A 57671-nucleotide genomic window follows, 5' to 3' on the forward strand; every position below is an offset into this window, starting at 1 on the left:
CCCCCCCCGCAGCTAGAGGAGAACCGTCGCCCACTCCCCCGCGCGGCTGAAGCCGACATGCTGGTAGAGCCGCACCGCGGCGGCATTGTAGTCATTGACGTAGAGGGAGACGGTGGGCGCGTGGCGGGCGCGCACCTGATCGACGACGCTGGCCATTGCCCGGGTTGCTATCCCACGCCCGCGCAGGTCGGGAGCGGTCCATACGCCTTGGATCTGCGCCACTCCCCCGGCCAGCGCACCGATATCCGCCTTGAATTCAACCCGCGGGGCGCCGGTGGTGGGGTCGATGCCCATGCGCACGAAGGTGCGGCCGGCGCGGATGAGCTCCCGGACCCGGCGTGCGTAGGTGGGTCCGTACACGGTGGGATCGTATCCGACTTCCTCGGTGAACATAGCCACCGCCGCCGGAAAAACAGCGCCAAATTCCCAGGGTTCGGCCGGGCGTACCTGCGGATCGGGCACCACCGGGGAGGCGTGGGTCAGGGAGAGGGAATATTGGCGCGCGCGAACCTCGCGGGCGGGACTCCAGGAGCGCTCCAGGTGCTCCCATAGTCCAAGAACCTGGTCGGCTGGCCCGAGGATGGAGCAGGCTACCCGATACCGGGACAGAATGTCGTCGCCTAGTTCGCGCAGCCCCGCCGCTGAAAATCCGAGGGGAATAATATTCCCGCCGTCCCAAGCGAGGGCTTCAATATCGCGGCGGTGCATCGCCGCCAGCGCCGAGGATGTTCCCACGCCCATGCGTTCCACATTGACGCGGGCGAGCACGGAATTGATCGGGTCGCGGGCTAAAAATTCCAGGGCGCGGGATTTATCCGCGCCCGTGAGACGGCGCAGCGAGGATGCGGCTCGATGCGGCCAAATGGAGCGTTTCATCGCGGTGTGTTTACTCCACCGCAAGCAAGACGCTGACAGCTCGCTCGAGGAACACGTCCACGACGGCCTCATCATAAGCATTTTTTCCGCGTGATTCCGGGAAAATAGCATCCCGTACCACTTCAGAGGTTACGGTTTCTTCGCCGTCGAAATACCGGGCGAGGCGGTCAAGAAGCTCATCAACGTCCGTTTTGCGGTATCCCCAGTCTTCGGCGTCGGCAAAACGTTGCCCGGCCGGGCGTAGCAGGCGCGGGTAGAGACTTTTGGCATCCTGGTAGGCGAGGTTGAGCCAGGCCTGTTCCCCGCGCGCCCCGATGGTATTTGCGCGCTTGAGGTGAATAAAGGCGGCTTCGAGGCGATCAAGGGCGGCATCCACGCGGGCCGGATCGTATCCGCCGCGCTGGCGGGAAAACCCGACGCGCCGCACATCCGTTTCGTCCATATCGCCAGTTCCCCGCGAATATGCGTCTTTCGCGCGGGCGAGGAAATCATCGACCTGCTCGGTATTGTATCCGCGCGTGAGCGGACCCACTCGCTTAAACGTGCTCACAACTCACCTCACTTGTCTGTGCCAGCACCACGGTGCCGGCATGCCGACCTTCCCTCTTAATGTGCCGCACTCATTTTGCCATATGCGCCCGCCACGCGCCGCTCTCGCTCACAGCGCAGCACCGCCCGGTACTACGGTGTGGAAATTTGGAGAGTCCTTCAGAACACCCCTTGCGCCGCAGCGAAGAAGAGGTAGCAGAACGGCGCCCAGAGCAGGATGGAATCGATGCGATCCAGCATGCCACCGTGCCCGGGGAAAATTGCTCCCATATCCTTGACACCGAGCCAGCGCTTGAGGCGTGATTCAAGCAGATCACCGGCGGTGCAGCACACCACCGCCGCCATACCGATGGCCAGCGCCCACCACGCGCTGTGCCCCAGGGCCACCGTGGCAAGAAGAAGTGCCACCACCAGGCAGGCCAGCACCGACCCGGCCAGCCCCTCCCAGGTTTTCTTCGGGGAGATGCGCGGGGCGAGCGGATGGCGCCCGAAAAGCACGCCGGCGGCCCAGCCCCCCGTGTCATTGGCAACGGGCAGGAGGATGAGCGCTGCCACCATCCACGCTGGGGAATCAAGCTGGCACAGCGCCACCGCGAAACTCCCCAGCACGCTAATCCACAGGGAAACGAAAACTGCGCAGGCGGCGTCGCTCACCTGTGCACGCGCCCGGTCGCGTATCCCCAGCCACACGGCGCAGGCCACCACCGTCGCCCCGAACGCCAGCATGGCGGCGCCGAGTCCGCGCCACCAGGCAAGCGCCAGTATGGCGATATTCCCGGCCAGCAGCATCGTGAGCGGGAGTCGAATACGGCGCGCGAGAAACGCGCCCGCGGCCTCCCATACAGCAAAGCTGAGCGCCACCACCACAAGCACCACAAAAAGCTCGATGCGCCAGAGAACGCTAAGCGCCACCAGCGCCAGCAGGATGAGCGCGGTGGGGACGGCGGCTTTGAGATTCCGGCCGGCCCGCGAGGAGGTGGGGCGCGGCGGTTGGGGGGGACGCGGAGCGAGCATGCTCCGCAACGAGGGGCGCGACATTAGATTTCGAGCAGGTCCTTTTCCTTGCCTTCGAGGAGCTTATCGATCTGCTCCACGAAGCTCTTCGTCAGCTTTTCCAGTTCGTCTTCGGCGCGCTTGACTTCATCTTCCCCGGCCTCGCCATCTTTTTGAATAGCTTCGAGGGTGTCCTTCGCCTTGCGACGCACCGCGCGGATGGACACGCGCCCATCTTCAGCGCGGTTGCGAGCCAGCTTGACGTAGTCCTTGCGGCGTTCCTCGGTCAGGGCCGGGAGGTTCACGCGCAGCACGTTGCCATCATCGGAGGGATTGACGCCCAGGTCAGATTCGCGCAGCGCCTTGTCGATCCCTTGCTTGGCACCCGGATCGAACGGCGTGATCATGACGGTGCGCGGTTCGGGGATGGTGATGGTGGCTAGCTGCTGGAGCGGCGTGAGGGTGCCGTAGTAGTCCACCAGAATCGGGTTGAACATCCCGGCGCTGGCCCGCCCGGAGCGGATATGCGAAAATTCTTCGCTGGTTGCTTCAATAGTTTTGCCCATCTTTTCGCGGGCTTCGCGCAAAGCTTCTTCAATCATATTTTTTCCTTCGCAGTTTCGTTCACGGCGCGTAGCTACGTGGTACGACGACGCAGCAGCATCCACGCGCCCGATGTGACATATCTTACCGGCTTAGCGGGGCTATGCGCCCTGAGCGGAGACCACCGTTCCAATATTCTCACCGCGCAGCGCGGCGGTAACATTCCCCGGCTCGGTCATCCCGAAAACCCGCATCGGCAGGGAGTTATTCCGCGCCAGGGCAAAGGCGGCGCCGTCGGCCACCTGGAGGTTGTGGGAAAGCACTGTATCGTAGCTAATGGTGCTGAGCTTTTCCGCTTCCGGATGGGTACGCGGATCGGCGGTATAGACTCCGTCTACCCCGTTCTTGCCCATGAGGAGCTCATCGCAGCGCAGCTCAAGGGCGCGCTGGGCGGACACGGTATCGGTGGAGAAGTAGGGCATGCCGGCCCCGGCGCCGAAAATAACCACCCGCCCTTTCTGGAGGTGGCGGATGGCGCGCAGGGGAATATACGGTTCGGCGATCTGGGTCATCTGGATCGCGGTTTGCACGCGGCACTGGGTGCCGGCCTGCTCAATGAAATCCTGGAGCGCGATCGCGTTCATGACGGTGCCGAGCATCCCCATATAGTCCGCCCGGGCCCGATCCATTCCGGACTGTTGCAATTCGGCTCCGCGGAAGAAGTTTCCTCCGCCTACAACGATGGCCACTTGGATTCCCGAAGCCGCCGCTTCGGCAATTTCCCCGGCGACGCGCTGGAGCACTGCGGCATCGACACCGACGCTACCCGCCCCAAAAGTTTCTCCAGATAGTTTTAGAAGAACTCGGCGGACTCCATCCGAGCTCGCGTCATGTTCCAGTAGTGTCACCATTGCCTCCCGTCGCTCAGTTCATCGGGCTTAACCATACCAGCGCGCGCTGAGGCATAATATCCGGGTGTCTAATAAAAATACTTCTTTCGACGCCGCCACGTGGGCGGCGTCCTTGCGCGCCCTCACGCCGGGCGTGCTGCTCGCCGCTCTCATCGCGGTGGCATCCTGGGGCTTGAGTAAGTTGATGCCCCTGCTCTCTGCCATGCTCTTCGCCATCGTACTGGGCATGCTGGTGCGCAACCTGGGACTTATTCCCCGCTCGGCCAACCGCGGTCTCACCTTCACGTCCAAGCGGGTGCTACGCACCGGAGTGGTGCTCCTGGGGCTGCGCCTGTCCATCCCCGCAATTTTGGGACTGGGCTGGGGCACTCTTATCACTATCATCACCTGCGTGACCGCAACGATGCTCATTTCGGTGCCGCTGAGTAAACTCCTGCGAGTGCCCCATGCCTCGGCTATTCTCACCGCCGTGGGCACCTCAATCTGCGGAGCCTCCGCGGTGGCCGGAACCTCCGCCGTGGTGCGGGTACGTAACGAAGATGAGCGTGATACCGCCGCGGCAACCGCCATTGCCTGCGTCACGCTTTTCGGTACCCTCACCCTGGTGGTCCTCCCCTGGCTGGCCCACCTGCTGGATTTGAGCGCCAATCAGGCGGCGGTGTGGATGGGTGCCACCATTCACGAGGTTGGCCAGGTGGTGGCCGCCGCGAATATTTACGGTGGGGTGGCCGATACCGCGACCGCTGCCAAGCTCGGGCGCGTGGTGTGCCTGGCCGCCGTTATCGCCGTGGTGGGGCTACTGGAGCGCGCCGCTAAGCAACGTGAGGCCCGCGCCGCGGGGCTGGACGGGGCGGCGCTTGATGCCCACGGGCACACCCGTAGCTCTGCTCCCCTCATCCCGCTGTTTGTGCTCGGCTTCCTTATCGCGGTGGGGATCGCCTCCGTGCTGGAAAACCAGGCTTGGGCGGCCAGTGCCTTGCAGATTCTTGGTAACGACGTTGCTAACTGGCTTCTCATCGCCGCCATGGGCGCCATGGGCGCCGGTGTCCACCTCAAGACGATTATGCATACGGGGGCACGCACCGTCCTCTTCGGTTTCCTTCTCACCTTGGTGATTGTGGGGATCGGGCTGGCTTGCGTGGCCGTTTTCGTGGTGTAGCAGCCGCGTAGCATCCGACACACGCGAAAGCGGGGGCCTCCACTCAGGAGCCCCCGCTTTCTTTGCCCCGTGGCCGGGTAGAAATCTTGCCCAGCAGTCGGGATGGCCATGCGCCCGTACCTGGGGATGTCCTTGCCCCGTACCCGGGGCGATGGCTATGGCACCGTGGATTACTTGAGCGGTGCGTCGTAAACGTCGGCTGCGTCGTCGTCACGCAGATACGCAACCCAGAAGTAGGTGGCGAGGATGAAACCGCCGCCCACAATATTGCCGAGAATCACCACACCGATATTGAGGGCGACGGCGCCCGGCGTGAACGCGGCGTAGTCGGCGAGCCCGTGGCCGGAAGCGAGCACCGCTTCGGAATTCCAGAAGGCATCCCCGCCCCAGTACTTGCACATGAGGCCGAGCGGGAGCAGGAACATATTGGCGATGGAGTGCTCGAAGCCGGCGGCAACGAAGAGCGGAATGGGACACAGGCAGGCGAGAATCTTATCCGCCGTGGACCGCCCCGACTGCGCGATCCACACGCCAGCGCACACCGCGATATTCGCGAGCACACCCAGCAGGAAGGACTCGGGGATAGAATGCGCGGCCTTGCCCGCCGCCGTGTGGAGGGCAACTTCGCCCCATGCCCCGCCGTTGGCGAGCGCCTGGCCGGCCCCGAAGACGAGCAACGCCAGGAACAGTGCCCCAACGAGATTGCCGGCCAGGGAGGTGCCCCAGTGAGCGAAGAAGCGCCGTGGGCGCACCCGCTTGTGGTAGAGCGGCATGACCGTCATCGTGGTTGAGGTGAAGAGGTCCGAGCCGGTCAGCACCACCAGGATGAGGCCGACGGAGAAGCACAGGCCTCCCAGGACTTTCGCCGGGCCGAGCGGCCCGTCAGCCAGGCCCTGTTGCGACGTAATGTAGAAAATGTATCCCATGCCAATGAAGGCACCGCCGGAGAGCGCCATCACGAAGGATCGCGTCAGCGGTTTCTTAGTTTTCTTGTATGCCGCGCGGGCGTTTTCAACCGCGAGGGTATGCGGATCAGGAATGGTTATGCTCACCTCTTACTCCTTTGTCAGTTCAGCGCCCCTCATCTTATGTGAAAGTGCCCGCTGAGAGCTATAGATATTTACGAGCAGATAGAGACGGGGCACGGTGCGGACGGCGGGCCCTACGGTGCAGGCTACGGTGCTCTGGGATGGCGGGCCAGTTCGCGGCGCATCATGGTGATCGCCCCTCGCCGACGGTGCGGACGGTGGGCTGGCCCCGCCCCGCGGCACGCGGGGCGGCGTCGTCGTACTAACGGCGCGCATCACCGCGCACACACCGCACCGGCGCCCACCAATCGCACCGCACCTACACGCAAGGCACCGGCGTTACATACAACGGAGGGCGGGACGTACTCTCGTACCTCCCGCCCTCCGGCGTTTAGCGTTATCGCAACCGAAAGCTAGGCTCCCGGCAACCGGAAACTACATCCCGGTGCGCGCAAACTTACTCAGCGTGCGAACCGACGCGCAGGCGCTTGAAACCGGTCACCTTGCCGCCGGTCTGGGACACGATGGTCTTGACCGGGGTCTTCGGCTCGCGGGCGTAGCCCTGCTCCTCGAGAACGACCTGCTTGTAGAAGCCGTGCATACGGCCTTCCACGATCTTCGGCACGGCCTTTTCCGGCTTGCCTTCGGCGATGGTCGTTTCGGTGGCGATGCGCTTTTCGGTTTCCACCACGTCGGCCGGAACGTCCTCGATGGAGAGGTACTTCGGGTCGAGCGCGGCGATGTGCACGGCGATGTCGTGCGCAACTTCGGCAGCCTTGGCATCGGTGGCAACCAGCACGCCCACCTGCGGGGGCAGGTCGGGGTTGGTGCGGTGCATATAAGCTTCCACGTGCTCACCCTCGAGGACTTCCACGTGGGAGACTTCCATCTTTTCGCCGATGACGGCGGTCATGGCGGTGATGCGATCCGCAACGGTGCCGTCGCCCAGCTTGGCGGCGAGCAGCGCTTCCACGGTATCGGCGCCGGAATCCACGGCGGCGGTGAGGATCTCATCGGCCATACCGATGAACTTCTCATTCTTGGCCACGAAGTCGGTTTCGGCGTTGATCTCCACGAGAATGCCACGCTGGCCGGCAGCGGTATCGGATACGTGCGAGGCCACCAGACCGTTCGCAGCGGTGCGATCCGAACGCTTGGCGGCGGACTTCATGCCCTTAACGCGCAGGATCTCTTCGGCCTTGGCGGAATCCCCCTGGGCTTCGTCGAGAGCCTTCTTGGCGTCCATCATGCCGGCGCCGGTCTTGTCACGCAGCGCCTTCACATCGGCGGCTGTGTAATTAGCCATGCTTCACTCCTCACTTGTAGCGCTCAGGCTTAGGCCTGGGCGTCAGCTTCTTCGGACTTGTTTTCTTCGGATTCGGTGGCTTCGGCCGGAGCTGCTTCGGCTTCCGCGGCGGGAGCGGCTTCTTCAGCCTTGGGGGCTTCTTCGGTAGCTTCCCCGGCCGCGAGAACTTCGCGTTCCCATTCGGGCATCGCATCTTCGGTGGCGTTCTTGCCGGCACCGCGGGCCAGGAGGCCTTCGGCTACCGCATCACCGATGACGCGGGTGAGCAGCCCGACGGCGCCGATGGCGTCGTCGTTACCCGGAATCGGGTAGGCCACTTCGTCCGGATCGCAGTTGGTGTCCAGGATGGCAACCACCGGAATATTGAGCTTATTGGCTTCGGAGACCGCGAGGTGTTCCTTGTTGGTGTCCACAACCCACACGGCGGAGGGCAGGCGGTGCATATCGCGCAGGCCGCCGAGGGTCTTCTCCAGCTTGTCCTTTTCGCGGGACAGCATGAGGAGTTCCTTCTTGGTCAGGCCCGAGCCGGCAACGTCCTCGAAGTCCATCTGCTCGAGTTCCTTGAGGCGTTCAATACGCTTGGCAACGGTCTGGAAGTTGGTGAGCATGCCGCCCAGCCAACGTTCGTTCACGTAGGGCATCCCGGTGCGTTCGGCCTGTTCCTTCACGGCTTCCTGCGCCTGCTTCTTGGTGCCCACAAAGAGGATATTTCCGCCGTGCGCCACGGTTTCCTTAACGAAATCGTAGGTGCGGTCGATATCGGCGACCGTCTTGCGCAGGTCAATAATGTAAATCGAGTTACGATCCGTGAGGATGTAACGCTTCATCTTCGGGTTCCAACGGCGGGTCTGATGCCCGAAGTGCACACCAGCTTCCAGCAGCTGGCTCATGGTGACGACAGCCATGCGGCGTCCTTTCTCAGGCGCCATCGGGGCGATGGCGCGGTATCGGTTCTTGCACGACGGCGGAATTGCCGCCGCGCCCTGGTGCCCACGAACCACGGTTCCCAATATGCGCCACCCACTGGGCAGCCCATAGCGGGACCGATCCGCGACCCTCGTATGCGGGCACGCGTATTACGACCGGAGATAACCGGCCGCCTGTACATACTACCCCACCCGGAAAAACGGGGAACGGCGGGCGGATGTGATTTTCGCGGGAATATTGCGGCTAGAGAGTGTGCGCACGGGGCGGGCACATAGACGGGCCTGGTAAGCACGTATACGGGGCGGCGCGTATATGGTGCGGGACCGTCAGGGCGAGCGCCGCTCGCACACGTGCACCCGCTACGTCTCACGATGCGGCTGAGGTTGTACAGCGTTGCCACATGACTATAGGATGACCTGCATAGTTACTAACACTGCAATCTAGGAGCGACCTGCCCTATGAGAGTCCTTGAATCCAACACCTATCGCATCAAGGAAATTCTCTTTATATAAAAATGCGAGAAAGTCGTATTCTCGCACGCGTTTAGCGATGATGCGCGCCCGGAGCTTATAACTACTTTTCTGAAGCCTCCGGGTGAGTACGCCTATGTACTTTCCTAAATGGCGGGTGCGGGAGGGGTTCATGCTGCCCTGAATACGGCAATTGGATTGATAAGGACAAGGATTTTGATAGATCCTCATATTCCCGTCCTCGATGTCGCCCATGTGCGGCGCGTTTTCGGGAAAGATAAATTTGTTGCAGTTGAAGATGTGTCCCTCCAGGTGCAGGCAGGCCAGGTGCATGCCTTGCTCGGTCCGAACGGGGCCGGGAAAACCACAACGGTGCGGATGTGCGCCACCTTGCTGGCCCCCACGTCGGGGCAGGTGCGGATCGCGGGGATTGACGCGGTGCGCCATCCGGAGAAGGCACGCTCACGCCTGGGCCTGGTGTTAGGCGGCGACCTCGGGTTTTATCCGCGGGCTACGGCGCGCGATAATCTCCTCTATTTTGCCGACCTGCAAGGGGTGGCGAGCGGGCAGCGGCGCGGCGCCGTCGCTGATGTTCTTGAGCGTGTCAAGCTCACCGATTCTGCCGGGGCCAAGGTGGGCCAGTTTTCGCGCGGTATGCGCCAGCGTCTCCACCTGGCGCGCGCCTTATTGGGCGCCCCGCCACTCCTTCTTCTTGACGAACCGACCACGGGGCTGGACCCCGATGTCGCGCTAACGGTGCGCGATATTCTCCGCGAGGTTGCCGCCGGCGGCGCCGCCGTGCTCCTCACCTCGCATTCCATGCCGGAGGTGGAAGAACTGGCGGATATCATCACCGTCATCGGCACCGGCAAAATCGCGGTTCGCGGCAGTGTGCGCGATATTGCGGACTATGCCGGGGTGGGTGCAACCACAACGTTCACACTGGGTGCGCGCAAGGCAGATATTTTCGCGGGCCTCGAAGCTGCGTTCCCCGAAGCGGTGATTATTCGCCGTCCGCGCGCGGGTAATTGGGCGGTCACGATCTATTGGGATGCGCGCTCCGGTGCGCAAGCCGAACGCCTGGTGGCGCTTCTCGGGCACGAGCCGGAGGACCTGGTGACCCGCCCGGCCTCGCTGGAGGAAACGTATCTGGCGCTGGCAGATGGGTTGGCGCGGTGATCCGGCAGTTACGTATGAGCGCTTTTCACGTGCGCCAATTTGTGTCTGTCCCCTATTTTATCCAGCTCATGGTGACGACGACGCTCGCCACCGCACTGGTGCAATTCCTGAGTTTCCGAGCTTTCGGGACTATGAGCGCGACGCAGGGGTGGGTGCGTGCCGGGATTATCGGCATGTGGACCACGGCCACTTGCGCCGCCGGAATTATTGGTTTCGAGCGTTATAAGGGCACCCTCGTCTACCTGGTGAGCGCGCCGATTGGGGCGCTACGGAGCCTAGCCGCGGTGGTGGCATCGGCCGGTTCCTTCGGGCTGGCGGCATTCCCGGTGGCCTGGGTGACGTGGGCTCTGTGCTCCGCCTCAATCACCTTTACTGCACCGTCGTGGGGTTTTGCGTGCGGCGTCCTTCTGTTGTGGATGGGTTGCTTGAGCGTATCCTTCGTCATCGCCGCGCTTTTCGTGCTCACCCCGAACGCGATTAGTTACGAAGGTCTGCTTCTGGTTCCGATGTTTTTAGCATCCGGGATTCTTTTTACGACGACGGCGCCACCTGCCTGGCTGGCCTATCTCTCCCTCTTCGTCCCCCTCTCGATGCCCACCTCCCTGCTCTTCGGAGAAGCTATTACCTGGAGCGACGTGGCGATCTGGGCGGTCGTGCTGGGTACGTGGCTGGCAGCGGCGGGTGTGGCGGGACGCGCGGCGCTGCGCCGTGCTACCCGCTCCGGGACTTTGGAGGTGATGTGATGCTGACGCGTTATCGCTCGATTATTCGGGTCTCCTGGGCTTCGTCAGTGACCTTTGCGACGGTGGGGACGGCGGTGACCGCCCTCCTGGTGCTTCCGCTCCTCGACGTGCTTTTTGATGTGGTGCTCGGCAATGATGTGGGAACCCCGGACCTGGTGCGCACCGGCTATGCCGCGGCGCTGGTTGCTTTGGCCACGTCGGTGGCCTCCGGAGTGGTCAGCGCGGTGGCAACCGACCGGGCGCTGGGGATCTTCCAGGAAGTTCACCTGCGCCGTCGCTTCGACGTGGTGTACTGGGTGGCGGTGGCTACCGTTCCATGTATCTTGGCGGTCTCCACCGGTAGTGCGGCCATCGGCGCCGTCTGCCTGCTCTCCCCGGACAAAGATGCCGCGCTGCTGGGGCGAGTGACGCTCTTAGCGGTGGCTGCTTTGGTATGCGGGGTGCTGCTCGGAGTGGCAGCGGCCGGGATCGGGGTGGATCTGCCCGATCCGTATCTGGGGGCAACGCTACTCGCGACGTTCTTGCCGGTATTCACCGGGGTTATTGTGCCTCTCGAGTACTACCCGCCCGTGCTGGCAGCACTGGCGAATGCCGTCCCCCTCTCGGGAACCATTGCCGGTATCGCTGAGCCGGCCGGGTGGCTGGTAGTCCGCGATATTGCGGTTGCGGCGCTCTGGGCCGGTATCGGTGTATTAGCGACCCGCCATGCGGTGGCCCGGCTGCGTTCGGGTATGCGGAGGGATGTTTTATGACTTTTCTGGGTTTTGATGAACGCTGGGCCGCCTACCTGACAGTCGCGGAAATGAGCCTTGGCGGCGCCGCGCGCGTGCACGGCGGGCGGATCGCCGCGGTACATCGCGGCGCCGTTGAGGTTCTCCGCGTTGATGAGGCCGGTGCGCCGGACGAGGTGCCGGACGGGGCTGCGCATGGTGCGCCGGACGGGGCACCGTTGCGCATTGACCTCGATATTCCGGGCCACTGCCGGGATAGTGAATCCTGGCCGCCGATGGTGGGTGACTGGGTAGGCGTGGATGATGCCGGGCATATTCTCGACATTTTGCCGCGCCGGACCTACCTCACCCGCCCGTCGGTGGGCCGTGCTGCTCTCGAGCAACCTATCTGCGCGAATATTGATGTGGTTCTCATTGTGGAACCCGCGGTGCCAGCAGCCAGTCGCGGGCGTATCGAACGCTTCGTGGCCCTGGCCCACGCGAGCGGGGCCCGCCCCTGGCTGGTGCTCACGAAGGCGGACCTGGCAAACCCGGCAGATCTTCAGGAACTGGGGGAAGGGTGCGAAGAAGTGCTTGCGCTTGATGCGCGCTCGGCTGTGGACGTGGCGCGACTCGTTGAGCTCCTCTCCGGCACGGTCGTGGTGGTGGGGCGCTCCGGCGCGGGAAAATCCACCCTCACCAATACCTTGCTCGGAGCCACCCAGACGGTGGGAACGGTGCGCGAAAGCGACCATAAGGGTCGGCACACCACCACCGGACGCCAGCTGGTTTGCGGAGAACACTTCGCGGTCATCGACACTCCCGGGGTACGTGCACTGGGAGCCACGATGGACACGGAGGCGATTGCGGATACCTTCGCGGATATTCGCGAACTAGCTGCTTCGTGCCATTTCGCGAATTGTAGCCACGGGCGAGAGCCGAGGTGTGCGGTGCGCGAGGCATGCGCGAGCGGTGCTTTGGACGTGGACCGGCTGGATCGCTATCTGCGAATGATGGCGGAGGCGGAGCGGTTACGCTCCCGCAGCGATGCGAGAACGGCGCGGAGCCAGGACCGGCACGCTTCGAAAGAGAATACCCGCGGGCGGCGGGAAACGATGCGCCTAAAGGGCAAAAACCGCGGATAACAGCGCAAAATCCCGGGGCGAGCGCCCGGATACAAGCCCGAGCTATCCACAGGATGCTGGAACGCATCGACTATCCACAGCCTGCGGTGGCCCTCTGGCAGGCGAGTCCTAGCCAGGGCATGCTCAGCCCTATGAAGACTCTCAGGATTTTTGCGACTCAATTCCCCGGTGCACGCTGTGGCCCGGGCACCAGTACCCGTGCCCGGGCCGCAGTGCGCTCGCGCTCCCGTGCGGGGCGCATAATCGTGGCACGCTGCCTGGCTGCGGCCGGCGCAGCTCTTACCCTGGTGGCGAGCCTTATTTCAGAATCAGCATCTGGCACGGTGGCGGCGTCGTCGGATAATACCCCCGCGCCGGCCGCAACCTCGACAACGGATAGCGAGCCGGAAAAACCACTTACGTCCACGCCCGTGGCGGACGCTGAAAATGTAGCCCATACGAAAGCAGCGCAGCCTCGCGCCACCGGCTTCCACTCCCCTACCGGTAGCGCGCCGGTGGTGACCCGGCCCTTTGATCCGCCCAAGCACAATTGGCTGCCCGGGCATCGCGGTGTCGATGTGGAGCTTCCAGCGGGGAGTCCGGTGCTGGCTGCTGGCTCGGGCACCGTGGTGTATGCCGGGATGCTCGCGGACCGCCCCGTTATTTCTATTGAACACGCCAATGGCCTGCGCACCACCTATGAACCCGTGGAGCCAAGCGTGCACCGCGGGGATACCGTGAGCGCCGGGACCGTGATTGGAACGTTGCTGGCCGGCCATGAGGATGGCGGGCGCTTCCCCGGGGATGTTTTGCACTGGGGCGCACGGCGCGGGAAAACCTATATTGACCCGCTCTCGCTCCTCTACCGGCGTGAAATTCGCCTGTACCCGTAACATCCGTGACGCTCACGTGACGCTCGTGTGGTATTTCAGGGATGCTTCTGTGGTGCTTCAACGATGTTTCTGGTGAGGAGTACTTAGGCCCGCGGATGGGCCTGCGCGAATGCGGCCCGCAGCCTATCTGCGCTGACGTGGGTGTAGCGCTGCGTGGTTTGCAGGGAGGAGTGGCCGAGAATCTCTTGGACGCTGCGCAAATCCGAGCCGCCGTTGAGAAGATGCGTGGCGGCGGAATGGCGCAAATCGTGGGGGGTAATATCGGGCACCCCCGCGCGGCTGGCGGCACGGTGCACGACGTCGCGCAGCGAGCGCGGGTTGAGGCGCCTACCTTGCGCCCCCAAAAAAAGCGCCCGAGTCGGTTCTTTCATAAGAGCGGCACGCGCAGGCAGGTATTCTTGCACGGCCCGCATGGCCGGCACCCCGTACGGGACCACGCGTTCCTTATTTCCTTTTCCGACGACGCGCACCGTCAGATCGGGGCGAACCTGGTCAATATCCAAGGAACAGACTTCGCTCACGCGCAAACCCGCCGCGTACATGAGCTCGAGAGCCGCCCAGTCCCGGTAGGCAAGAGCTTCTCCGCTCTCAACAGCGTGGCTTTTCGCATTATTGAGCAATTGTTGGGCCTGGTGCTCGTTGAGAACATGCGGGAGCTCGTTGGTGACCCGAGGTGATTTCAGCCTAGAAGCCGCATCCGAAGCGGTATAGCCGCACCGGTATGCCCAGGAACTAAAAGTTCGTATCGCGGCCGATTGCCGGGCCATCGAAGCCAAAGCGCTACCGTGTTCGCGCGAATGTGCTAGCCAAGCCCGCAGATCAGCGAGATCCAGGTGTTCGAGGTCAATATCGAGGTCGGATAAGTCCTCATCCCCCGCTTTGTTTCCGGTGGATAGCTCGTGGAGAAAAGTGAGGAGGGAGAGCACCTCATGCAGATAGGCGCGGATCGTATGTTCGGAGTATCCGCGGCGCAGCCGCAATTCTCGCTCATAACGTTCCAAGATATCTGCTACTCGCATGCTCCCCAGTTTATGCCAGTCTTAGGAGGACCGCTGCCGGCTCGCCTCCCGAGCCTGGGGCGTCAGGCGCCACTTCCCTCCTCGACTTTCCGCGATTCCTGCTACCTCGAGTTTCCCGAGGGCCGCCATCACCTCAGCAAATCCCATTCCCGCGGTCTGCGCTATTTTATCCAGCGGCTGGTAATTACGAGCCGGTAGCGCATCACGCACCCGCACCGCCCGCGGATCACCGGCAAGCGGATCGGTAACGGCAAGCCCGAGCCCTAATTGCACCCCGCTGGCAAGGGCACGAGTGACCGTCCGGCTTGCGGCTCCGCTACGGTCATGAGCCGCCCCGTTTCCCTGCGCCGCAGTCCGAGTGCGATTGACATGGAGGAGTTGCTGGCCGGCGCTAAAGCCGAGCATTTCCACAATATCTTCCACCCGGGTAATGCACACTGCACCTTCCCGCAGCAGCCGGTGGCATCCCGTTGAGCACATGGCGTAAATGGAGCCGGGTACTGCCCCGACCGGGATGCCGTAGGTATGGGCGTGCCCCGCGGTGTTAATGGCGCCCGACCTGTAGGGAGCTTCAATAACAACAACGGCTTGTGATAGGCCAGCAATGATCCGGTTTCGGGCCAGGAAACGGTGCCGGTGGGGAGCATTGCCCGGTGCGGTTTCGGAGAGGGCGAGCCCGCCGGTATCAAGAATCCGCGCGAAGAGTTCCTGGTGGGCTTTGGGATAGGGGCGGTTGATCCCGCTGGCGAACACCACCGCGGTCGGAGCATTCGCAAGCACGGCGCCACGGTGGGCGGCCGCATCAATACCTATGGCTCCCCCGGAAACGATAAGGGCACCGCGTTCGGCCAGCTCGTAACTAAAATCGGTGGCGATCTTTTCGCCATAGTCGGTAGCGGCGCGCGAGCCCACCATCGCGAGCGCGGGACGATCCAGTGCCGCGATATTTCCTTTCCACCACAGCCCCAGCGGACGTTGTTCCCCGAGCTGCGCTAAGGATTGCGGCCAGGTGGGGCTACCCGGGTACGTGAATCCGTAGCCTCGGTTGAGTAGTTCGCGGTCGCGCGCAAAGCCCTGTGCATCGTACCGGGCGCTCCAGCGGCTAGCTGCCGCGCGTAGCGGTTCAGGAACTGGTGCGCCTGCGCGTGCTTCCTCGAGCCAGGCAAGCGCTCCGGCGTAACCGAGGTTATCGGTGAGAGCAACGGCGTGGTAATCCTCCCCTTCGGCCAAGCGTGTCCACGCCATTGCTGCGGTTTCTTCTTCCCAACCGGCAGCGTCTGTTCCGGTGGTTTCCGGGTGAGCCGCTCCTGTTCCGGTAGTTCCCGGGTGAGCCGCTCCTTTTCCGGTAGTTCCCGGGTGAGCCGCTAGCGTGTCGGCCGTTTCCGCGGCGGTGCCGCTCGCGCCGGCAGCTCCCGTTATTTCGCTGCTGGTCCGGGGTGTTTTATCCTCCGTCATAGCCAGAATTTCCTTTCCCGCGCAGGGCGAACGCCCCGGCAACGTCGTCGGTGGTGGGTTGTGTATGGCCGGCTAGGTCTGCGAGGGTCCAGGCAACTCGCAGGATTTTATCCGCGGCTCGCATGCTGATGAGGCCGCGGGTGAGGGCCTCGCTCAGACTCGCGCTTGAGCTAGTTGCTAACTGAGTGTGGGCCCGGAGCCAGGTGCCTGGGATAGCGGCGTTCACGTCCCAGGTTTCACTCCGGAAGCGGTGGTGTTGGCGTTCGCGTGCTTCGCGCACCCGCGCGGCAACCGTTTCGCTGCTATCGCCGCTATTGCCCGCGGCTAATTCCGCCCGGCTCGGCCTGGGCAGATTCACCATGAGATCGATGCGATCCCGCAGCGGACCTCCGATGCGATGCTGGTAGTGGGCGCGGTCCGCTCCCGAACAGGTGCAAGAGGTTGGGGAATCTAGTAGCCTGCCGCACCGGCACGGGTTTCCTGCTGCGACCAGTTGGAAACGAGCCGGGAAGCATACCGAGCCTTGGGCGCGGTGAATATGCACTTCTCCGGATTCCATGGGTTCGCGTAAAGATTGGATAGCCCGGGTGGTGAATTCGGGAAGTTCGTCGAGAAAAAGTACGCCGTGGTGCGCGAGGGAGATGGCGCCGGGGCGGGGCCGGCTTCCGCCTCCCACCAACGCGGTGGCACTCGACGTATGATGGGGCGCCACGTAGGGAGGTCGGGTGGTGATCTCCTCAAATTGCCCCACAATGGAGCGAATACTGGCACTTTCTACGGCTTGGGCGCGGGTGAGGGGCGGCATGATTCCCGGTAGGCGGGTGGCGAGCATAGATTTACCCACTCCTGGTGCTCCGATCATGAGGAGATGGTGGCTTCCCGCGGCTGCTATTTCCAGGGCGTGGCGGGCCAGGTATTGGCCCCGTACCTCTGAGAGGTCGCCCATATCAGTGCTGGTGCGAGGCTGGGCTACCGGCACAGGTGGCGGCGGTGGCACCGGGTCACTGGCCGCTCCCAGGCGCTGGGCGATCTGGGTGATATGCCAGATTTCTCCCACCTGGATCTGGGCGAGTGCAGCTTCGGTTCCGCAACCGTGGGGAACGATGGCGTGCCGGAAGCCGTGGTGGGCGGCGCCCAGCACGCACGGTAATACTCCCCGCACCGGGCGTACCGATCCGTCCAGACCTAATTCGCCCAGGAAAACAGTGCCGGGTGGCAGGTGGGTGTGGGCTTGCGCAGCGAGGATGGCGGCAGCAATTGCCACATCAAAAGCGGTGCCGACTTTCGGGGTATCTGCCGGGGACAGATTGACGGTGACGCGCCCGGCCGGGAAGTTGATCCGGGCGGCGGCGAAAGCGGCCCGGATGCGTTCGCGTGATTCGCTCACCGCCGCATCAGGCAGGCCCACAATCGTGAAATTCGGCAGACCTGAAAGGATCGCTACTTCCACCCGGATGGGCAGGCCCTGGACTCCGAGGATCGAGACGGTATGGGAGGTGCCAATCATGAGGCATTCCGCAGATGCTCGATGGTAACGGGACCGGAGGTGGGCACGGTGACGGCCACGATATCCACCGCGAGATCAGGGTAGTGCGCGCCATCAGCGTGGAGCCACTGCGCCAGGAGGCACCGGAGCCGGCGATACTTTTCGGGGCTGACGGCCAGCGGTGCCGGCACCGTATTGTGCCCGCGCCGGGTTTTCACCTCAACCGCAACCAAAGCCCCGCTGGGTTCTTCGCGGCATATCAGGTCAATTTCCCCGCGCCGGCATCTCCAATTCTGGGCCAGCACCTGGTAGCCGTGTTCCCGCACATATGCGGCGGCCAGGCTTTCTCCCCATTCCCCTAGCTCCCTGGTGGTGGCGGAAGCGGGAAGCGGGGCAAGCTCGCTGCGGGCGATGCTGGCATGCAAAGTTTCACACTGGTACATGCCCCTAGTGTGGCGCGGAAATTACCGATGGTTGCTCGAGGGGTGCGTGGCTGGGGATAGCGTCGTCGTTTCAGAAACCTGTGGATAAAAGCGAGCTCCCCGAGAACTCACAACGCAACAGCCTCCAATTAAAGAGAGGAGCCGGGCAGATCGAGTTCGCGGGTAATATCGGTCTGGTTGAGCTCTTCAATATTGACGTCTTTGAAGGTCACCACGCGTACCGAGCGGATGAACCGGGAGGTGCGGTAGATATCCCACACCCACGCATCGGTGAGATTCACTTCGAAGAACACATCCCCTGCCGTGGAGGATCGCACTTTCACGTCTACGTCGTTGGCGAGGTAGAAACGCCGTTCGGTTTCCACCACGTACCGAAAAATCTTCACAACATCGCGGTACTCGCGATATAACGCGAGTTCCAGTTCGGCTTCGTAGCCGTCAATCTCGCTCATTATTCACTCCTTACCGCGGGCAAATGCCACGACATTCGATGATACGGGCTCGGCCCCACCTGCGCGATAGCTTCGAGGTGGGAGGGCGTACCGTACCCTTTGTTATGTTCCCAATCGTAATCGGGAAATTCTTTCGCGAGCGCCTCCATATAGCGGTCTCGTTCAACTTTAGCGACGACGGAGGCCGCGGCAACCCCGGCGCAGGAAGCATCCCCTTTAATCACGGTGGTGACCGGAAGCTGCGGGACGGTCGGTTCGGCATCGAAAAGGGAATCCTGGGCCCACCAATTGTGCTTTCCATCAAGAAGAACGGCATCGGGGTGCAGTCCTTCTTTTTCCAGCTGGGCGAGGGCGTCCGCGGCTGCGCAGCGCAATGCTTCAATAATTCCGACCTGATCGATAACGCTGGCGGGGGCGCTTCCTACCGCAACCGCTAGCGGCCAATCGCGGGCTGCCTGGTAGATCGTTTCGCGGCGGTGCGCGCTCAGCATTTTCGAATCGCGTAATCCGGGCGGGAAAGCATCCGGAGTATTTCTGTCCAGGAGAGCAATACCCACGCAGACCGGCCCGGCGATAGCACCGCGACCCACTTCATCCACGGCGGCGAGAATACGCCCGCCGCGTTCCTCGAGCCGAGCTAACAGTTCTTTTTCAACTGTACGATCAGGTTCCTGCACGCGTGCTACCTGCCCTGCCCGGAGAGCGTGGAGCTAGGCAGCCCCGGCTGGGCCGCCGTGGCCGCGTATAAGGAGCGCGGATCAACGGGGTTCTCCGGCAGCGCAAGCCGCACACTTGCGGGCGCAGCAGGTTCGGGAACACCGGCGAAAACGTGGCTCATATCAGGTAGGCGCCCGTGGCGGCTCCACGGAGCAAAAACGTACCAGGCCCGGCCCACCACATTATCTACCGGCACGAATCCGTTTCCGGATTCACGCTGGTGCCAGCGCGAATCCTTCGAATTGGCGCGGTTATCCCCCATCATCCACAGGTAACCTTCCGGGACCTTCACTTCAAATTTCTGCAAGGAGGGTGAAACCCCGTAATTGAGATATTCCTCCGTGATCGGCACGCCGTTGACCTGCAAACGGCCATCTTCTCCGCAGCAGCTGACGGTATCCCCACCCTTCGCAATAATTCGTTTCACCAGGTAGTGGCCAGAATCCGCCGGAAGAAGCCCGATGCCTTGCAGGATACGAGTGCCGGTTTGGGCAATCCAGGAGCGGTTTTCTTCCACATCATCCAGCCAGCCGCCCGGGTCCACAAAGACCACGATATCGCCGCGGCGTAAGTCCTCATTATCGGTCACCATGCGGTTCACGAAGAACTTATCCCCGGTACTCAGCGTAGTTTCCATGGAACCGGAAGGCACGTTAAAAGCTTGGATAAAGAAGGTTTTGATAATGACGGAAACCAGAAGAACGACGGCGACAGTCAGGGCCATCTCCACTACGCTGCGCAAACGTGAATTACGCACGGGGGCTTCCCGGGTCTCAGCATCGGGGCGTACCGGAGCAACCTCAGGAGGGTACGAGGGCGGCTGCTCCATATTGGCAGCGGAGGACTGACCGTCCGTTGTATTCATGGTGACTCCTCCGTGATTGACATGTGCTTCCGCCCGGGCTAGATCATCTCGCAAAGCTTCGGCATAGAGGCCTTCATCAGCATTGGAGAGCTGCTCCGTGAGCGTCAGCCGTAAGCGGGCTTCAGCTGCATTTATCTTAGCGGGCCCCTCCGACACGTTTTTTGCTCCGTTGGATTCTGGTGGTGTGGGCGGGCAAGGCGCTGGCTCGGAATCTGGCCCTGGTGCTGGTGTTGCTGAGGTGTGCCCCGTTGCGGGGGTCGCGGCGGAAGCAGCTGCGGCGGTAACGGTGCCGCGAGCGGCTGGAGCTCCGGTGAAAGCGACGGGAGCTACTGCAGGAGCGATGGAAGCAGCGGCGGGAGTGGCCTCCGAGGCTGGTGACTCCTCCGCGTCAAATAGCTCATCGAGATCCGGTAGCTCATCCACGTCCGGCACAGCTGAAGGTTCGAGGAACGCCGGGGCCGCGTACGGCTCCGGCAGCTCAGGTGGGGTAGGGGTGGAGGTAGGGGTAGCGGCCCGGCGGCCGCGAGCCTGGCTCCGGTGGGTCCGCCCTGCTGGCCACCGCGAGGCATCCTCCGATGCCCGTGACCCGCCTGACGTGCCCTCGCCCATACGCCCCTCCGCCTGAAATAGATAAAAGATATGCGTATTCCATGCTACCAGCGCGCTTGAGCGTACCTAAGGTTATCCGCGCCGTCGTGCCACGCTATTTTGGCGAGGCTCCAGGAATGCTCCAGCCCTCGCTCACCGTTATTTGCTGCTACCTTCGGTTACTGGCGGATACCGGGAGAAATTCGCAGCTATCGCGGGTTAGTAACCAGGACCAGCATGGGTATAAAAATGGACCCGCACCGAGATGCGGGTCCATATGTGAACGAGAAGTTCGTACCGTTCCTTACTTGGAGTCGGTGCGACGTTCGCGAATCTTCGCTGCCTTACCGTGGCGATCACGCAGGTAGTACAGCTTGGCGCGACGCACCCGACCGCGGGTAATCACTTCGATTGATTCGATGGAAGGCGAATGCACCGGGAACTTACGCTCCACGCCCACCCCGAAGGAAATCTTGCGGACATCGAAGGTGGCGCGCAGGCCATCACCCTGGCGGGCGATAACAACACCCTGGAACGCCTGGGTACGGGTGCGGTTACCTTCCACGACGCGCACGTTCACACGCACGGTGTCACCGGCGCGGAAATCGGGGATATCGTCGCGCAAACGCGAAGCATCAACTACATCAAGAGTCTGCATTATTCATTCACTTTCCGCCTCTGCACGCAGGCCAGGGGCGCTGTTATCGGTTAAGATCTCGCCGATGCGCGACCCCCTGCGGCAGGCTCAGCGCATTATGAAAGCGAGGAAACTCCACTATTATGCCACAGTCAGCGGACAGGCAAAAATAAGATCCGAGTTGATTACCTCACCCACCTGGAATTCCCGGGTTGCTACTTTTCGGAAACCACAGCGTTTGTAGAAACGTTGGGCCCGCCGATTGTCTTTATTCGTTCCGAGCCACAGGTAGGGTGTTGGCGCCGCCTCAACATCAGGGATTCGGGCCCGGCACGCCTCCACCGTTGCCCGCCAGAGCAGATCCGCTACCCCGCTGCCGTGCCAGCTGCGCTCCACATAGAACTTAGAGAGCTCAAGCAACGGGCCCTCCCGTTCCGGAAGGCGCGTGAATGGCGCACCGTCCTCACGCCCGGCTACGTCGTCGCCCTCCATTCCCACCACGCTATCGGGCAGCAAGGTGAGACTGTACCCCAGCAATTCCCCGCGTGACTCTCCGCTGGCGGCACGCACCACCACCGCCATCCAGTGCGGGTCGGCAAGGTAGTTTTCGAAAGCTGCGACGGAAAGATTCTCAGCTACGAAAGCGGCGATATCCGCCTCGCTGAGGTAACGCGGGCATGCATCGGGGAAGGTACGGGTGGCCAGCTCAGCCAGCTCGGTTGCGGTGCGCCGTCGCGCCCCGTCCGGGAACGCGCCGGCCGGTCGAGTCTCGCCCAGGAACGCGCCGGCCGGGTCCAGCCCGTTCTCGAGTGCTCCACCCGAAAACGTTTTGTTCGGTTGCGCCCCGTCGCCGGAAACGACGGCGCCAGCAGCCCCCAGGACCTCAGTATCCACCGCCACCGGGTGTACGTCGCTGGTGCGCCATACATAGCCCGCCGCCGCGAGCGCCGGCCGGTCGTGTTTGTCCAGCTGCGAGGTATTCAGCTCCGCGATCATATCGGGACGGCGCGCAGCGGTGCGCGCGATAGCTTCGTCGCGCCGGTAACGCGCCACCGCCCCGTGGTTACCGCTCAGCAGCACCGCGGGTACCTCGAGCTCTCGCCAGCTAACGGGGCGGGTGTAGACACGGTATTCGAGCAAACCTGCCGCACCGTGCGATTCTTCCACGAGGGACTCCGGGTTACCCACCATGCCGGGAATGAGACGGGTAACGGCCTCCACGAGAGCCACTGCCGCCACTTCCCCACCGTTGAGGACATAGTCCCCGAGGGAAAACTCCTCCACGCGCACCCCGTGCCCGCGGTAATGTTCAGCTACCCGCGCATCGATTCCCTCGTAGCGCCCGCAGGCGATAATGATACGTTCCCGGGTTGCCAGGTCTTCCACGAGGCGCTGGGTGAGGGGCCGCCCGGAGGGGGTGGGAATAGCAAGGGTGATTGTTTCCGGTGCGCTCGGACCGATAAGGTCATCGAGCGCACGGCCCCAGACGTCAGGTTTCATGACCATGCCAGCCCCGCCCCCGATGGGGGTATCGTCCACGGTGCGGTGGACGTCGCTGGTCCAGTCGCGCAGATTGTGGGTGCGAATATCGACGACGTCGCGACGGCGCGCCTTGCCCACCAGTGATAAATCGAGGACATCGAAGAATTCCGGGAAAACCGAGACGAGGTCAATGCGCAAGCCCGCCATTACTCAGCTTCCTCCGCACCGTCTTCCTCCGTAGTATTCGCTTCGGAGGTGCTTTGGTCCGCGCCGTTTTCACCTGCGCTGCTTTTCCCCAGGCCACTTTCCCCCGCGGCACTGAGGGCACCGGCCAGGTCATCACCTTCCACCACGATCATGTCGTCATCGGAGAAAAGCCCGGCCGGGGCATCCACGACGACGCAATGGTCGTCCAGATCCACGGCGGTCACAATCTCACGCACGAAGGGAACGCGGGCGATGCGGCCATCAGGCTCACGCACCACCAGGACATCCTGGGCGGGGCCATTTTCCAAACCGGTGATAATTCCGAGCTCGTAGCCTTCCGGGTCGAGTACTTCCAGACCGCGTAGCTCGTGGGCGTAGTAAGCGTCTTCTTCGGGCTCATCTTCATCGGTTTCCACGATGAGTCGCACCCCGCGCAGTGCTTCGGCGGTATCGCGGGTGGTTGATTCAGCGAAGAGCGCGTAAGTGACTCCCCGGTATTCGCGGGTGCGGGTGATGGTGAGCGGCCCGAAATCCGCCGGATCGGTTTCTAGCTGGGTCCCGACCGCGAGGCGGCGTGCAGGTGAATCCGTGCGCACATCCAGGCGGACTTCCCCTTTGAGTCCGTGCGGTGCCCCGATAATAGCTACCGTTAGTTGCATCGTGTCCTTCTTTCAGCTCCCGCACACGGCGGGCAACGGTGGTGGCTCATACAAAACCGGCCCGCAACCCCGAAAGGTTGAGGGCCGGTATGCCGCTACGTTAGTTACGATCCGTTTCGATAACATCCACGCGCACGGAGCCTTCATCCGAAAGCGCGTTGACGACGGTACGCAGAGCCTTGGCGGTGCGCCCGCCGCGGCCGATCACCCGACCGAGATCGTCAGGGTTAACCCGAACTTCCAAAAGTTCGCCACGACGATTACGTGATGCCGAGACCTTGACATCATCCGGGTAATCAACAATTCCCTTGACCAGGTGTTCCAGAGCGTCCGTCAGCATTAGGCTTCCTCAGTTTCCGCTTCGGTAGCTTCGCCAGCTTCGGCTTCCCCAGCTTCAGCGGCGGCAGCAGCCGCAGCTTCCGCTTCGGCCTTCGCCTTCGCTTCGGCGGCGGCAGCACGGCGCTTTTCGGCGTCGTCCTGGACCTTCTTGACCGCTGCGGCGCGCGCTTCTTCAGCGTTCACAGTTTCCGGAACACGCAGGCGGCCTTCCTGGCCATCCTTGTATCCCTTGAACTTCTGCCAGTCACCGGTCACCTTGAGCTGCGCGAGCACGGCTTCGGTGGGCTGAGCACCCACGCCGAGCCAGTACTGGGCCCGATCAGAATCAATGCGGATGGTGGACGGCTGGGTATTGGGATCGTAGTAACCGATTTCCTCAATAACCTTGCCATCGCGCTTGACACGCGAATCCGCCACGACGATACGGTACTGGGCCGCACGGATCTTACCCATGCGCTTCAAACGAATTTTGACTGCCACTTTTGTGGTCAATCCTTTCTCATTGGGGTGGGTTACCCGGCCGGTTGGGGGACGCGCACCGTGCAACCCGTGAACACAGATGACACCGGGTTGAGAGGGACCCGGCATCTTCCAAGTACATCTAGCTATTCTGCCAGAATTTCCCGGCGGAGGGAACCGGCAATGTGCGGACGTTCGGTGAGATCACTTACGCCGCCACGACGGGGCGATGCCGCTATAGCCGCGGTTCGAGCCCACCGTCTCACCATCGCTCCATCCCACCGTCCCACCGTTTCAACCTGACAAGCCCCACGGTGCCTGGCAAGATGGGAGGCGTGAATACCACCGTCTCTCCTGCCGCCGCGCCTGCGGGCACCGTCGCCGCCGTGGACTCCCCCGCCACCGCAGCCGCTCCTACCTCAAAACTGGTGCGCTATGCCTGGCTCTCCGTTGCGGCAGCCCTCATCACCATTGCGCTCAAAGCGGCCGGATACTGGCTCACGGGTTCGGTGGGTCTCCTCTCCGACGCCTCGGAATCGCTGGTCAATCTGGCAGCGGCTGTCGTTGCTGTGCTGGCTCTTTCCGCGGCTGCGAAACCCGCCAATGAGCGCTATACCTACGGGCGCTCGAAGGCTGAATATTTTTCTTCCGCCGTGGAAGGCGCGATGATTTTCGCGGCGGCCGGTTTTATTATTTTTTCCGCAGTTGATCGCATTATTCACCCCCAGCCGCTCTCGGACCTGGGATGGGGGCTGGGCATCGTGGCGCTCGCGTCACTGGTCAATGGGCTTGTCGGCGCCATCCTGCTGCGCGCCGGTGCGAAGCACCGTTCCCCCACCCTGCGCGCCGACGGCAAACATCTCCTGACCGACGTGATCACCTCCGCCGGGGTGATCGTGGGTGTGGGGCTGGTGGCGCTAACCGATCAGCCTCTTCTCGATCCCATCGTCGCTATCCTGGTCGCGGCCAATATCCTGCTCACCGGGGTAAAGCTGCTGCGTGAGTCGCTGGCGGGCCTCATGGACGCAGCCCTTCCCGACCCGGATACCGAAAAAATCGTAGCGATTCTCCGTTCGCATACCCGCCGCGAGGTGCGTTTCCACGGCCTGCAAACCCGGGTGGCGGGCCGTGAATCGTTTTGTAATTTTGATCTGCTGGTGCCCTCCACCTGGACGGTGCGCGAGGGCCACGAACTCGCCGAGGATATCGCGGAGGAATTACGCGCCGCCGTGCCCCACCTGCGTGCCCTCATCCACGTCGAGCCCTTGGAAGACCCGCGTTCCTACGAGGACATTCCGGAAGGTTACGTGCCGTTGGGCGGTATTTCTGATGCGGTGCCGGATATCGTGGTGGAGGCTTTAACCACGGGGAAGAACGACGACGCCGCTCCCTCCCAGAAATAACCACGTGGCCAAGAACAACGTAGCGGGCAAGATTCCTCCTGCCCGCTGCGCCGTCGTCGGCATTATTTAAGGAAGCGCTTGAGCTCTTCCATACTTGCCATATCGGGCCCCGCTTGAGCAGCGCCGGGAAGCTGAGCTCCCTTGCCGAAGGCCGAGCCCTGTTCGGCACGCTGCCGTGCCGCCGCTGCTTCGGCTTCCTGGCGGGCGCGTTTCGCCGGATTCCCCGAACGCCCCTTCTTGCCGCCCGAAACGTTCTTCTTCGCGCGTTTCTGTTTGCGTGAGCCCCCGCCAACGCCGGGCATGCCGGGCATTCCCGGCATCCCGCCCCCGCGACTCATCTGCGTCATCATTTTCGCAGCACCCTCAAAGCGCTGCACCAGCTGATTGACTTCCTGGACGGTGGTCCCCGAACCGCGAGCGATGCGCTGACGGCGCGAACCGTTGAGGATTTTCGGGGTACGGCGCTCGGCGGGCGTCATGGATTGGATAATGGCCTCCACGCGCCCCATCGAGGATTCATCCCACTGCTCGAGGGCTTCGCGGTACTGCCCCATTCCGGGCAGCATCCCCATGAGTTTCTTGAGGGAACCCATCCGCTTGATTTGATTCATTTGCACGAGGAAGTCATTGAGGTCGAAGGACCCCTCGCTCATTTTTTCCGAGAGTTCGCGCTGCTGTTCTTGCGTCCAGGTGGCTTCGGCCCGTTCGATAAGGGAGAGAATATCGCCCATATCGAGGATGCGGGAAGCCATGCGGTCGGCGTGGAAGCGTTCGAAATCTTCCAGTTTTTCACCGGTGGAGGCGAAGAGAATCGGTTTGCCGGTCACGCCGCGCACCGAGAGCGCCGCGCCGCCGCGGGTATCGCCATCGAGCTTGGTGATAACCACGCCGGTGAAGCCAACGCCATCTTGGAAGGCCTTCGCGGTGGCAACCGCGTCCTGGCCGATCATGGCATCGATAACGAAGAGTACTTCGTCGGGATTGACGGCGGCCCGGATATCGGCGGCCTGCTGCATGAGGACCTCGTCGATACCCAAACGCCCGGCGGTGTCCACCACGACGGCGCCGTAGCCGTTCGCGGCGGCGTAGTCCACGCCACTGGCGGCCACCTGGATGGGGTCACCCACCCCGTTACCGGGTTCGGGAGCCCATACATCCACCCCGGCGCGTTCGCCCACCACCTGGAGCTGTTGCACGGCGTTGGGGCGCTGCAAATCGGAGGCCACGAGAAGCGCCTTGCGGCCCCCGCGGGCGAACCAACGCCCGAGCTTACCAGCCAGCGTGGTTTTACCCGCGCCCTGGAGGCCGGCGAGCATGACCACGGTGGGCCGCCCCTGCGCAAAATTCAGTTCCCGAGTTTCCCCGCCGAGAATCTCGATGAGTTCGTCATTAACAATTTTGACGATCTGCTGGGACGGGTTGAGGGCCTGGGAGCGCACCGCACCGGTGGCTCGTTCGCGCACCGCGGCGGTGAACTCGCGCACCACGGGAAGCGCGACATCGGCGTCCAAGAGGGCACGCCGAATCTCGCTAATGGTGGTTTCTACATCCGCCTGGGTGAGAACACCCTTGGAGCGCAGATTCTTGAATGCACCGGAAATCCGGTCGGAAAGATTATTAAACACTGGCCAGCCTTCGCGTCAAAAACTCGTTCCATTGTAAAGCAGGGGGCGCGGGCGCGCATATTCGCCGCTGGTGCGGCGGCGTGCCCGCTGATGCGGAGGTATGGTGCGGCGGTAGAGCTACCCGCAAACGTGGCGCCGGGATACCAGCCCGCGCGTCTCTGCCCGCTCCTTGCCCCACGCTCCGCACTTCCCGTACTTCCCCCACTTAGTTCAGTAGGGAATCGACGAAATCTTCCGGGTCGAAGGGAGCCAGGTCGTCCGGCCCCTCCCCCAGGCCCACCAGTTTGACGGGCACGCCCAGTTCACGCTGCACCGAAATAACGATGCCGCCCTTGGCGGTGCCGTCCAGCTTGGTGAGCACAATACCGGTCAGCCCGGTGACCTCCGCGAAAACGCGGGCCTGCTGCATCCCGTTTTGCCCCGTGGTGGCATCCAGGACGAGAAGAACTTCATTGACCGGCGCGGTGCGTTCCATAACGCGCTTGATTTTTCCAAGTTCGTCCATAAGCCCGGCCTTATTTTGGAGGCGTCCAGCGGTATCCACAATCACTACGTCCACTCCGGCAGCATCGGCCTGCGCCACCGCATCGAAAGCGACGGAGGCCGGATCGGCACCTTCGCGATCCGAACGCACCACATCGACTCCCACGCGGTCGCCCCAGGTGACCAGCTGATCCGCTGCGGCCGCCCGGAAGGTATCAGCAGCCCCGAGCAGCACCGTGGTTCCCTGCGCGCGCAGCAGGCGCGCGAGCTTACCCACCGTGGTGGTTTTCCCGGTGCCGTTCACGCCCACCATAAGAACCGCCGCGGGATGCACCGCGCCGGAATCCGCTTCGCTGCGGGTGAGGTTGAGGGAGCGATCCATATCCGGACCCACGTGGCGCAGCAGTTCCTCACGCAAAATTTCGCGTACCCGCTGCGGGTCGCTGGTGCTTTCAATTTTCACCCGCGAGCGCAGGCCCTCCATGATCTCACTGGTAGCATCCAGCCCCACATCGGCCATGATGAGGGTATCTTCCAGTTCTTCCCAGTCGGCCGCGGAAAGATCCCCGCGCGAGAGAATCGCCAAAAGTGCCTGCCCGAAACCGCCCGAGCGAGCCAGCCGGGCCCGCAGGCGCTGCATCCGGGAGGGAATCGATTCGGGTTGTTCAACAGCCGGAACGGTAACAATAGCCGGGGTGGCATCGCTGGTGCTTTCACCGGGAGTTTCGCCGGGTGCTTCCGCATCGGTACCCTCCGCGGCTTCTGCCGCACCATCCCCTTCAAGAACTGGGGTATCCCGGCGTTCCAATTCCTCGCGCCGCTGGTTCTTTTTGACCAGGGAAATGACGAGGGGAACGAGGAGGAGGGCGGCAACGCCAGCGATGACAAGTGCAAGAACTACAGGATTATCCACCCCTCCAGTCTTGCAGAGGGGGACAAGTTTTTCCACCTAGAAGGTTTTAGGCGCTGCGCCGTTCGCGCTCGTCAGTATCCTCAGGCGCGAAACTTTCTGCGACGTCCGTGCCGTGGCTTTCTTCCGGTGCCTCCGCAGCAACGCCCACGACGTCCGCACCATCCACACCGTCCACGACTCCTGCGACGCCCGCGCCCTCCACTTCCGCGCGGTTTTCTTCTTCGGCGCTCACGGCGCGACGGCGCAGCGGCGGGGCGGGAATACGAGCCCGCAGTTTTTCACTGTTGCGGCGCACCGTTTCCGAGATTTCACGCTCCGTTTCCCGCGCGCGGTCAAAGTGCTCATCGAGGGTTTCGGAAGTGATATAAGCTTCGGATTCGTGCGCGAAAGCCTCGAACATATCGTCTACTGCCGTATCGTGGTGGACGATGTCATAGGTGTCCATATCCAGTTCATCAGAGCGCCACGCGTCAAAAGATTCCGCGACGGATGTTCCAGCGCTTTTCCCGGAATTCCGCGCAAAGGACAGGGCATACACCAGCGCTGCGGCAGCGATAATGATGGCGATAACAACGATGATAAGGGGCACGGTCTCATTATGAGAATTTTTGCGGCGGACGGCTACCTCCAACCCGCCCGCGAGCGGAATTGTTACCGAACTGCAACGTAAGTCTCATTGTTCGCGCAGCTCAGACATGCGCTGGGAAACCACGGTGGATACCCCGTCTTCGCGCATTGCCACCCCGTATAGCGCATCGGCAATTTCCATGGTGCGTTTCTGGTGGGTGATGACCAGGAGCTGGGAAGAGCGCTGCAATTCCCGGAAAATCTCGAGAAGGCGCCCCAGATTAACGTCATCAAGGGCGGCTTCCACCTCGTCCATCACATAGAACGGGGAGGGGCGAGCCATAAAGATCGCCACGAGGAAAGCAATAGCGGTGAGCGAGCGCTCCCCACCAGAAAGCAGGGACAGCCGCTTGACGCGTTTACCGGGCGGCCGCGCCTCAATTTCCACCCCGGTGGTCAGCACATTCTCCGGGTCGGTGATAATAAGGCGCCCTTCCCCACCCGGGAAAAGGCGAGCAAAAACCTGCTCAAAACGGGCGCTACTATCGCTAAGCGCGGCTTTCATAACGAGGGTGACTCGTTCATCAAGCTCCGCCACAATATCGAGAAGGTCGGCGCGGGTTTTCTTCAGGTCATCAAGTTGCTGGGCGAGGTACTTTTGACGTTCTTCCAGCGCGGCGTGTTCCTCCAGGGCGAGCGGGTTAATGGTGCCCAGCCTCGCGAGGGCACGCTGCGCCGTAGCCAGGCGCCGTTCCTGTTCGGCGCGAATGTAGGGCACCGCACCGTCCTCGGTGGGCACCTGGATATGCGGTCCGAATTCTTCGACGAGGGTAGTGCTATCGACGCCCAGGTCCTCGAGGGCACGGGTGGCTAGCTGCTCGTATTCCATGCGGGCACGGGCGGTCGCCAGTTCGCGGGCGTGGGTGGAATCTGCGAGCTCGCGTTCGCGGGTGCGTAGCTGATCGACGCGTTCGCGTAGGTGCGTGAGCTGCCCCTCGGCGCCGTGTTGTTCTTCTTCTACCCGACGACGCCGCTCGGCCACCTCGGCACGTAGGCTGCGCACGTGAGCCAAGGCGCGCACCGCCCCGGCTGCGACCTGCCCCGCCAGCACCGCGTGCTGGCCACGGATCTGGCGGGCGCGTTCTTCCCGCTCAATACGTTCGCGGGCCAGCCGGGCCCGGTTATCCAGGGCATCAGCCCGCCCGCTCAGGGCCCGGAAGCGTTCTTCGGCGGTGCGCAGCGCCAGCCGAGCCTCCGTTTCCTGTTTGCGGGCTCCCACGGCGGCCTCATGCGCGCTATCGCGCTGCTGAGAGAGCCGGGCAAGTTCGCCATCACCTGGAATATCGGCAGTATCTTCTTCAGGCTCCGCGAAGCTATCCAGCTCTGCTTGCCGGGCGGCGATATCTTCCCGCAAGGAGGCGGCGCGGGCGACGGTGCGCTCTTCATCGGCGCGCGCGGCGGAGAGGGCCTGGCGCAGGGCCCCCAATTGGGCGGTGGCGGCGGCCAGGTTAGAATCGCGCGCCGTCAGTTCACTCCCGGAAGCTTCGGCGCGGGCGCGGGCATCTTCTTCAGCGCTCTCCGCTTTCCGGAGCGCCGCGGCTGCCTCGTCGGCTGCGGTGGCGGCGGCATCAAGCTGCTCGGAGGCCTCCTGGTAGGCAGCTTGGCGGGCGAGGGTAGCAGCGGCGGTGGCCTCTCCCCCGGTAGCGGTGCACGCAGTGATAATGTCTCCGCTCCGTGTCACCGCACGGGGAGCCCCGGCACTCACGAGCTGACGGGCGGTCACAAGATCGGCAGTGAGGGCGGTGCCTGCCAGGAGCTGTGTGAGGAGGCCAGCTAGATCGCTGCCTGCCTGGGACCCGCTCACCACCGCCAGGGCATGAACTGCGGCATCCGGATCTGGGCGCACCGTTTCGAAAGCAGCATTGAGCGCAGCTTCGCGGGCGGCAGCTGCGGCGTCGTCGTTCTTCCCTCCCGTAATGGTGAGGGTAAGGCGCCCGGCTTGCGCCTGCGCGGCACCCCGCAAAATATCGACGGCGCTGTCCAGATTGTCCACCACCGCGCCGGATGCGGCGCCCATCAGCGCATTTTCCGCCGCGCTTTCCCATCCGCGTTCCACGTGGAGGTGGTCGCGCAACAGGGCCGCACCGTGCTCGATAGCCCAGGCAGTGGCATCTTCGGGTTCCAGCGAGAGCGCGAGAGTATCGACAATCGCTTGTAAGCGCGCCATTTCCTCGCGAGCACGCGCCTCGTTCGCACGGGCGTCTTCCACGGCGGCGCGGGCCGCGAGATGAGCCCGAGTATGTTCTTCGTGAGTGGTGGCGAGGGTATCGTCCCCGGCGGAGGTGGCAACGAGTTCTTCTTCGATAGCCGTAACCTGCACGCTGGTGGTTTGCACGCGCTGGCGCGCGGCCGCCACGTCCTTCTCTACGCGTTCAATTTCGGCTTGGAGTGCTTCGAGCCGAGAGCGCACCGCGGAAACTTTCCCGGCCCGGCGCGCGGCGTTCTCCCGCGCGTCAGCACGGGCACGGCTCGCCTGGTTATAGGCTCGCTCAGCGGCAGATTCCGCGGTTTCAGTTTCCTCACGCTGGGTAAGGACGGTGCGCAGGGCGTCCTGGGCCTCACGTACGCGCCCCTCCAGTTCTTCTTCTTCAGCGCGAGCCCGGACGGCGCGCGCCTGGAGCTCCTCGGGGTCGTCTTGCCCGCCCCGTGCCGGCATGGTGCTCAGGGTGCGTTCGCGTTCGCGCGCCAGTTCGTCCATGGCGCGGAATCGTTCCTCGAGGGAGGCGAGCCGCTCGGAGCTATCGCGCAACGCAGAGAGCTGGGGACTCAGGCGCGCATGGTGTTCTTCTGCCTCGGCGAGGGCGGCGCGGGCCTGGGTGAGGGCCGCTTGGTTTTCTTCACGTAGCTGGGCGGTGCGCTGGTCTTCGGCAGCCCCGGCTTCCAGCCGCGCCTGCGCCTGTGCTAGATCATCAGCGAGAAGGCGGGCCCGAGCGTCGCGCTCGGTGGCTTGGATAACCTGGGCACGGCGGGCGGCCTCCGCCTGTTTGGCGAGCGGTCCGAGCTGACGGCGCAGCTCCGCGGTGAGATCCTCCACCCGCGTGAACGAGCCCTTCATCGCTTCGAGTTTACGCAGAGTTTTTTCTTTGCGACGGCGGTGTTTGAGCACCCCGGCGGCTTCTTCAACGATATTGCGGCGCTCTTCGGGACTGGAGGTGAGAACTTCGTCGAGGCGGCCCTGCCCGATAATGACGTGCATTTCCCGCCCCATGCCGGTATCCGAGAGCAGTTCCTGGACATCGAGGAGGCGTGCCGGGGTGCCGTTAATGGCGTATTCGGAGCCGCCGGCGCGGAAGAGAGTACGGGTGATGGTCACTTCGGAATATTCGATGGGGAGCACGCCATCGGAATTATCGATGGTGAGGGAAACTTCCGCGCGTCCGAGCGCGGGACGACGCGAGGTGCCGGCGAAAATAACATCCGCCATGGAGCCACCCCGTAGAGTTTTCGCGCCCTGCTCGCCCATCACCCAGGCGAGGGCGTCCACCACGTTGGATTTCCCTGAACCATTAGGGCCGACCACCGCGTTAATTCCGGGTTCAAAGCGCACTGTGGTGGCGGTGGCAAAGGATTTGAATCCTCGCATGGTCAAGGTTTTTAAGTGCACGATTACAGATTATGCCAGACGGCACCACCGGTGGGACTCCGACGGGGCGTCGATACGGTGCTAAGGAGCACCGACGCCATTCGTGGCACGCCGCGGCTCGGCGACAGAAGCCGTTAACGGTGCAACGGTGCGCGGCTAAGGTGCGACGGTGCGCCGCACCGTTACGGGTTCCTAGAACATGAAGGGGACGACGACGATCTTATAAATGAGCGCAATCGCGAAGGTGGTGGCGTAGCCGGTCATCACTCGGTTATCGGTGGTGCGCGAGGTGGCGTAGGAGAGCACCGCCGGCTGGCCGAGCAGTCCGGCCACCGCACCCGAAGAACGGGTGGCGGAGGAACCGAGGATCCAGGCAGCCGCCATCATAACCCCGCATCCGACGATGCTCACCGCCGCGGCCAAGAGCAGCGATTTCAAGCCCACCATTGTGAAAACGGTGGAGGCAAAAGCAGAACCGGAGTTGAGGCCCACCGCCGCGAGGAAGAGCATGAGCCCGAACTGGCGCAGGGTGAGATTCGCGGGGCGCGGGAGCTGCCAGGGCACCCGACCGGTGCGGTGCACCGCTCCGAGGATCAGCCCCACCACGAGCGGGCCGCCGGCCGCACCCAGGGAGAAAGCCGCGCCACCCGGAAGCGGGATTTCCACTAGTCCAAGGGCGAAGCCGAGGGCAAGCCCGCCGGCTGCCGCTACCCAGTCCAGTTCCGAGGAACTGGAGACTGAATCGCCGAAGTATTCTTCGAGTTCCTCGACCCGTGAGGTAGGTAGGGCGACTTCTACCACGTCGCCCATTTCCAGGTAGGTTTCCGGGGTGGCCAGGATTTCATCATCGGCACGGCGAATCACCGTCACTCGAGCTTCGAAGCGGCGGTAAAGCGGGAGGGAACCCACCGTGAGGCCGGCAATATCTCGATTGGATACCGTGAAACGGTGCACCGTCAGATACGGATCGGTCAGGCGCCGATGACGCATGCGGCTACCCAGGCGTTCGATAGCTTCGGAAAGTGCGGCTCGGGAAGCAAAAATACGAACCCGGTCCCCCGGTTCCAGAGCCCGTTCCATATCGAGCACATGCCAGCGCCTATTGCGCCGCATGGCTACGAATCGCACCTGCTGGCCGGCAATATCCCGCATCTGCTCCGCGGAAATCTCCCGATCCACATATACGGTTGCTTGTTCCAATTCCACATCATCGGGGTCAAGCTGATCGTTACGTGCTTTCCATTCCCGGTTAATGAAAATAGCGACCATGACGATGGCGAGCGTGACCCCGACCGGATAACCAATGGAATAGCCCACGGCGGGGTTATCCGGGTCGGTCATTTCCTGGGCGAGCGCAAGCGAGGGAGTGGAGGTAAGCGAGCCGGCGAAAACACCCACGGCGGTACCACGGAGCAAACCGAGGAGCTCCCCCAGTCCCACCGCGGCTGCCGCCCCGGCCGTAATCGCAATAACCGAAGCGAGCATGAGGCCCAACTGTTTACGGATCTCCTGGAAGAAGGTTTCCCCGGCTTCCAAGCCGATCATATAAACGAAAATTCCCAGGCCCAGATCTTGCAGCAGCACAAGGAGCGAAGTGGAGGGCGGAACCACCGCGCCGACGAGCAAACCGATGAAAAGCGCCCCCGCTGCCCCAAATTTCAGGGGACCAAAAGGAATCGCCCCGAAGGCGGCACCGAGCGCCACCACGATGAAAACAACGAGAACGGTATTGCTGGCGAGAATATCGAGCACAGTGCCACCTCGGAGTTGAAGACTGGTAGATCGTTACCGATTCTACCAATTCAGCGCGCCGCGCCAGCACCTTAGTGCACCGCGCCATCGCCTTTGCGCACCGCGGCATCACGTCAGTGCCCCGTGCCGGCCCCGTCTTTACTCAGTGGGAGCTTCATCAGGAGTCCCTTTGCCCATGATCTGGCGCGCCATACCCGCCAGGTAGACCGAACCGAGGACCGCCACCACCGGCGTGGCGAGCTCCTCACCGGCCTCGGCCTCGGCCCATCCGGCAGCCTCGTCAATCGCGGCAAGCAGATCGCGTTCCACCCGCACCCGATCCTCCCCGAAGACCTCCCGCGCCAGCTCTGCCAGTTCCTCGGCGTCCATCGCCCGCTCACCGGGCATATCGGTGACCACAACGGCATCCAGTACCGGCTCGAACTGCCCGAGAGTTCCTTCCACGTCCTTATCTGCCATCATGGCGAGCACCCCAACACGCCGGCCGGGATAGTACTCTTCCAGCGCGGCGGCGGTATGCGCCGCACCGTGGGGGTTGTGGGCCGCGTCCACGAGGACGGTGGGCGAAGTGCGCACCACTTCGAGACGTCCGGGCGAGGTCACGGCCATCAGAGCATGTTCGACGACGTCACCGGAAAGCGCGCGCCCGCCGAAGAATGCTTCAACCGCCGTGAGTGCGAGGGCCGCGTTCTCCGCCTGGTAGGAGCCGCGCAGCGCGAGGGGAATATCGTCGTAGCGAGCCGCGGGGGTACGCACCGTCATAAGCTGACCGCCTACCGCTGTCTCCCGCCCAAGCACCTCGATATCTTTCCCGTAAACGGATACGTGGGCGCGAGCCTGGTGGGCTGCCTGAGCGATAGCCGCAGCGGCGTCCTCGGGTTGGGCGGCGCTCACCACGCTGGCTCCGGGCTTAATAATCCCTACTTTCTCCCCGGCGATCTGCGCGATGGTGTGCCCGAGCCAGCGTTCGTGGTCCAGGGCTATGGGGGTGAGGACGGCGACGTCGCCGTCGATCACATTGGTGGCATCCCACCGTCCCCCCATACCAACTTCGACCACGGCCACATCGATGGGTGCGGCCGCGAAAGCTACGTAGGCCATGACCACGAAAACTTCGAAGAAGCTCATGCGCGGCCCGCCCTCCGCTTGGGAACGCTGATCCACGAGCTCAACGAAAGGCGCGACATCTTCCCAGGCCTGAATGAAATCCGCCCGGGAAATGTTATGCCCGTCGATGGCGATGCGTTCGCGTACCGAGACCAGGTGCGGGGAGGTAAAGCGCCCGGTGCGTAGGCCATGCTCGCGCAGCAGTGCTTCGATCATGCGCACCGTCGAGGTTTTTCCGTTGGTGCCCGTCACGTGCACGCACCGGTAGGAATGGTGCGGGTTGCCAAGTAAATCCAAGCACATCTGGACGCGTTCAAGGGAAGGCTGCACCTTGTGTTCAGGAGCGCGGGTGAGGATATCGCGGTAGATGTCCTCCACTCGGTCTTCCTCCGCGGTGGTATCCGCTAGCTCGATAATGGGATCGGGTGATTCTTTGACCTCCCGGATAACGGCTTCGTCCCCAAAAAGCCCGGAGCTGAGGACCTCGGTGAGTGCCGCATCAAGTTCGGCTTCCCGCGCCGCCTCCGGATCCAGCGCTTCTTTCGGATCACGGGGATCCTCCAGATCCCGTGCACCTTCCGGATCACGGGGCTCCTCCGCATCGGGAGCCTCAGATGTTCCCCCCGGGCCAAAGTCCCCGGCATGCTCCAGTTCCCCCTCGCAATAGTTCTGTGCGTCGTCGTACCCCGCACCGTTGTGGCCGGTGCCGTCGTGCTTCGCGTTATTCGTCCCCATACCTGCCCTTTCCACGGCACACCAGCATATACCACGGGGCCCACGGTGCGACTGGCGCTGCCAGCCCCGTGGGCCCCGTTCCCGGTCGTCTACCGGTGCCCGAGCAGATCCTCAGGCGACATATGTTTAGGACGCAGATTCCTCGGCGTTCTCCACCGAGGGGATGAGGGTGGAAAGCAGGAGCGCGATGATCACGAGGACCGCGCCCACCGCGATTCCGGCCTGGTACCCGCCCACCACATTCTCGGTGCCGCCCACGGCGGTAGCCACGGCGGTCAGGATCGCGAAGGAGAGCCCGGCACCCAGGTTGAAAGCGCCGGCATTCATGCCCGGCAGGTAACCCTGGTTATCGGCCGGGGAAAGCACAACGCCCAAGCCGTTGAGCATGATATTGACGGTGCCGGCGTAGGTGATACCGATGGCCACGCACAGGAAGAAGATAAGCGACTTCGAGGATGCCCCAACACCGAAGACCGCGATACCGAGGAAAATGACCGTGGAGAGCAGCCCCGCCTGGAGCACCTTCTTGTAGCCGAAGCGTGAAGCGAGCTGCCCGGCAATCGGGCCCATAATGAGGCCGGCGATAGCGTAGGGCGTCAGCGTCACGAAGGATACTGTTTCTGCCGGGAGCTCCAGGCCACCGGCGCTGGCTTCCAGCTGCGCGAGGTTCGGGATGAGGCCGTTCATGACCGCGAATACCCCCGTCATGGTGAAGAGGGTGGTGGATAGCAGCGCCCAGGTGCGCCGTTGCTTGAGGTAGCGAGTGGCCACCAGCGGGTGGGCGCGCGAAGATTCGATCTTCCAGAAAATCACCGCGGATACGGCCGCTACCAGGATTTCCACACCGATGAGCCACCAGCGCGCATCCCCGAGCTTGCCCAATTCGTTGAAGGCGAAGTAGACGCAGCCGAAAACGATGAGCAGTGCGATAACGCCGGGCCAGTCCATCGGGGTGCGGTCACCCTGCGATTCGCGGGTTCCGAACATCGACGCCACGAAAGCGATGGCGCACACAACCGCCATGCACGCGAAAACGGAGCGGAAGCCCCAGTTACCGGCGAGCCAACCGCCCAGCAGGGCGTCCACCCCGGCGATACCGCCGTTGACGGAGGTCAAGATCGCCATGTACTTGGCGTAACGGCGCGGCTCGGGTACTTCCTGGTGCAGCATGACGAGAGTGAGGGGCACCATCGGCCCCGCCGTCCCCTGAATCACGCGCCCGATACCGAGGATGGTGACATTGGGCGCCAGTGCGGAAACCACGCATCCGATCCCGGTGGCCAGGAGCATGCCCAACAGAATCTTCTTGCGCCCGATCAGGTCACCCCAGCGCGGCAGGAAGAGGGAGAAGAGCGCGGCGGAGGCGAAGAACGCCGTTTGGGTCACGCCGATTTCCACGTCAGTCGCGTTCAGTTCCACGCTCATGGTGTGCAGCGCTGGGGAGAGCATGGAGGCGTTGAGCTGGAAAGCGAAGACCGCGCACAGTAGCGCGGCCATCAGCACGATAATATTCGTGCGCGAACCGGATTGCGCCTGGCCGGCACACGCGGGAACGGAAGATGCCATAGTTTTTTCTTTCTCACCGGGGAGGACGACGCCGCACCGTGGCAGCGCCGTCCTCCGTTCATAAAGGTTGGGTTGGACGGGGCTTAGCCCCGTGATTAGCCCAGGTAGTGGTGTTCGCCCACGCGCTCCAGCGCATCGGCGATGAGATCCCAGAAACGCCCGTGATCGAGCCGGGTCGCAGCCCAGGTGTGGCAATCTTCGGGAATGGGGCCGCGGAAATCAGCCACCGTCATCCCCACGGTGAGGGTGCCGGTGAGTTCCACATCGATGGGCACCTGCACCGTTTCCACGATGGTCGGGTCGATAAGGTAGGCCACGGCGCACGGATCGTGGACCGGCGGGTAATCGAAGCCCTGCGCGTCCTGGTAGGAGGCACGGAAGAAGTCCATGAGTTCGTGGACGAAGCGGGCCGGCTGGGTGCCCACCGCGTCAATCTTCGCGTAGGCTTCCGGGGTGCAGAGGGCCTGGTGGGTAAGATCCAGGCCAACCATGACCACCTTCCACGGCTCGTTGAAAACGATATGCGCCGCTTCCGGGTCGATCTTGATGTTGAATTCGGCCACCGCGGACCAGTTTCCAACGTGGTAGCCCCCACCCATGAGAACCACCTGCTTGACGCGCTCGGCCAGGCGCGGTTCCTTGCGTACCGCGAGCGCGATATTGGTGAGCGGGCCGGTGGGGACAAGGGTGACGGTACCCGGTTCGTGCGCCATAACAGTGTCAATAATGAGATCGACGGCGTGCCGGGAATCAAGCTCGATAGCCGGGGTAGGTAATTCTGTGCCGTCCAGACCGGTATCACCGTGAATATCGGGGGCGACTTCCACCGGGCGTACCAGCGGGCGGTCGCATCCGGCCGCGAAAGGCACTCCCGTCATTTTCATAACGGTGCCCACGGCGAGGGCATTATTCGTAACTTTCTTTAGCGTTTGGTTGCCGCCCACCGTGGTGACGGCAAGCAGATCAATCTGCGGATTTGCCCACGCCAGCAGCATCGCAACGGCGTCGTCATGACCGGGATCGCAATCCAAAATGATTTTTTCCGGGGTGTGCTGTGTTGCCATGTTTCTCTCCACATCCTTGGGGAACTCCCGCGGAGTTCTACGTGCTTTCATTAAAACATAGAAAGAACGGTTTCACCGCGAGCGTTCACCGGCGCCCCGTAGGCACCCTCGGGAGCACCACTGGCTTCCCGGCACGTGCAGATAGGCTCCCCGCCGCACCGTAAGCCGCCTACCGGAGCATCGTCAGGAGATACTGGCGCCTCACGACAACCCCGTTTCAGGATACTGGCGCCCCGCAACACCCCGTCTCAGGATACTGGCGCCTCCGTCGGCGCCGCCGTGCCCCGCACCAGTGCCGGCGGGAACAACCGCCCCTGGATCCCGTCCGCTGCCAGACCGAACACGAAGCCAAGGAGCGCCGGCCCGGCCCAGGCCAAGCCTTCTTCCCCGAGCGGCACTATCGCCAGAAGCTCACCCACGGGGGCGAAAATATCCCATTCGGTCACAACCAAGCCGTCCAGGAGAGCGAAAGGCGCCGCGATCCAGGCGGAAGCCCGGTAGGACCAGTGGAGGCGTCCGGGAACCGCAAGATCAACAAGCGTCACGAAAATAAGCACAATCGCGATGGGATAAATAAAGCGGTTGATCGGGTTAATGAAATTGAGGATTCCTTCCAGCCCCAGCGTGGACATGGCAAAAGCGAACATTCCCTGCCCGATGAGGAGGGGGCGGTAGGCCAGGCCCGGAAGGTAGCTGCGGTAGAACTGGGTGGCGGCGCCCAGCAGGCCAATCGCTGTGGTCAAACACGCCAGGATGGTGATGGCACCGAAAATGAGCTGACCGCCCCGCCCGAAGAAACGCTCGGAGACGGCGGCTAAAGCATCCGCACCGTTGGCGAAGCCTTCGGTGGCCACCCGCACCCCGATCTGGGAGAGCCCCAGGTAGATCGCGGCGAGGATAAGGGCTGCGATGAGGGCTACTCCCGCCGCTCCCCCGAAGAGCGCCCCGCGGGAGGCGAATCCCTTGGCTCGCAACGATGACACAATCACCAGCCCGAAGACGAAGGCCGCCAGCGCGTCCATCGTCATATACCCGCTCAGCAGCCCGCCGGTGAGCGCATTGGGCGCATACGGTGCTTGCGGGAGCGAAACCTGGGGCGGCAGGTTGAACACCACCACCGTAATAAGAATCGCCATGAGGATCACGAGAGCGGGGGTGAGGATACCTCCTACTCGGTCCACCATTTTGCCCGGGTTGAGGGCCACGAGCACGGCCACCACGAAGAACACAGCGGAGAAAACGAGGAGGGCGGGGCGGGCTGCGGCGTCGTCGTGCATCACGGGGCGGACCGCAACCTCGAAACTCACCGCAGCCACTCGCGGCACCGCGTACAAAACGCCGGTGGTAATAAAAATCGCCCACAGCAGCGCGTGACCGGGGATACGGCCGATACGGGTCGCAATATCTTGCGGGGTGCCGTCGCGGCTGGAGGTGGCGGCGATGAGGCCAATGGCGGGGAGAATCACCCCGGTGCCGATAAACCCGGCGATGGCCAGCGGGGTATTCGTGCCGGCTTGAATGCCGAGCATGACCGGGAAAATAAGATTTCCCGCCCCGAAGAACATGGCGAAGAGCGCCAAGCCGGTCACAGCGAGCGTGAGGACCCGCGAGTTTTTCATCCCTGAACCTTCGTGTGGATTGTGAGAACGGTGCCGGGCCGCGGCGGAGACTATGGTGATCCACCGCGGCCCATGCAAGGCACCCTACTCTAGAGGATCACGGCGCGCCGTTACAGAGCGCGCCGTGTGATACCGCGTTTTTAGTGCGCGACTTTCGTCACCTCGATGCCGAGCGGTGCGCCCGCAGCGCCCGCAGCGCCGTCCGCGCCCGCCGTCACCTGTGCCTCCACCGCGAGGGTTTCCTCCTGGATGAAGGGCAGGTAGCGGGTAACCGCATCGACGCGCTCGGCGGGCACCGTGAGCTTAAGGGAGATCCGGTCGGCCACGTGCAGCTGCGCGTTCTTGCGTTCGTCCTGCACGGCGCGCACGACGTCGCGGGCGTAACCTTCGGCTTCCAGTTCCTCGTCCACCTCGGTATCCAAGGCGATGAAGGACCCGGAATCGAGCGCCGCGGCCACTGAACCCGGGTCGGCTTCCACCGATACGGTGATCTCAAACTGACCGGGCGCCAGGCGTACCTCCGGGTCGGTATGCAGCACCGCGTCCGCACCGTCCTCGCTCCAGTTCCCGGCCTTGGCGGCCTGGAACAGCGCGGAGGTCATCTTGCGCAGCTGGGGATCCAGTTCGCGCGGGAGGACCTTGAGGTCGCGGCTCACCTTCATCCCCGATTGCGCCACGTCCTTGAGTTCAACATTCTTGACGTTCACTTCCAGGGCGATGAGATCGGTGAAGGGGGCCAGGTCACGGTCGGTGACGATGGTGAGGGTGCGCAGCGGTTGGCGCACACGCAACTGGTGGGTTTTGCGCAGCGAGTGCGCGGCGGAGACGACGGCGCGCGCCTCGTCCATCGCTTCGCGCAGCGCATCGTCCTTCCAGGAATCAGGCAGTTCAGGCCAGTCTTCCAGGTGGACGGAGCGCCCGCCGGTCAGCCCCTTCCAGATTTCTTCGGTCACGAGCGGCGCGAGGGGCGCCATAACCCGCATGAGCACTTCGAGAGCCGTGTAGAGCGTATCGAAGGCGGCGTGGTCCTCATTCCAGAAGCGATCCCGGGAGGTGCGCACGTACCAGTTGGTCAGCACGTCCAGGAAGCCGCGCACCCGGTCGCAGGCGGCCGGAATATCGTAGTTATCCAGGTCGGTGCGCACCTTATCGGCCAGGTCCTTAATGCTGGCCAGCAGGTAGCGGTCCATCACATCCAGACCGGAGGGGTCACTCACCGGCTGGGCGCGGTACCCCTCCCCCTTCGAGCACGTCGAGGCGTAAAGCGCGAAGAAGTAGTAGGCATTCCACAGCGGCAGCAGCACCTGGCGCACCGTATCGCGCAGCGCGCGTTCGGTCACGATGAGGTTCCCGCCGCGCACAATCGGCGAATTCATGAGGAAGAAACGCATCGCATCCGCGCCGACCTCATCGAACATTTCGTAAACATCCGGGTAGTTGCGCAACGATTTCGACATCTTCTGGCCGTCATCACCCAGCACGATGCCGTGGGAGATACAGGTGCGGAAGGCCGGGCGGTCAAAGAGCGCGGTGGCCAACACGTGGAGGGTGTAGAACCACCCGCGGGTCTGGCCGATGTACTCGACGATGAAGTCCCCCGGGTAGTGGTCCTCGAACCAGTCCTTATTTTCGAAGGGGTAGTGGACCTGGGCGTAGGGCATGGAGCCGGATTCGAACCAGCAGTCCAAAACATCGGTAATGCGCCGCATGGTGGACTTGCCAGTGGGATCGTCCGGGTTGGGGCGGGTCAGCTCATCGATATAGGGGCGGTGGAGATCCACCTCGCCCTTCTCGTTGCGCGGCAGGCGCCCGAAATCACGCTCAAGTGCTTCCAGGGAACCGTACACATCTTCGCGTGGATAGTTGGGGTCATCGGAGCGCCACACCGGGATGGGGCTGCCCCAGAAGCGGTTGCGGGAAATGGACCAGTCGCGCGCTCCGGCCAGCCAGTTGCCGAATTGGCCGTGCTTGATATGCGCCGGGGTCCATTCGATCTGTTCGTTGAGCTCGACCATGCGATCCCGGAAGGCACTTACCCGCACGAACCACGAAGAGACCGCCTTGTAGATGAGCGGTTTGCGGCAGCGCCAGCAATGCGGGTAGGAGTGCAGGTAGGAGCGTTCTTGGACCAGCACGGCGCGCTCGTTTTCCGGGCGGCGTGCCAGCGGCCCGGTTCCCTCGCGCAGATCGCGGGTGATGGGCAGATTGGCATCAAAAACCTGGGTGCCTTCGTAATCGGGCACCTCGGAGGTGAAACGCCCGGCACCGTCCACCGGCACCACGGGGCGGATGCCCACTTCCTGGCAGGCGAACATATCGTCTTCACCGAAGGCGGGGGCGATATGAACTAGCCCGGTACCGTCTTCGGTGGTCACGAAGTTCCCGGCAATAACGTGGTAAGCATGCGGGCCGGGGGCTTCGTCCGCCGCCCGGTTCATGAAGTAATCGAAAATCGGGGCGTAGGCGCGGCCCACCAGCTGCGAGCCGGGGAAGCGATCCACGACTTCCGGATCTTCACCCAGTTCCTTCGCGTAGGATTCCAGGCGCGCGGCGGAAATAACCACCCGCTCGCCTTCCAGCTTGCCTTCGCGCGGAACCACGGTGAGGTACTCAATATCCGGGCCCACCGCGATCGCCAAATTGGAGGGGAGCGTCCAGGGCGTCGTCGTCCAAATAAGGGCAAGTTCGCCGGTTTCCAGGCGCAGCCCCACGGTCAAGCTGAGGTCCTGGCGGTCCTTGTAGACGTCGTCATCCATCTTCAATTCGTGATTGGATAGCGGCGTTTCGTCATTCCAGCAGTAGGGCAGCACCCGGTAGCCGTCATAGGCCAAGCCCTTGTCGTACAGGGTCTTGAAGGCCCACAGCACCGATTCCATGTAGGTGGTGTCCAGGGTCTTGTAATCGTGGGAAAAATCGACCCAGCGCGCCTGGCGGGTCACATATTCTTCCCATTCCTTGGTGTAGCGCAGCACCGAGGAGCGGCAGGCCTCGTTGAAGGTGGCGATGCCCATATCCTCGATCTCATCGGTGGAATCAATCCCGAGGATACGCTGGGCTTCCAGTTCGGCCGGCAGGCCGTGGGTGTCCCACCCAAAGCGGCGCTCGACCCGGCGCCCCCGCATGGTCTGGTAGCGCCCCACCACGTCCTTGACGTAACCGGTGAGAAGGTGACCGTAATGGGGCAGGCCGTTGGCGAACGGCGGGCCGTCGTAGAAAACGAATTCATTGGAGCCGTGCGGCCCGGATTCACGCTGCTCAACGGAGGACTGGAACGTATTGTCTTTCTTCCAGAAAGCGAGGGTGCCTTCTTCCATCTTCGGGAAGTTCGGGGAGGCGGGCACGCCGCCCTCGCGATGAAGCGGATACATATCCACGCGGTGTCTCCTCGTGTCTCAAACCTATTCGGAATGAGGACGACGCCGGATATCCGGTACCGCGGTACCACCTCATTTGCTACTCGCCGCACGCGTGGTACGGCGGGTAACCGCTTCATTAGGACGCTGACGGATCCACCCGCTCGGTTCTACTGGGCTGCGGGGCAGGGCCGCGCGGCTGTTCTTCCGAGAGCTCACCGGTGATTGCCGGGTCATAGCCAACGCCGCTCATTGTAGCCCTTCCGCGCGCGGGGCGCATCTAGCTTCCGGGTGGCGGGCGGACCGGTGGGGATGGGTGCGACGGCGCAGCTCCGGCGGGTGGTTCGCGGGGCGGCGCAAGCGTGGCGGGCGGCGCCCCGGGCCCCGTGGCAGGCTCCGTGGTGATGCGCGCCAATTCGCGCATCTGCGGGGAATCCGCGTTTTCCAAATATTCCGAATGCTGGGAGAAGAAACCGCCGCGCCCGGAGAAATGATGCGCGGTGAAATCCGGGTCCTGGCGCGGATTGAAGCCGAGCGCGTCGGTATGCCCGCCCGACACCGCTCCCCCGCCCAGCGCATTGACCACGTTAATAATGTCTTTCTTATTGGAAAGGACATGATTGGAGGCGGCGCTTCCGGCCCCGTGCGCCCCGGTATTCATATCCCATCCTTCGGCCACAACCCCGGGTGTTCCGTACACCACAAGGGTATCGACGACGCCGTGCCTAGCCTGCTCCGCGGCCGCTGAGGCCGTCACCGAACCGTAGGAATGCCCCAGCAGATTGATACGCGGGCAATCTTCCCCGCGGACCTGGGCAATTCCCTCCGCGAAGCGCGCGAGGCTGGCCGCGCCTTCCCGGGCCCGCGCTGGGGTGTAGAGAGAGGAATCCAGCGCACTTTGCGGGGCGGCGTAATCAAACCAGGTCACCACCGCCGGGCTTCCCGTTTCCCCGCGAGCGGTGAGAATTTCCTGCTGGAGGGTAGCCAAGCGGCCGGCTGCTTCCATATGGGAATCGAGGGAATTCACCACATTGGTGGTCATCCCACCTACCTCAATGGTGATAGACGAGGCAGTATCCACATTCCCTTGAGATAGGGCCACCTGGATGGTGCGCAATTCTGCACCGGTTCCGGTACGGGCTCGGTTCGGCCCGCGGTACACGAGGAGTTGGCGTGGCTGGCCGGACTGGGCGGACTGTGCGGGGCCTGCCAGCGGGGAGGAACGCGGCGCGGGTGAGTGCGCCGGAGCTGCGCGCCCCGCGGACAGTCGCGCGGCGGACGAGTGCGCCGCGGATGATCGCCCCGTGGTTCGCGATGAGTACAGCTTTGAATCACGGGGCGAAGCGGACCGAACCGGGGCCGCGGAGATATGCTCGCGCCAATTGCGATCCAGGCAGCGCTGGGTGCGGATCATGGCGTAAGCAGCCAGGTTGGCGGTTATGGTGGCGTAACGCAGCTGGGCCGCACCAAGCTGTGCGGTGCGAATCTCCCGATCAGTTTTCCCTAAATTACCCTCAAGATCCGCCCGGGCGCTGGCGATCTCCGCGGAGAGCTCGGCCAGGATCGGATCGTAGTAGGCGCGGGCCATCTCTTCGTCATGGCGGGCAACGGCAATATTGGCGCGGTCCCGCACCGCATAGGGTATTCCGTCTAAATTTCCCAGATCCTGGGGGTAATGCGCGAGCACATAAGAGCGCTCGGCATCGCCCAGGGATGCCCACCAGGCCTGCACATAGGCCGCACTTTTCCCGACCGGCACCCGCCCGACCGAATGGTAGTGGTTGGTGCGAGCGTCCGGGGCTATCTGCCCGGCTGCCAGCTGGGTAAAAACCGTGTCCAGATAGCTGAGGGTATTATCGGCCGACCCGTAGGCTGCCTCTACCTCCGCCCTAATCCGGACCGCTACCTGGCGGCGTTCCCAATCCACTACCCCGGTGGCATCCGCGCCATCGAGCGGATCGACAACCTCACCGGTGGGGGTGATCTCCATTCCGGAAGCCGCCGCCCGGGAAAGGGCTTCGCTCACGGCCGTTTGGGTGCGGGTGATTTTATGCTGGGCCTCCCCGAGAGCCTGGATGAGGTGGTCGATATGGTCGGTGTGCGCGGCGGCGCGCGCGGCCAGGGCCCGCACATCGGAGAGGAAGGCACGCGCCCCGTAACCTTCCCACTCCCCCGCCAAGGAGCGCGCGGCTAGCTGGCGCAGCTGCCAGCTGGCTTCTTCACAGCGCCGGCGTACGGCCGCCACCTCACCGAGGACCGCTCCGAGCAGGGCCCCGTTCCAGCTGCATAGTTGCCCCCACGTCACCCTGAGATCTTTCATCTTCCAACCCCCGCGATATCCAAACCAGAAATATTCGTGCCCGCAATATCCAGGGCAGAAATATCCGCGCCTGCCCCGCCGTCTGCCTCCTGGTAGATGCGCCAGGCCAGGGCGAGGGAGGCAGCTAGCTCATCGGCTCGGGCCGCGATATCGCGGGTACGCCTATCCAGGGCCGCGCATCCCGCGCTCACGCTGGCCGGCGGCGGGGTGCCAGCCAATGCCGCCGCTACCGCTCCTGGCACGGTATCCACCCGCAGCGGGGCCAGCGCGGCACTCACGTCCGCGAGCGCGGCGCGCAGCTCCGCCGTTGCAGATTCCGTGATAAGAACACCATCCACCGTGACCTCCCCTTGTTCGCTCCTGTTTCCTTCGCGCTGGCTACGTTTGACTTCTGTGCGCTGGCGCCGCTTACTTTCGTTGAACTGGCGTCGCTTGTTTTCTGGGCGCCGGCTCCTCCTGCCAAGCGCTTGAGCCGATGGTGTCAGGCAGGGAAAGATCCGTCCAGGGCCCATCCACAGGCGGAGTTCGGCGCGTGTAGTTATCCACAGGTAGGGGCGCGGTAGGGTGAAGTGTGCGTGTTTTAGTGACTTATTTTGAGCCTTTTGGTGCCGATACCGAAAATGCGAGCCGGGAGGCAGCGCTGCAAGCCATCCCTCATCTTCGAGATATGGATCTTCCTTGCGAGGTGGAGGTCGCGACGGCCATGTTGCCGGTGGTGTTCGCGAGCGCCGGGAAGGTGCTGGCCGAGGCGGTGGAACGTTTTCACCCCGATGCGGTCATTGCCATCGGAGAAGCGGGCGGGCGTAGCGCTATCACCCCGGAGCTCCAAGCTTTTAATGAGAATATCGCCCGAATTCCGGATAATGCGGGAGCTCAACCTGATGGCGAACCCGTGATTCCGGGCGGGCCTGCTATCGCCACGAGCCCCGTGCTGGTGGCGGATATTACTCGCGCTATTAACGGGGCAGGTATCAATGCGGAAACGAGCCGAGATCCGGGGCGCTACCTCTGCAATAACATTGCCTACCGCGTGGTCCAGCTTCCTGTTCCCGGCCTCTTCATTCACGTACCGGCCCTGCGCACCGTCGGAGTGGCCACGGTGGGCGCGGAAACCGACGCACCGTCCGCAGCGGTGTCCCAGCCCGCGCCGCAGCCCGCACCACGGACCAAGACGGCGCACGCCGCACCACTAACCGACACGGCGCACGCCGCACCGTCAGCCGAGACCGCCGCACCGGCGCTCCCCCGGCCTGCCACCACCTTTGATGAGCTCGGCCGCGGGATCGCCGCGGCGATTGCGGAGCTTGCCCGGCAGGTCGCCGAGAAACTGTAACCTCCGGCCACTACTCCCCATCCAGCCCGGAGGAGGGTAGGTCTACCACGTCGCTGCCGGTACGGGCCACCGTCCACGAATTCGCCTGGGCCACGGGGCGGATAACCACCGAATCGATATTGACGTGGGCGGGGCGGGAGAGCATCCATACCACCGTCTCAGCAATATCCTCGGCAAGGAGCGGCTCAGCTACCCCGGCATAAACGTTCTGGGCTGCGGCATCTGATCCGAGTCGATTCTTAGAAAATTCCTCCGTCATCACCATGCCGGGGCGCAGCTCCATGAGCCGTACCGGTTCGCCCACCAGTTCCAGGCGCAGGGTGTCTTTAATCATGCGTTCGGCGTGCTTGGCCGCCGTGTATCCGGCCCCGCCCACGTAGGTTTCCTGCGCCGCAGTAGAGGTCACAAAGAGGATGCTGCCACCGTTCTCCCGCATATGCGGGAGTAGGGCCCGGGTGAGGCGCAGGGTACCCAGTACGTTCACGCGGTACATCCACTCCCAGTCCTCGATTTTTGCGTCCGTCACCTTGTCTTGCCCGCGGGCCCCACCGGCGTTATTGACCAGGGAGTCCACCCCGCCGGCTTCCGCTACGGTGGCGGCGAGCCGTGCGACGTCGCCTTCCTCCGTCAAGTCCGCAACCACGTAACTGCACCCGGTTTGTTCGGCGAGCTGGCGGAGCCGATCTTCGCGCCGTGCGGTGGCGATCACCTCGAATCCAGCCGCGCGCAAGGCGCGGACGCTCGCCGCCCCGATGCCGCTGGACGCTCCGGTTACAAGTACTCGATGTGACATGTCAAACCCTCCGTTCTGCCGGGTGAGAGCCACGCCGGCCATAAAACACCTTTCTTCAGCCTAAAATAAAACGCGGAGAGCATACCCGGTGTTCGCTCAGCGCCGCTGCGGGAGCACCGGGCCTAGCTGGTAGAAAGGAATTGCTCGTGATCGGCTTTATTGGAACCGGACATATGGGCGGGGCCCTGGCGCGCGGGGTGCTTGCCGCGGGCGCGGATCCGGCGTCCGTCGTCGTTTCTGCGAAAGATGTGCAGGCGGCGCGCGACTTCGCGGAGGAAACGGGGGCGCGCCCGGCCACCTCGAATACCGAGCTGGTCACGGCCGTGGGTGACGGAATCGTCGTCGTCGCCGTGAAACCGTACGCGGTTGCGGATGTTCTAGAAGAAATTAACGACGTCGCACGGGAATCTGGCACCGTTATCGTCTCCATCGCGGCGGGCCTTGAGCTTGCCACCCTCGCCCGCCATCTCGCCCCGGGTCAGCCGCTCGTGCGCGCCATGCCGAATGTGGCTGCCAGCGTGCGTGCCTCCATGACGGCGTTGTGCTTCTCGAGTTCCGTCACCCCCGCCCAGCAGGACGCGGTGCGGGAGGTCTTCGCCGCCGTGGGTGCTCATATCACCCTGGAAGAAAAACATTTTTCCGTTTTTTCCGCGCTCGCCGGATGTTCCCCGGCTTTCACTTTTACCTATATTGATGCCCTCAAACGTGCCGCCGTTGCCGATGGGCTCCCGGCCGCGCAGGCGGTGCGCATCGCCGCGCAGGCGGTGGAAGGTGCGGCGCGTCTGGTGCTCGCAAGTGAGCTTTCTCCGGCCGATTTGGCCGATACGGTGCAGTCCCCGGGGGGCACCACCGTGGCCGGTGTGGTGGAATTAGAACGCGCCGGTTTCGGGGCGGCCGTCGTGCGCGGCGTGCAAGCCAGTATCGATAAAGATAGGAATCTCAGCTAAATGAACGGACTGTCAATCCTCGGCTTCGCTGGGATTTTCCTGGTGGTGCTGCTGCTGTGGGGAATTTCCATGCTGCGCGAAGCCCGCTCGCTGCGTTTTATGCGCACCCACGAATGGACCGCGGAAGAAAAAGAACGTATTTTGACGGCCGCGGCGGAGGGAACCGCCACCGCCATGCGCGCCGTGAAGAAAATCCACCCCATCTTGACCGCGCGCCACGCTCGCCTCGTGGTGCACGATCTGGAAAGCGAAGCCGCTGAGGCTCGCCGGCGCGCCAAGCGTGCCAAACCCGGGACCCGCGCGTCCCGCTCTATCCGCGATACTGACGCAAAGGAGAGGTAGCTCGCCTTTTAACTCCACGTTTTCCAACGGTTCACATTGACTCGATAGATACATATATGGCGACGTGTCCGAGCTGAGATGCGCCGAGCCATATTTTGACTTCACTACCTGATGGGAACAGATATGAAGCGTTTTGCGGGCGTCGCCCTGCTCGTTGCCGGACTCGCGCTGTCCGGATGCTCAACCAACCCGCCCTCCGATGCGGCTTCCTCCCCCGCCAGCGGCCCGGCCCCGGTTCAGAATGCGAACCCGGATGCTTCGGTGCACGTTGGTTTTATTTTGGAACCCACCGGCCTGGATCCGACCTCGGTTTCCGGCGCGGCTCTCGATCAGCTTGTTATCGATAATGTTTATGAAGGACTCACCCGCCGCGCCGAAAATGGTGATATTTTGCCGGCTCTGGCCACCTCCTGGGATATTTCCGAGGATGGGCTCAACTACACCTTCCATCTGCGCGAAGGGGTGAAATTCCACGACGGTTCCGATTTTGATGCCGCGGATGTGGTGGCCACCCTGGAAGCTTCTGCTGCTGAGGGGTCGAAGAATCCCGATCATAAGCTCATGCGCACGTTTAAATCAGCGCAGGCTTCCGACCCGCATACCGTCGTCGTCACCCTTTCCGAACCGAATATGAATTTCTTGGACAGCATGTCCACGGACGCCGCCATGATGGTGCCCTCCGATAATACGGTCGATTTGAATAAGGAATCGAACGGCACCGGGCCGTTCACCATCGGTGAGTGGAAGACCGGCTCCACCATTACCCTGGAGCGTAACGATAACTACTGGGGCGATCCGGCCGGCACCAAGGAAGTGGTCTACCACTATTACGCGGACCAGACCGCAGCCGCGAATGCGCTCGCCTCGGGACAAATTGATATTCTCACCACCCAGAACACCGATACGGTGGAGCGTTTCGCCGCCGACCCGGCGATTATTACCTCGCAGGGCACCGAAACCTCGTGGATGACGCTCGGCTTCAACCACTCCAACCCGGCGCTGGCCAATAAGGATGTGCGCACCGCTATCCGCAAGGGCATCGATAAGGACGGCCTCATTACCGCGCTCGGCGGGACTATGGTGCGGGTCGGTTCCATGGTCTCCCCCGGGATGGCCTGGTGGAGCGATTCCCTCAACGAGATTGATTCGTATGATCCCCAAGCCGCCCGCGAGCTGCTCAAAAAGGCCGGTTTTGAGAATCTTTCCCTCAACCTGCGGGTGGCCAATAATTACGATTCGGCCATTTCCGAATATGTGGCTGCCCAGCTCAAGGAGATCGGCATTAATGTGACGATTGATCGGATGGAGTTTTCTAGCTGGCTCGATGAGGTCTACCGCGGGGGAAATTACGATCTGACCATGGTGCTCCACGTGGATCCGTGGACCCTCACCTACTATTCCAACCCCAGCTATTACTGGCATTATGACAGCGCGCAGGCCCAGCAGCTCAATAAGGAAGCGATGACCGCCAGCTCGCTGGAAGAACGCGATAAGAAGCTCGGTGAACTGGCCGCTTTCGTTTCCGAAGATGCTGCCTCGGATTGGCTCTACAGCCCCAAGGCCATTATTTTCTCCCGGGAAGGGGTCTCCGGGTTCCCGACCAACCGGACCGGTTCTCGCTTCTACGCCGCTGATATTCAGGTTGCGCGTTAATGGCTGAACCACTCGCGCTCGCGCAGGTGCCGGGGGTGCATAGCGCCTCCGGCACCGTGGACCGCGAAACGGTGCTCCGCACCACGACGTCGCGCACCGCCCGCATCGTGCTCGCCGCGCTGGGGTGGGCGGTGGCGGCGTTATTCCTCGCCTCCTTCGTTATTTTTTTCGCGCTCCACACCCTGCCCGGTGACCCGGCTGTCATTATCGGGGGCCTGGATGCTACCGATGCGCAAATTGAGGCGATTCGGGCTGAGCACGGCTGGGATCGCCCGCTTATCATCCAGTACCTGAGCTGGTTAGGTGCCGCCCTCACCGGCGATTTCGGCACCTCCCCCTTTTCTTCCCTTTCCGTGACCCACGAGCTCGTCACGAAGCTCCAGGTCACCGTGCCGCTCGCGCTCATGTCCTTGAGTTTGGCGGTTATTTTTGCCCTTCTTATCGGGGTGTATGCCGCGGCTCGTTCCACCACCCTGGCCGGGCGCCTGGTCTCCTGGCTTTCCCAACTGGGTATCGCGGTCCCTACGTTCATCGTGGGGATGCTGCTCGTTATGTACCTGGCGACCCCGCTCCATCTTCCCTCCACCGGGTTCCCGCGTGAGGGATGGGGCGATCCGGGTGCGGCGCTCCGTAGCCTCGTTCTGCCCGCCATTACCCTCGCGATTCCGCAAACGGCGGGACTGGTGCGCTACGTGCGCTCCGCCGTGCTGGAACAGCTCGGCCAGGATTATGTGCGCACCGCCCGCGCCCAGGGGATGAGCCGCCGGCGCGCCCTCCTCACCCAGGCGCTGCGGAACGCCTGGCTTCCGCTCCTCGCCGTTATTGCACTTGACGCCGCGGCCCTCCTCATGGGCACCGTGGTGGTTGAACAGGTCTTCGCCCTTCCCGGCATCGGGCACCATCTGGTTGCTAGCGTATCGACCCGCGATATTGTTACCGTCCAGGGCTTCCTCATGGTGCTCTCCGGGGCGGTTATTCTCCTCATGATGCTCTCCAATGTGGCCTCCCGCCTCCTCGACCCGAGAGTGAGGTTGCGATGAGTACCCCGTCTCCGGCTCTGCGGGCTCTCTCCGCGGCTTCCCCGTGGCGGGCCCGGTTGCGGGCGCTGCTGCGCAATCCGGCCGGCCTCATCGGCACCGTGGTGGTGGCGGCGGTGCTGGCAACGTTCCTGCTGTCCTTTATTTGGGTGCCTTATGATCCCGAAAGCGTGGATGCGCGGGCGTCCTGGGCCCGCCCGAACGGGGCGCATTGGTTCGGTGCCGACCAGCTGGGGCGTGATATTTTCTCCCTCATGGTGCTCGGTTCGCGGGTCACGGTGCTCACCAGCGTGGGCGGGGCGGCGGTGGCCCTGGTGGTCGGGCTGCTCCTCGCCTCGATTATCGTGTATGCCCCGCGTTGGCTCGGTTCCCTAACGGAGCGGCTCACCGATGTGTGGGTCGCGTTCCCCACCCTCATTATTGCCCTCATTCTCGTCACCGCATTTTCCGGCTCCACCCTCACCTCCACCGTTGCCATCGGGCTGGGTTCTGCCCCGGCGGTCACCCGCACCGTCCTGCCCGAATTGCGCCGTGCCACCGCCTCCGACCACGTGCTCCTGGCGGTGGCCGCGGGGGCGCGTTCCTGGTGGATTCTTTCGCGCCATATTTTCCCGGCGATCACGCCCACGCTGATCGTGCGTGTCACCCAGATCATGGGAACGGCCACGCTGGCGGAAGCGGGGCTGTCCTACCTGGGGCTGGGCACCCCGCCGCCCACGCCGTCCTGGGGGCGGATGCTTTCCACCTACCAGAGTTTCATGTATTCCCACCCGACGGTTATTCTCATTCCGGCCACCGCGATTGTCCTGACGATTATCGGATTTAACCTCTTGGGGGACGGCCTGCGCGACGTACTCGATCCGCGCGGAAGGGAGACACGATGAGCCTTCTTGAGGTACGTGATCTCACCGTGGCTTTCGGTTCCACCGAAGTGGTGCGGGGAGTGTCCTTCACGGTGGAGGCCGGGGAGCGCGTCTGCCTTATTGGGGAATCCGGGTCTGGAAAATCGATGACGGCGATGGCGATCCAGGGGCTCCTCCCCCGGGCGGCGCGCGTGACCGGTTCGATTCGTTTCGAGGGGCGCGAATTGGTGGGTGCTTCGGATGCGGAGTTCCAGAAAATTCGGGGGCGCCGTATCGGCTGTATTTTCCAGGAACCGCATACGGCGCTCAATCCGGTGGTGCGCATTAAGCACCAGTTAGTGGCGGCCTCGCGTATTCATACGGGATTAAAAAAATCGGCGACGACGCAGCGGGCCAGCGAGCTGGCCCGCATGGTCGAGCTCCCTAGCCCCGAGCGTATTATTAACCGCTTCCCCCATGAGCTTTCCGGAGGGCAACGCCAACGCGTGGTTATTGCCATGGCGATGAGTTTGGCCCCCGCCCTCCTGATCGCCGACGAACCGACAACCGCCCTGGATGCCACGGTGCAGGCCCATATTTTGCAGCTCATGGATGATGCCGCCCGCGAGCACGGCACCGCCGTTCTTATGATCACCCACGATATGGCGGTGGCCTACCACACCTCCGAACGCATCCTCGTGCTGCGCCGGGGCGAATTGGTGGAAGAAGGCAGCGCCGAAGATATTTTGCTCCGCCCCGTCCATCCCTACACCCAGGGCCTCGTGGCCGCGGCTCGTGCCACTAGTTTGCAGCGCCCGGCAGGGCGGGGCGGCGATACGCAGGCGGGTGATCCGCGAAGCTCGCTGGTGCCCGGAGGTGACCAATCATGACAAGCACACCGGAAAAAACCTGGGATCCGCGCGAGGCCGCCCTGCGCATAACCTCCCGCGCACCGTTGGAAAAGGACTGGCCCGTTGAAGCCGGGGATGTGCTGTTCAGCTGCCAGAACGTCACTAAATCCTACGGAAGCACCCTGGCTCTGGCACCCACGTCTTTCGACGTACGTGCGGGGCGGTCGCTGGGAATTATTGGCGAATCCGGCTCGGGGAAAACCACGCTTAGCCGCATGATGCTTGGCTTACTTGAGCCGAGCGGCGGATCGATCACCTACCGGGGCCAGGAGGTGCGCTACGGGAAGCTCGGGGTAACCCGGTTGCGCCACGAAGTCCAGCTGGTGCTGCAAGATCCTTTTGCTTCCCTCAATCCGCGTATGACGGTGGGCCGGATTATTGAAGAACCGCTGCGTCTGCTGCGCGTTCCCGGCAAACACCGGGAGATGGTGCGTGATGCGCTGGCCGCCGTGGATCTCAACCCGGAGTGGGGCTCGCGCTATCCGCATGAGCTTTCGGGCGGGCAACGCCAGCGGGTGGCAATTGCACGCGCCGTGGCCTGCCAACCCAAGGTTCTTATTGCCGACGAGCCCGTCTCCGCCCTCGACGTGTCGGTGCGGGCCACCGTCCTCGAGCTTCTCCATGATCTGCGCGCCCGCCTTGATCTCACCCTCATTGTCATCTCTCATGACTTGGGCATTGTCCAGAATCTGTGCGAGGACACCCTGGTGCTGCGCGGGGGCGCCGTCGTCGAATATGCCCCCACGGCGCAGGTACTGGAGCACCCGCGCCACCCCGCCACCCGGGAACTTATTGCGGCGGTGCCGCTGCTGCCCGAAGCGCCACGACCGGAGAATGCCGCGCCGTCCGCCGTGCCCGCCGTGCCCGCCGTATCCGCCACGTCCGCCGCGCCCGCCGTACCCACCGTATCCGCCACACCATCCGAGGGAGACGATGACCTATGAGCCTGCGCATCCTGCACCTGTCCGATACCCATCTTCTAGCCGAGCGCGCCCGCCATTACGGAAAAATTGACACCTCCGGGCTGCTGGAAGCGGCCGTGGCCGGCGCCGGCGAGCTCGCGCCCTGCCACGCCATCGTGGTCTCCGGGGATATTTCCGATGACGGCACCCCCGCGTCCTATACCTTCGCGGCCCGCACCCTTGCCCCGCTCGCGCAACGGTGGGGTGCACCGGTGATTTGGGCCTGCGGGAATCATGACCGGCGTGCGGCGATGCGCGAGGCCCTCGGCCTGCCCGGCGCGCCCCTGGACCCGATTTTTTCCGTCACCGATATCACGGTGGGAGAAGCGCGCTGGCGCTTCGTTGCGGCAGATAGCTCCGTTCCCGGGCGCGGCTTCGGCTACCTCGGCGATCAGATTCACCATATCGAGGATGCCGTGACCAACGCGAACGGTGCGCCCACGGCGGGCGGCGCACCCACGGCGGGCGGGGCGCCGTCACCGGCCGGCGCCGGTGGGTACTTCCGCGGGGCGGGCGATGAGCCGCTCCACTCTGTCCTCGTCCTCCATCACCCGCCGCTGGCGGCCCCCACGGTGCTCCACGGGGCACTGCGCCTCATGGATGCCCCGCGCCTGGCGCAGGGTTTCCAATCCTGGGAGGTGGCGCCCGACCTCGTGCTGGCGGGTCACTACCATCTGGCCGGGCGTGGGCGCGCTGGCGGGGTACCGGTGGTGGTTGGCCCGGCCCTCGCCAATGAAACCACGCTCGGGCGGGGTCCCGAATGGGAAAGCGCGCGAGCCCGTTCGGCTTTTTCGGTGGTGCAGCTAAGCGAGGCCAGTATCCAGCAGGATATTACCTACCTGGATGGTTCCGTGGCGGCACCGTCTGGCGGCATCGAACCGGGCGAGGAAATCTTTGCGTATAGTCCGGAAGAAGTGGTGACTATCGGGAGGCGAGCCGGGCGGCCCGGCTGGAGCCCGAGCGACCCGCTGGCCTGGGACGGCCCGGGTTCCTACCTCCTGGAAAACACGCTTGATACCGGATCGAAAGGACAGTGATGACTTCCCCACGCCTGCCCCTCGGCCTGCATAATCTCCGTTCCTTGGGCGGCACCCCGGTGGCCGGCGGGCATATCCGCGAGCGCGCCCTGCTGCGTTCCTCCGCGGCGTTCCGCCACGATGACAGCCTGGGAGATTTTTTGAGAGCGCAGGGTATTACCGGCGTTATTGATTTGCGCGACGACGCTGAACGCGCCGGCACCACCAATTGGGCAGATTACGGGGTGAGCGTTGCCTCTGTGCCTATTTTCAACAATCAGCTTGCCCACCTGGAGTGGTCTGAACTCGCCGACCTGTATATGCAGATGGCTCGAAATTTCGGTGGGCAATTGGCGCAGGCGGTCACCGCCGCGGCGGAATTATCGGCCGAAGGCGGGGTGCTTATCCACTGCACCGCAGGTAAGGACCGCACCGGGGTGGTCACCGGGCTTATCCTCTCCATCCTCGGGGCGAGCCGCGAAACAATCCTGGCTGATTACCTCACTTCTGCCACGGCGCTGGGCGAAAGCTACCAGGAAGATCTTGCTTTCGTGATGGGGCGCGAATATATCCCGGGGGCCGCCGCGCACCGCGCCGTATACGTGACCGAAGAAGCCTTGAGCGCCGCCACGGTGCGCATTGAAGCGGCCGGCGGGGCGCGCGAGTACCTCCTCGGGCACGGGATTGATCCGGCGGTGTTTGACCTGTTGCGCGCCCACCTGGTGGAACCGGATACCAGCCGCTAACGGCGCCCGGGCACCGCGCGCCGTAGCTGCGCCGTCGCCCCTCTCACGTATGGCGCAGTTTCCCGCAGCGCACGGGGCGTGAAACAATAGCCCCATGACTAGTTTTAACCAAGAGTCCGAACTCCTCGATCACACGGAGGTACCGGACCGTGCCACTCTCGACGGTCTTGAAACTACCTGGAGCGAACGGTGGGAAGAAGAAGGCACCTATGCTTTCGACCGCACCGCTACCCGTTCCGAAGTATTTTCGGTAGATACCCCGCCGCCCACGGTTTCTGGCTCGCTGCATATCGGCCACGTTTTTTCCTACACTCACACCGATACCGTGGCCCGCTACCAGCGCATGCGCGGAAAATCGGTGTTCTACCCGATGGGCTGGGATGATAACGGCCTGCCTACCGAGCGGCGCGTTCAAAACTACTACGGGGTGCGCGGGGATGCGTCCCTCCCCTACGACCCGAATTTCGTGCCCCCGCACCAGGGCGGCGCAAAATCCATTAAGTACGCCGACCAAGTACCCATTTCGCGGCGTAATTTCATCGAGCTGTGCTGGAAGCTGTCCGAAGAGGACGAAAAACAATTTGAAGCCCTGTGGCGCTACCTGGGGCTGTCCGTGGACTGGAAGCAGAATTACCAGACCATCGGAGAGAAGGCCCAGAAGGTAGCCCAAACCGCCTTCCTGCGTAACCTCGCGCGCGGGGAAGCCTACCAGGCGCAGGC

The 57671-nt window shown here is 63.3% G+C and carries 51 protein-coding genes (1 of these 51 running past the window's edge); 18 read left to right on the forward strand and 33 right to left on the reverse strand.

Annotation, left to right across the window (positions count from 1 at the left end):
• Positions 1-12: 12 nt before the first annotated feature.
• The 5 genes from QP305_RS04995 to pyrH all read right to left on the reverse strand — a co-directional run bounded on the left by QP305_RS04995 (position 13) and on the right by pyrH (position 3872).
• Positions 13-876, reverse strand: coding sequence for a GNAT family N-acetyltransferase (locus QP305_RS04995; protein ID WP_284904316.1), 864 nt, complete (start codon positions 874-876; stop codon positions 13-15).
• A 10-nt stretch (positions 877-886) separates the two neighbouring features.
• Positions 887-1426, reverse strand: coding sequence for a DivIVA domain-containing protein (locus QP305_RS05000; RefSeq protein WP_284904317.1), 540 nt, complete (start codon positions 1424-1426; stop codon positions 887-889).
• A gap of 158 nt (positions 1427-1584) precedes the next feature.
• Positions 1585-2463 (reverse strand): phosphatidate cytidylyltransferase, encoded by an 879-nt coding sequence (locus QP305_RS05005; RefSeq protein WP_284904318.1) that lies wholly within the window; start codon positions 2461-2463, stop codon positions 1585-1587.
• On the reverse strand, positions 2463-3020 hold the full coding sequence (gene frr, locus QP305_RS05010) for a ribosome recycling factor (protein ID WP_016442491.1): 558 nt from the start codon (positions 3018-3020) through the stop codon (positions 2463-2465). The genes QP305_RS05005 and frr overlap by 1 nt, the downstream gene beginning before the upstream one ends.
• A gap of 102 nt (positions 3021-3122) precedes the next feature.
• Positions 3123-3872 carry a UMP kinase gene (gene pyrH / locus QP305_RS05015; protein WP_284904320.1) on the reverse strand — a complete coding sequence of 250 codons (750 nt, stop codon included), beginning with the start codon at positions 3870-3872 and terminating at the stop codon, positions 3123-3125.
• A gap of 64 nt (positions 3873-3936) precedes the next feature.
• On the opposite strand from pyrH, the gene QP305_RS05020 reads away from it, so the two are divergent.
• A complete protein-coding gene (locus QP305_RS05020) occupies positions 3937-5031 on the forward strand; it encodes a YeiH family protein (protein WP_284904321.1) in 1095 nt (364 codons plus the stop codon).
• A 170-nt stretch (positions 5032-5201) separates the two neighbouring features.
• Here QP305_RS05020 and QP305_RS05025 read toward each other — a convergent pair whose 3' ends face one another.
• The 3 genes from QP305_RS05025 to rpsB all read right to left on the reverse strand — a co-directional run bounded on the left by QP305_RS05025 (position 5202) and on the right by rpsB (position 8270).
• Positions 5202-6083 carry a formate/nitrite transporter family protein gene (locus QP305_RS05025; protein WP_284904323.1) on the reverse strand — a complete coding sequence of 294 codons (882 nt, stop codon included), beginning with the start codon at positions 6081-6083 and terminating at the stop codon, positions 5202-5204.
• Positions 6084-6516: 433 nt separating this feature from the next.
• Positions 6517-7365, reverse strand: coding sequence for a translation elongation factor Ts (gene tsf / locus QP305_RS05030; RefSeq protein ID WP_284904324.1), 849 nt, complete (start codon positions 7363-7365; stop codon positions 6517-6519).
• 29 nt (positions 7366-7394) lie between these two features.
• Entirely contained in the window at positions 7395-8270 is an 876-nt protein-coding gene (rpsB, locus tag QP305_RS05035; RefSeq protein ID WP_284904326.1) for a 30S ribosomal protein S2, read from the reverse strand.
• A gap of 708 nt (positions 8271-8978) precedes the next feature.
• Here rpsB and QP305_RS05040 point away from each other — a divergent pair.
• From QP305_RS05040 to QP305_RS05060, 5 genes are all read left to right on the forward strand, one after another.
• The gene (locus tag QP305_RS05040) at positions 8979-9941 is read left to right on the forward strand and encodes an ABC transporter ATP-binding protein (protein ID WP_284904327.1); all 963 of its coding nucleotides are present in this window, start codon (positions 8979-8981) and stop codon (positions 9939-9941) included.
• A gap of 14 nt (positions 9942-9955) precedes the next feature.
• A complete protein-coding gene (locus QP305_RS05045) occupies positions 9956-10684 on the forward strand; it encodes an ABC transporter permease (RefSeq protein ID WP_284904329.1) in 729 nt (242 codons plus the stop codon).
• Positions 10684-11436 carry an ABC transporter gene (locus QP305_RS05050; protein WP_284904330.1) on the forward strand — a complete coding sequence of 251 codons (753 nt, stop codon included), beginning with the start codon at positions 10684-10686 and terminating at the stop codon, positions 11434-11436. The genes QP305_RS05045 and QP305_RS05050 overlap by 1 nt, the downstream gene beginning before the upstream one ends.
• Positions 11433-12539 (forward strand): ribosome small subunit-dependent GTPase A, encoded by a 1107-nt coding sequence (rsgA, locus tag QP305_RS05055; protein WP_284904331.1) that lies wholly within the window; start codon positions 11433-11435, stop codon positions 12537-12539. Before QP305_RS05050 ends, rsgA begins: the two co-directional genes overlap by 4 nt.
• A gap of 245 nt (positions 12540-12784) precedes the next feature.
• On the forward strand, positions 12785-13411 hold the full coding sequence (locus QP305_RS05060; protein WP_284904332.1) for a M23 family metallopeptidase: 627 nt from the start codon (positions 12785-12787) through the stop codon (positions 13409-13411).
• Between the two features lie 83 nt (positions 13412-13494).
• On the opposite strand, the gene QP305_RS05065 is transcribed toward QP305_RS05060, so the two are convergent.
• The 12 genes from QP305_RS05065 to rpsP all read right to left on the reverse strand — a co-directional run bounded on the left by QP305_RS05065 (position 13495) and on the right by rpsP (position 24240).
• Positions 13495-14430 carry a tyrosine recombinase XerC gene (locus QP305_RS05065; RefSeq protein ID WP_026428531.1) on the reverse strand — a complete coding sequence of 312 codons (936 nt, stop codon included), beginning with the start codon at positions 14428-14430 and terminating at the stop codon, positions 13495-13497.
• 21 nt (positions 14431-14451) lie between these two features.
• Positions 14452-15885 (reverse strand): DNA-processing protein DprA, encoded by a 1434-nt coding sequence (dprA, locus tag QP305_RS05070; RefSeq protein WP_284904334.1) that lies wholly within the window; start codon positions 15883-15885, stop codon positions 14452-14454.
• Positions 15872-17392, reverse strand: a complete 1521-nt coding sequence (locus QP305_RS05075; RefSeq protein WP_284904336.1) for a YifB family Mg chelatase-like AAA ATPase — start codon at positions 17390-17392, stop codon at positions 15872-15874. Before QP305_RS05075 ends, dprA begins: the two co-directional genes overlap by 14 nt.
• Positions 17389-17814 (reverse strand): YraN family protein, encoded by a 426-nt coding sequence (locus tag QP305_RS05080; RefSeq protein WP_284904337.1) that lies wholly within the window; start codon positions 17812-17814, stop codon positions 17389-17391. The genes QP305_RS05075 and QP305_RS05080 overlap by 4 nt, the downstream gene beginning before the upstream one ends.
• 128 nt (positions 17815-17942) lie before the next feature.
• Complete coding sequence (locus QP305_RS05085) at positions 17943-18266, reverse strand: DUF2469 domain-containing protein (protein WP_026428528.1); 324 nt, start codon at positions 18264-18266, stop codon at positions 17943-17945.
• Complete coding sequence (locus QP305_RS05090; RefSeq protein WP_284904338.1) at positions 18266-18943, reverse strand: ribonuclease HII; 678 nt, start codon at positions 18941-18943, stop codon at positions 18266-18268. The genes QP305_RS05085 and QP305_RS05090 overlap by 1 nt, the downstream gene beginning before the upstream one ends.
• A 5-nt stretch (positions 18944-18948) precedes the next feature.
• Positions 18949-19848 carry a signal peptidase I gene (lepB, locus tag QP305_RS05095; protein ID WP_284904340.1) on the reverse strand — a complete coding sequence of 300 codons (900 nt, stop codon included), beginning with the start codon at positions 19846-19848 and terminating at the stop codon, positions 18949-18951.
• Positions 19849-20740: 892 nt separating this feature from the next.
• Positions 20741-21094, reverse strand: coding sequence for a 50S ribosomal protein L19 (gene rplS, locus QP305_RS05100; RefSeq protein ID WP_016442470.1), 354 nt, complete (start codon positions 21092-21094; stop codon positions 20741-20743).
• A gap of 120 nt (positions 21095-21214) precedes the next feature.
• On the reverse strand, positions 21215-22753 hold the full coding sequence (trmD, locus tag QP305_RS05105) for a tRNA (guanosine(37)-N1)-methyltransferase TrmD (RefSeq protein ID WP_284904405.1): 1539 nt from the start codon (positions 22751-22753) through the stop codon (positions 21215-21217).
• Positions 22754-22761: 8 nt separating this feature from the next.
• Positions 22762-23421 carry a ribosome maturation factor RimM gene (gene rimM, locus QP305_RS05110; protein WP_284904342.1) on the reverse strand — a complete coding sequence of 220 codons (660 nt, stop codon included), beginning with the start codon at positions 23419-23421 and terminating at the stop codon, positions 22762-22764.
• 100 nt (positions 23422-23521) lie between these two features.
• On the reverse strand, positions 23522-23761 hold the full coding sequence (locus QP305_RS05115) for an RNA-binding protein (RefSeq protein WP_026428525.1): 240 nt from the start codon (positions 23759-23761) through the stop codon (positions 23522-23524).
• Positions 23761-24240, reverse strand: a complete 480-nt coding sequence (rpsP, locus tag QP305_RS05120; RefSeq protein ID WP_126135005.1) for a 30S ribosomal protein S16 — start codon at positions 24238-24240, stop codon at positions 23761-23763. Before rpsP ends, QP305_RS05115 begins: the two co-directional genes overlap by 1 nt.
• 305 nt (positions 24241-24545) lie before the next feature.
• Here rpsP and QP305_RS05125 point away from each other — a divergent pair, with 305 nt between their 5' ends.
• Entirely contained in the window at positions 24546-25622 is a 1077-nt protein-coding gene (locus QP305_RS05125) for a cation diffusion facilitator family transporter (protein ID WP_101595133.1), read from the forward strand.
• 62 nt (positions 25623-25684) lie between these two features.
• On the opposite strand, the gene ffh is transcribed toward QP305_RS05125, so the two are convergent.
• The 12 genes from ffh to QP305_RS05185 form a co-directional block, all read right to left on the reverse strand.
• Positions 25685-27247 (reverse strand): signal recognition particle protein, encoded by a 1563-nt coding sequence (gene ffh, locus QP305_RS05130; protein ID WP_087071003.1) that lies wholly within the window; start codon positions 27245-27247, stop codon positions 25685-25687.
• 205 nt (positions 27248-27452) lie between these two features.
• Positions 27453-28643 (reverse strand): signal recognition particle-docking protein FtsY, encoded by a 1191-nt coding sequence (gene ftsY / locus QP305_RS05135; RefSeq protein WP_284904344.1) that lies wholly within the window; start codon positions 28641-28643, stop codon positions 27453-27455.
• Between the two features lie 46 nt (positions 28644-28689).
• Entirely contained in the window at positions 28690-29232 is a 543-nt protein-coding gene (locus tag QP305_RS05140; protein ID WP_284904346.1) for a hypothetical protein, read from the reverse strand.
• 84 nt (positions 29233-29316) lie between these two features.
• Positions 29317-32853 carry a chromosome segregation protein SMC gene (gene smc, locus QP305_RS05145; RefSeq protein WP_434736387.1) on the reverse strand — a complete coding sequence of 1179 codons (3537 nt, stop codon included), beginning with the start codon at positions 32851-32853 and terminating at the stop codon, positions 29317-29319.
• A 192-nt stretch (positions 32854-33045) separates the two neighbouring features.
• Complete coding sequence (locus QP305_RS05150; protein WP_284904348.1) at positions 33046-34605, reverse strand: aspartate:alanine exchanger family transporter; 1560 nt, start codon at positions 34603-34605, stop codon at positions 33046-33048.
• Positions 34606-34743: 138 nt separating this feature from the next.
• Positions 34744-36447: a bifunctional folylpolyglutamate synthase/dihydrofolate synthase gene (locus QP305_RS05155; RefSeq protein WP_284904349.1), complete on the reverse strand. Its 1704-nt coding sequence runs from the start codon at positions 36445-36447 to the stop codon at positions 34744-34746.
• Between the two features lie 126 nt (positions 36448-36573).
• The gene (locus QP305_RS05160) at positions 36574-38013 is read right to left on the reverse strand and encodes an MFS transporter (RefSeq protein ID WP_284904351.1); all 1440 of its coding nucleotides are present in this window, start codon (positions 38011-38013) and stop codon (positions 36574-36576) included.
• 95 nt (positions 38014-38108) lie between these two features.
• Complete coding sequence (locus QP305_RS05165) at positions 38109-39077, reverse strand: nucleoside hydrolase (RefSeq protein WP_026428515.1); 969 nt, start codon at positions 39075-39077, stop codon at positions 38109-38111.
• 248 nt (positions 39078-39325) lie between these two features.
• Positions 39326-40696, reverse strand: a complete 1371-nt coding sequence (brnQ, locus tag QP305_RS05170) for a branched-chain amino acid transport system II carrier protein (RefSeq protein WP_284904353.1) — start codon at positions 40694-40696, stop codon at positions 39326-39328.
• Between the two features lie 140 nt (positions 40697-40836).
• Positions 40837-44064 (reverse strand): isoleucine--tRNA ligase, encoded by a 3228-nt coding sequence (ileS, locus tag QP305_RS05175; RefSeq protein WP_284904406.1) that lies wholly within the window; start codon positions 44062-44064, stop codon positions 40837-40839.
• 265 nt (positions 44065-44329) lie between these two features.
• Complete coding sequence (locus tag QP305_RS05180; protein ID WP_284904354.1) at positions 44330-46354, reverse strand: alpha/beta hydrolase; 2025 nt, start codon at positions 46352-46354, stop codon at positions 44330-44332.
• Between the two features lie 11 nt (positions 46355-46365).
• Positions 46366-46707 (reverse strand): hypothetical protein, encoded by a 342-nt coding sequence (locus QP305_RS05185; protein ID WP_284904355.1) that lies wholly within the window; start codon positions 46705-46707, stop codon positions 46366-46368.
• Between the two features lie 245 nt (positions 46708-46952).
• Between QP305_RS05185 and QP305_RS05190 the strand changes: the two genes are divergently transcribed.
• Positions 46953-47702 (forward strand): hypothetical protein, encoded by a 750-nt coding sequence (locus QP305_RS05190; protein ID WP_284904357.1) that lies wholly within the window; start codon positions 46953-46955, stop codon positions 47700-47702.
• A 10-nt stretch (positions 47703-47712) separates the two neighbouring features.
• On the opposite strand, the gene QP305_RS05195 is transcribed toward QP305_RS05190, so the two are convergent.
• The gene (locus tag QP305_RS05195; protein WP_284904359.1) at positions 47713-48495 is read right to left on the reverse strand and encodes an SDR family oxidoreductase; all 783 of its coding nucleotides are present in this window, start codon (positions 48493-48495) and stop codon (positions 47713-47715) included.
• 146 nt (positions 48496-48641) lie between these two features.
• On the opposite strand from QP305_RS05195, the gene proC reads away from it, so the two are divergent.
• The 10 genes from proC to valS all read left to right on the forward strand — a co-directional run.
• Positions 48642-49442, forward strand: coding sequence for a pyrroline-5-carboxylate reductase (gene proC / locus QP305_RS05200; protein WP_284904361.1), 801 nt, complete (start codon positions 48642-48644; stop codon positions 49440-49442).
• Positions 49443-49784, forward strand: coding sequence for a hypothetical protein (locus tag QP305_RS05205; RefSeq protein ID WP_284904362.1), 342 nt, complete (start codon positions 49443-49445; stop codon positions 49782-49784).
• Between the two features lie 123 nt (positions 49785-49907).
• Positions 49908-51437: an ABC transporter substrate-binding protein gene (locus QP305_RS05210; protein WP_284904363.1), complete on the forward strand. Its 1530-nt coding sequence runs from the start codon at positions 49908-49910 to the stop codon at positions 51435-51437.
• Positions 51437-52477 (forward strand): ABC transporter permease, encoded by a 1041-nt coding sequence (locus QP305_RS05215; RefSeq protein WP_284904364.1) that lies wholly within the window; start codon positions 51437-51439, stop codon positions 52475-52477. Before QP305_RS05210 ends, QP305_RS05215 begins: the two co-directional genes overlap by 1 nt.
• Entirely contained in the window at positions 52474-53358 is an 885-nt protein-coding gene (locus QP305_RS05220) for an ABC transporter permease (protein ID WP_284904366.1), read from the forward strand. The genes QP305_RS05215 and QP305_RS05220 overlap by 4 nt, the downstream gene beginning before the upstream one ends.
• The gene (locus QP305_RS05225) at positions 53355-54206 is read left to right on the forward strand and encodes an ABC transporter ATP-binding protein (protein ID WP_284897190.1); all 852 of its coding nucleotides are present in this window, start codon (positions 53355-53357) and stop codon (positions 54204-54206) included. Before QP305_RS05220 ends, QP305_RS05225 begins: the two co-directional genes overlap by 4 nt.
• Positions 54203-55171 carry an ABC transporter ATP-binding protein gene (locus tag QP305_RS05230; RefSeq protein ID WP_284904368.1) on the forward strand — a complete coding sequence of 323 codons (969 nt, stop codon included), beginning with the start codon at positions 54203-54205 and terminating at the stop codon, positions 55169-55171. Before QP305_RS05225 ends, QP305_RS05230 begins: the two co-directional genes overlap by 4 nt.
• Complete coding sequence (locus QP305_RS05235; protein WP_284904370.1) at positions 55168-56226, forward strand: metallophosphoesterase; 1059 nt, start codon at positions 55168-55170, stop codon at positions 56224-56226. Before QP305_RS05230 ends, QP305_RS05235 begins: the two co-directional genes overlap by 4 nt.
• Entirely contained in the window at positions 56226-56951 is a 726-nt protein-coding gene (locus tag QP305_RS05240; protein WP_284904373.1) for a tyrosine-protein phosphatase, read from the forward strand. Before QP305_RS05235 ends, QP305_RS05240 begins: the two co-directional genes overlap by 1 nt.
• A 94-nt stretch (positions 56952-57045) precedes the next feature.
• Positions 57046-57671: the beginning of a valine--tRNA ligase gene (gene valS / locus QP305_RS05245; protein WP_284904375.1), read on the forward strand. 2017 nt of this gene lie beyond the right edge of the window; only the first 626 of its 2643 coding nucleotides appear in the window; its start codon is at positions 57046-57048; the stop codon falls past the right edge of the window.

Origin of the sequence: Actinotignum timonense (assembly GCF_030216305.1) — a bacterium.
In the GTDB taxonomy this organism is placed as follows: Bacteria; Actinomycetota; Actinomycetes; order Actinomycetales; family Actinomycetaceae; genus Actinotignum; species Actinotignum timonense_A.

Bases quoted from the DNA above. Each gene is read 5' to 3' on its own strand.
- QP305_RS04995 (WP_284904316.1), bottom strand. From the start codon at position 876: ATGAAACGCTCCATTTGGCCGCATCGAGCCGCATCCTCGCTGCGCCGT.
- QP305_RS05005 (WP_284904318.1), bottom strand. From the start codon at position 2,463: ATGTCGCGCCCCTCGTTGCGGAGCATGCTCGCTCCGCGTCCCCCCCAA.
- frr (WP_016442491.1), bottom strand. From the start codon at position 3,020: ATGATTGAAGAAGCTTTGCGCGAAGCCCGCGAAAAGATGGGCAAAACT.
- pyrH (WP_284904320.1), bottom strand. From the start codon at position 3,872: ATGGTGACACTACTGGAACATGACGCGAGCTCGGATGGAGTCCGCCGA.
- tsf (WP_284904324.1), bottom strand. From the start codon at position 7,365: ATGGCTAATTACACAGCCGCCGATGTGAAGGCGCTGCGTGACAAGACC.
- rpsB (WP_284904326.1), bottom strand. From the start codon at position 8,270: ATGGCTGTCGTCACCATGAGCCAGCTGCTGGAAGCTGGTGTGCACTTC.
- QP305_RS05045 (WP_284904329.1), top strand. From the start codon at position 9,956: ATGAGCGCTTTTCACGTGCGCCAATTTGTGTCTGTCCCCTATTTTATC.
- QP305_RS05050 (WP_284904330.1), top strand. From the start codon at position 10,684: ATGCTGACGCGTTATCGCTCGATTATTCGGGTCTCCTGGGCTTCGTCA.
- rsgA (WP_284904331.1), top strand. From the start codon at position 11,433: ATGACTTTTCTGGGTTTTGATGAACGCTGGGCCGCCTACCTGACAGTC.
- QP305_RS05065 (WP_026428531.1), bottom strand. From the start codon at position 14,430: ATGCGAGTAGCAGATATCTTGGAACGTTATGAGCGAGAATTGCGGCTG.
- dprA (WP_284904334.1), bottom strand. From the start codon at position 15,885: ATGACGGAGGATAAAACACCCCGGACCAGCAGCGAAATAACGGGAGCT.
- QP305_RS05075 (WP_284904336.1), bottom strand. From the start codon at position 17,392: ATGATTGGCACCTCCCATACCGTCTCGATCCTCGGAGTCCAGGGCCTG.
- QP305_RS05080 (WP_284904337.1), bottom strand. From the start codon at position 17,814: ATGTACCAGTGTGAAACTTTGCATGCCAGCATCGCCCGCAGCGAGCTT.
- QP305_RS05085 (WP_026428528.1), bottom strand. From the start codon at position 18,266: ATGAGCGAGATTGACGGCTACGAAGCCGAACTGGAACTCGCGTTATAT.
- lepB (WP_284904340.1), bottom strand. From the start codon at position 19,848: ATGAATACAACGGACGGTCAGTCCTCCGCTGCCAATATGGAGCAGCCG.
- rplS (WP_016442470.1), bottom strand. From the start codon at position 21,094: ATGCAGACTCTTGATGTAGTTGATGCTTCGCGTTTGCGCGACGATATC.
- rimM (WP_284904342.1), bottom strand. From the start codon at position 23,421: ATGCAACTAACGGTAGCTATTATCGGGGCACCGCACGGACTCAAAGGG.
- QP305_RS05115 (WP_026428525.1), bottom strand. From the start codon at position 23,761: ATGCTGACGGACGCTCTGGAACACCTGGTCAAGGGAATTGTTGATTAC.
- QP305_RS05125 (WP_101595133.1), top strand. From the start codon at position 24,546: ATGGGAGGCGTGAATACCACCGTCTCTCCTGCCGCCGCGCCTGCGGGC.
- smc (WP_434736387.1), bottom strand. From the start codon at position 32,853: ATGCGAGGATTCAAATCCTTTGCCACCGCCACCACAGTGCGCTTTGAA.
- QP305_RS05155 (WP_284904349.1), bottom strand. From the start codon at position 36,447: ATGGGGACGAATAACGCGAAGCACGACGGCACCGGCCACAACGGTGCG.
- QP305_RS05160 (WP_284904351.1), bottom strand. From the start codon at position 38,013: ATGGCATCTTCCGTTCCCGCGTGTGCCGGCCAGGCGCAATCCGGTTCG.
- QP305_RS05165 (WP_026428515.1), bottom strand. From the start codon at position 39,077: ATGGCAACACAGCACACCCCGGAAAAAATCATTTTGGATTGCGATCCC.
- brnQ (WP_284904353.1), bottom strand. From the start codon at position 40,696: ATGAAAAACTCGCGGGTCCTCACGCTCGCTGTGACCGGCTTGGCGCTC.
- ileS (WP_284904406.1), bottom strand. From the start codon at position 44,064: ATGTATCCGCTTCATCGCGAGGGCGGCGTGCCCGCCTCCCCGAACTTC.
- QP305_RS05195 (WP_284904359.1), bottom strand. From the start codon at position 48,495: ATGTCACATCGAGTACTTGTAACCGGAGCGTCCAGCGGCATCGGGGCG.
- QP305_RS05205 (WP_284904362.1), top strand. From the start codon at position 49,443: ATGAACGGACTGTCAATCCTCGGCTTCGCTGGGATTTTCCTGGTGGTG.
- QP305_RS05210 (WP_284904363.1), top strand. From the start codon at position 49,908: ATGAAGCGTTTTGCGGGCGTCGCCCTGCTCGTTGCCGGACTCGCGCTG.
- QP305_RS05215 (WP_284904364.1), top strand. From the start codon at position 51,437: ATGGCTGAACCACTCGCGCTCGCGCAGGTGCCGGGGGTGCATAGCGCC.
- QP305_RS05220 (WP_284904366.1), top strand. From the start codon at position 52,474: ATGAGTACCCCGTCTCCGGCTCTGCGGGCTCTCTCCGCGGCTTCCCCG.
- QP305_RS05225 (WP_284897190.1), top strand. From the start codon at position 53,355: ATGAGCCTTCTTGAGGTACGTGATCTCACCGTGGCTTTCGGTTCCACC.
- QP305_RS05230 (WP_284904368.1), top strand. From the start codon at position 54,203: ATGACAAGCACACCGGAAAAAACCTGGGATCCGCGCGAGGCCGCCCTG.
- QP305_RS05235 (WP_284904370.1), top strand. From the start codon at position 55,168: ATGAGCCTGCGCATCCTGCACCTGTCCGATACCCATCTTCTAGCCGAG.
- QP305_RS05240 (WP_284904373.1), top strand. From the start codon at position 56,226: ATGACTTCCCCACGCCTGCCCCTCGGCCTGCATAATCTCCGTTCCTTG.